The sequence below is a fragment of the Holophagales bacterium genome (genome assembly GCA_016719485.1).
In the GTDB taxonomy this organism is placed as follows: domain Bacteria; phylum Acidobacteriota; class Thermoanaerobaculia; order UBA5066; family UBA5066; genus UBA5066.
This window is the reverse complement of sequence record JADJZB010000031.1, coordinates 115,344-173,014: the sequence shown is the minus strand read 5'-3', so window position 1 is coordinate 173,014 and position 57,671 is coordinate 115,344. Positions and strand designations below refer to the sequence as shown.

32 protein-coding genes (2 of these 32 cut by a window edge) are annotated in these 57,671 nt (G+C 71.3%); 7 read left to right on the top strand and 25 right to left on the bottom strand.

Features of this window, described 5'->3' with window-relative positions:
- From IPN03_23735 to IPN03_23725, 3 genes are all read right to left on the bottom strand, one after another.
- Positions 1 to 131 carry the beginning of a hypothetical protein gene (locus IPN03_23735; GenBank protein MBK9376645.1) on the bottom strand. It extends 1,021 nt beyond the left edge of the window, so only the first 131 of its 1,152 coding nucleotides appear in the window; its start codon is at positions 129 to 131; its stop codon lies beyond the left edge, outside the window.
- A gap of 82 nt (positions 132 to 213) precedes the next feature.
- Positions 214 to 2,910: a serine/threonine-protein kinase gene (locus IPN03_23730; protein MBK9376644.1), complete on the bottom strand. Its 2,697-nt coding sequence runs from the start codon at positions 2,908 to 2,910 to the stop codon at positions 214 to 216.
- Positions 2,907 to 5,399, bottom strand: a complete 2,493-nt coding sequence (locus tag IPN03_23725; GenBank protein ID MBK9376643.1) for a serine/threonine protein kinase — start codon at positions 5,397 to 5,399, stop codon at positions 2,907 to 2,909. Before IPN03_23725 ends, IPN03_23730 begins: the two co-directional genes overlap by 4 nt.
- A gap of 93 nt (positions 5,400 to 5,492) precedes the next feature.
- Between IPN03_23725 and IPN03_23720 the strand changes: the two genes are divergently transcribed.
- Complete coding sequence (locus IPN03_23720) at positions 5,493 to 5,984, top strand: hypothetical protein (protein MBK9376642.1); 492 nt, start codon at positions 5,493 to 5,495, stop codon at positions 5,982 to 5,984.
- Between the two features lie 45 nt (positions 5,985 to 6,029).
- On the opposite strand, the gene IPN03_23715 is transcribed toward IPN03_23720, so the two are convergent.
- Entirely contained in the window at positions 6,030 to 6,503 is a 474-nt protein-coding gene (locus IPN03_23715; protein MBK9376641.1) for a serine/threonine protein kinase, read from the bottom strand.
- 248 nt (positions 6,504 to 6,751) lie between these two features.
- Here IPN03_23715 and IPN03_23710 point away from each other — a divergent pair, with 248 nt between their 5' ends.
- Positions 6,752 to 7,300, top strand: a complete 549-nt coding sequence (locus IPN03_23710; protein MBK9376640.1) for a hypothetical protein — start codon at positions 6,752 to 6,754, stop codon at positions 7,298 to 7,300.
- Positions 7,301 to 7,312: 12 nt separating this feature from the next.
- Here IPN03_23710 and IPN03_23705 read toward each other — a convergent pair whose 3' ends face one another.
- Both IPN03_23705 and IPN03_23700 read right to left on the bottom strand, forming a co-directional pair.
- Positions 7,313 to 10,015 (bottom strand): serine/threonine-protein kinase, encoded by a 2,703-nt coding sequence (locus tag IPN03_23705; protein ID MBK9376639.1) that lies wholly within the window; start codon positions 10,013 to 10,015, stop codon positions 7,313 to 7,315.
- The gene (locus IPN03_23700) at positions 10,012 to 11,628 is read right to left on the bottom strand and encodes a PD40 domain-containing protein (GenBank protein ID MBK9376638.1); all 1,617 of its coding nucleotides are present in this window, start codon (positions 11,626 to 11,628) and stop codon (positions 10,012 to 10,014) included. Before IPN03_23700 ends, IPN03_23705 begins: the two co-directional genes overlap by 4 nt.
- 179 nt (positions 11,629 to 11,807) lie before the next feature.
- Here IPN03_23700 and IPN03_23695 point away from each other — a divergent pair, with 179 nt between their 5' ends.
- Positions 11,808 to 12,782, top strand: a complete 975-nt coding sequence (locus IPN03_23695; GenBank protein MBK9376637.1) for a hypothetical protein — start codon at positions 11,808 to 11,810, stop codon at positions 12,780 to 12,782.
- 12 nt (positions 12,783 to 12,794) lie between these two features.
- Here the strand turns inward: IPN03_23695 and IPN03_23690 are convergent, their stop codons facing one another.
- The gene (locus IPN03_23690; GenBank protein MBK9376636.1) at positions 12,795 to 14,255 is read right to left on the bottom strand and encodes a hypothetical protein; all 1,461 of its coding nucleotides are present in this window, start codon (positions 14,253 to 14,255) and stop codon (positions 12,795 to 12,797) included.
- A gap of 149 nt (positions 14,256 to 14,404) precedes the next feature.
- Here IPN03_23690 and IPN03_23685 point away from each other — a divergent pair, with 149 nt between their 5' ends.
- Positions 14,405 to 15,451, top strand: a complete 1,047-nt coding sequence (locus tag IPN03_23685; GenBank protein MBK9376635.1) for a radical SAM protein — start codon at positions 14,405 to 14,407, stop codon at positions 15,449 to 15,451.
- A gap of 79 nt (positions 15,452 to 15,530) precedes the next feature.
- On the opposite strand, the gene IPN03_23680 is transcribed toward IPN03_23685, so the two are convergent.
- Both IPN03_23680 and IPN03_23675 read right to left on the bottom strand, forming a co-directional pair.
- Entirely contained in the window at positions 15,531 to 16,442 is a 912-nt protein-coding gene (locus IPN03_23680; protein ID MBK9376634.1) for a carbohydrate kinase family protein, read from the bottom strand.
- 23 nt (positions 16,443 to 16,465) lie between these two features.
- Entirely contained in the window at positions 16,466 to 16,996 is a 531-nt protein-coding gene (locus IPN03_23675; GenBank protein MBK9376633.1) for a lipocalin family protein, read from the bottom strand.
- Between the two features lie 70 nt (positions 16,997 to 17,066).
- Between IPN03_23675 and IPN03_23670 the strand changes: the two genes are divergently transcribed.
- Positions 17,067 to 17,819: an SDR family oxidoreductase gene (locus tag IPN03_23670; GenBank protein ID MBK9376632.1), complete on the top strand. Its 753-nt coding sequence runs from the start codon at positions 17,067 to 17,069 to the stop codon at positions 17,817 to 17,819.
- A 50-nt stretch (positions 17,820 to 17,869) separates the two neighbouring features.
- On the opposite strand, the gene IPN03_23665 is transcribed toward IPN03_23670, so the two are convergent.
- The 6 genes from IPN03_23665 to IPN03_23640 form a co-directional block, all read right to left on the bottom strand.
- Positions 17,870 to 20,440 (bottom strand): serine/threonine protein kinase, encoded by a 2,571-nt coding sequence (locus tag IPN03_23665; protein ID MBK9376631.1) that lies wholly within the window; start codon positions 20,438 to 20,440, stop codon positions 17,870 to 17,872.
- A gap of 231 nt (positions 20,441 to 20,671) precedes the next feature.
- Complete coding sequence (locus tag IPN03_23660; protein MBK9376630.1) at positions 20,672 to 21,691, bottom strand: AI-2E family transporter; 1,020 nt, start codon at positions 21,689 to 21,691, stop codon at positions 20,672 to 20,674.
- A 53-nt stretch (positions 21,692 to 21,744) separates the two neighbouring features.
- Positions 21,745 to 22,365, bottom strand: coding sequence for a DUF1003 domain-containing protein (locus tag IPN03_23655; protein ID MBK9376629.1), 621 nt, complete (start codon positions 22,363 to 22,365; stop codon positions 21,745 to 21,747).
- Positions 22,366 to 22,594: 229 nt separating this feature from the next.
- Positions 22,595 to 23,770, bottom strand: a complete 1,176-nt coding sequence (locus IPN03_23650; protein ID MBK9376628.1) for a PD40 domain-containing protein — start codon at positions 23,768 to 23,770, stop codon at positions 22,595 to 22,597.
- Between the two features lie 106 nt (positions 23,771 to 23,876).
- Positions 23,877 to 26,969, bottom strand: a complete 3,093-nt coding sequence (locus IPN03_23645; protein MBK9376627.1) for a protein kinase — start codon at positions 26,967 to 26,969, stop codon at positions 23,877 to 23,879.
- Between the two features lie 107 nt (positions 26,970 to 27,076).
- A complete protein-coding gene (locus IPN03_23640; GenBank protein ID MBK9376626.1) occupies positions 27,077 to 28,378 on the bottom strand; it encodes an amidohydrolase family protein in 1,302 nt (433 codons plus the stop codon).
- Between the two features lie 225 nt (positions 28,379 to 28,603).
- On the opposite strand from IPN03_23640, the gene IPN03_23635 reads away from it, so the two are divergent.
- Entirely contained in the window at positions 28,604 to 29,314 is a 711-nt protein-coding gene (locus tag IPN03_23635) for a hypothetical protein (protein MBK9376625.1), read from the top strand.
- Between the two features lie 40 nt (positions 29,315 to 29,354).
- On the opposite strand, the gene IPN03_23630 is transcribed toward IPN03_23635, so the two are convergent.
- From IPN03_23630 to IPN03_23585, 10 genes are read right to left on the bottom strand one after another with little or no spacing between them, the layout of a single operon-like run.
- A complete protein-coding gene (locus tag IPN03_23630; protein ID MBK9376624.1) occupies positions 29,355 to 32,006 on the bottom strand; it encodes a protein kinase in 2,652 nt (883 codons plus the stop codon).
- A gap of 1 nt (position 32,007) precedes the next feature.
- Positions 32,008 to 34,683 (bottom strand): protein kinase, encoded by a 2,676-nt coding sequence (locus IPN03_23625; GenBank protein MBK9376623.1) that lies wholly within the window; start codon positions 34,681 to 34,683, stop codon positions 32,008 to 32,010.
- Positions 34,680 to 37,385, bottom strand: a complete 2,706-nt coding sequence (locus tag IPN03_23620) for a protein kinase (protein MBK9376622.1) — start codon at positions 37,383 to 37,385, stop codon at positions 34,680 to 34,682. The genes IPN03_23625 and IPN03_23620 overlap by 4 nt, the downstream gene beginning before the upstream one ends.
- Positions 37,382 to 40,081, bottom strand: a complete 2,700-nt coding sequence (locus tag IPN03_23615) for a serine/threonine-protein kinase (GenBank protein MBK9376621.1) — start codon at positions 40,079 to 40,081, stop codon at positions 37,382 to 37,384. Before IPN03_23615 ends, IPN03_23620 begins: the two co-directional genes overlap by 4 nt.
- Positions 40,078 to 42,807 carry a protein kinase gene (locus tag IPN03_23610; GenBank protein MBK9376620.1) on the bottom strand — a complete coding sequence of 910 codons (2,730 nt, stop codon included), beginning with the start codon at positions 42,805 to 42,807 and terminating at the stop codon, positions 40,078 to 40,080. Before IPN03_23610 ends, IPN03_23615 begins: the two co-directional genes overlap by 4 nt.
- Positions 42,808 to 42,809: 2 nt before the next feature.
- Entirely contained in the window at positions 42,810 to 45,374 is a 2,565-nt protein-coding gene (locus IPN03_23605; protein MBK9376619.1) for a serine/threonine-protein kinase, read from the bottom strand.
- A complete protein-coding gene (locus IPN03_23600) occupies positions 45,371 to 48,097 on the bottom strand; it encodes a serine/threonine-protein kinase (protein MBK9376618.1) in 2,727 nt (908 codons plus the stop codon). Before IPN03_23600 ends, IPN03_23605 begins: the two co-directional genes overlap by 4 nt.
- Positions 48,094 to 50,814 carry a protein kinase gene (locus tag IPN03_23595; GenBank protein ID MBK9376617.1) on the bottom strand — a complete coding sequence of 907 codons (2,721 nt, stop codon included), beginning with the start codon at positions 50,812 to 50,814 and terminating at the stop codon, positions 48,094 to 48,096. The genes IPN03_23600 and IPN03_23595 overlap by 4 nt, the downstream gene beginning before the upstream one ends.
- Positions 50,811 to 53,525 (bottom strand): protein kinase, encoded by a 2,715-nt coding sequence (locus IPN03_23590; GenBank protein ID MBK9376616.1) that lies wholly within the window; start codon positions 53,523 to 53,525, stop codon positions 50,811 to 50,813. The genes IPN03_23595 and IPN03_23590 overlap by 4 nt, the downstream gene beginning before the upstream one ends.
- Positions 53,522 to 56,143, bottom strand: coding sequence for a protein kinase (locus IPN03_23585; protein MBK9376615.1), 2,622 nt, complete (start codon positions 56,141 to 56,143; stop codon positions 53,522 to 53,524). The genes IPN03_23590 and IPN03_23585 overlap by 4 nt, the downstream gene beginning before the upstream one ends.
- A gap of 257 nt (positions 56,144 to 56,400) precedes the next feature.
- On the opposite strand from IPN03_23585, the gene IPN03_23580 reads away from it, so the two are divergent.
- Positions 56,401 to 57,671: the 5' portion of a protein kinase gene (locus IPN03_23580; GenBank protein ID MBK9376614.1), read on the top strand. Its footprint extends 1,039 nt past the window's final position; 1,271 of the gene's 2,310 nt are visible here — the first part of the coding sequence; its start codon is at positions 56,401 to 56,403; the stop codon falls past the right edge of the window.

Sequence of the window (57,671 nt, the reverse complement as noted above, 5' to 3'; positions counted from 1 at the left end):
CACGCGGCGTCGTCCGGCACCTTCTCGTCCGGGAGGTCGACCATGATCCCGAGGAGCCGGTCCTCGGGGGTCGGCTGGAAAACGCGGGCAACGAGGGCGGAGAGCTCGGCGGCATTCAGGGTCTCTGGCATCACGGATCCCTCGCGCCGATGGTGCCCGAGGTCGGGGCGGGTGTCGATTCGAGCTGCCCTGTGGCGCAGCGGCCCCGACGAATCACTTTCGGGGAGCCGAGATCGAATCGAATCCCGTGATCCTCTGCGCGTCGCGCAGGCGCGGGCCACGTGCGGCGGCGAGGGTCGAGCCGTCGCGGGAGACGGCGAAGTCGAAGAGGAGCTGGTCGTCCCAGGCCGTCAGCTTCCGGGCGGGGCCGCCCCCGGTGGGCAGGAGCCAGACATTGGAACGATCGCCTGCCACGGTGTTGAGGTAGACGCCTTCGTCCCGCAGGACGAGGCGTGAGCTCGGGCTGGCCGGTTCGGTGGGGACGTCCAGGAGGAGCGGGCCTCCCTCGACGGGGCAGACGCCGAGACGGAGCTTCTCCGAGGAATCGGTGAAGTAGAAGGCGACCTGAGCACCGGAGGGATGAAGCGCGGGGCGGTACGCCGGCCCGTCGAAGACTGGCCTCGGGTTGCTCCCGTCGCTCGCGACCCGAACGACGCTGGGGACGCCCTTCACGAGCGCGCTGTAGACGAGGAAGCGGCCGTCGCGCGAGACCTCGAAAGGAACGAAAAGCGCGTCGCGGGCGACGACGCGGCTGGTCGATCCGCCCCGGTCCAGGGCGTGGATCTCGACGCCGGCCCGGCCCCGCACCGCGAAGAAGACCGTCCCGTCGTCTGCGACGGACGGGTAACCGGTCTGGCCTCCTCCCGGCAGCGCGAACAGCGGGCCGCGATCCGCACCTTCGAGGCCCGCCATCCAGAGGCCGGAGACCTCGCCGACGTCCGAGGTGTAAACGAGCTTTCCCTCGGGCGAGAAGGCGACGCCGCCGAGGCCGTCGGTCAGGGCCCGCGTCATCCGCCGCACTCGTCCGGAGCCGGCGACGGGCGCGGACCAGACCGTCGAGGAGACCGCGCCCGCCACGGAGACGAGGGTCCGGCCGTCGGCGGTCAGCGAGATGATCCGGCGGTCGTTCAGGTCGTTGGTCACCTTCCGGACCTCGCCCCCGGGGAAGGAGACGGACCAGACCTGTGTGTTCGGCTGGTCGCTTCCGCGGGCGATGACGAGGAGAGAGCGTCCGTCGGGGAGCCAGCCGCACTGCGCGGCGACTTCCCAGCCCGGGTCGGCGAGCGTCGTGACCTTCCCGTCCTCGACGGCGACGAGAGCGAGGCGCGAGCGGCTCTCCGCCCCGGCACCCCCCCGGACGCCGATCGCGGTGGCGATGAGGCGCCCGTCCGGCGACCACGAAGGGCCCCCGTAGAAGATCCCGGCGACGATCTCGGGAAAGCGGAAGGTCGCGAGCGCCTTCGTGTTCGACCCGTCGCCGTCGGCAACCACGAGCGATGTCTCTTCGGCGGTCGGGTGCCGCTGGCGTACGAAAGCGATCCGGCGACCATCGGGGGAAAAGGTCACCGCGGAATCGATGTCGCCCAGGAGGCGCCTCGGGGCCCCGCCGAGCGTCGAGATCGAGAAGAGGGCGCCGCGCGGCTCGGCGTCGCTGCGATGCGAGAAGTAGATGGCATTCCCGTCCGGCGTGAAGGCGTGCCCCCAGTACGCGACGGGCTGGTCGGCCACGAGGCGAAGCGTCTGGCCGCCGGCGACCTGCTGGAGCCAGAGGCTCTGGAGGCCCTGGTCGGACTCCACGTAGACGACGTACCGGCCGTCGGGGGAAACGGAAGCGCTGATGACGTTTCCGGAGTTCGTGACGGGCGTGATCCGGAGCGCGGTGTCCCGGGCGTGCTCCGCCGGGGAAGGGGCCGTCAGCCGGGCGAGGCCGAATCCCGCGGCGATTCCAGCGGCGGCCGCGAGGGGGAGAAGCCACCCTGCGCGGCTCCTCGGGGGCGCCTGCATGGCGATCGCGGGGACGGCCTCGCGAGCCGGGTTCTCGAGGGCGAAACGCGCCTCGCCGATATCTCGGAGGCGCCGCTTCGGGTCCCGCTCGAGGCACCGCTCGAGGAGCCGCCGGTCGGAAGCCGCAAGGCCTTTCGGCAGGAGGCTCCAGTCGACGTCCTGACGGAGCACCGCGGCGAGCGTGTCGCTGACCGTCTCGCCCGCGAAGAGCCGGCGCCCCGTGAGCATCTCGTAGAGAAGGACGCCGAATGCCCAGATGTCGGCGCGCCGGTCGACGGGCCTGCCCCTCGCCTGCTCGGGTGCCATGTAGCCCGCGGTGCCGAGGATGACGCCCATCTGCGTTCCGGGCGTCGCGGTGAGGGTGGGGGAGTCGAGCATGGTCGGCGAGCGGCCGTGGTCGGCCGCGGATGCGCCGGTGCCCACGGAGTCCATTGCCTTGGCGAGGCCGAAGTCGAGGACCTTCGCTCGGCCGTCGGCGGTGAGCTTCACGTTCTGGGGCTTCAGGTCGCGGTGGACGATTCCCTTCTCGTGGGCCTCTTCCAGCGCCTCGGCGACCTGGCGGGCGATCGTGCGGACCTCGTCGAGGGGCATCGGCCCCTCCTCGATCCGCTCCGCCAGCGTCGGCCCCTCGACGAGCTCGAGGACGAGGGCGCGCGTTTCGCCGCTCGTCTCGAGCCCGTAGACCTGGGCGACGTTCGGGTGGTTGAGCTGGGCGAGGAGCCGCGCCTCCCTCTCGAAGCGCGCGAGCCGGTCGCGGTCCTCGGTGAAGGTCGCGGGCAGGACCTTGAGCGCGACGTCGCGTCCGAGCGTCGTGTCCCTCGCGCGCCACACCTCGCCCATGCCGCCCTCGCCGAGCTTGCCGGTGATCTCGTACGGCCCGATGCGGGAGCCGGGTGCGAGCGTCACGGCGTCGCCCCTTCCTTCGCGAGCGATTTGCGCCAGGCCTCGGCCTTCGCCGGCCGGCCGGTCTTCCCGTAGAGCGCGGCGAGCGATTCGACGGGACGGAGCAGGGCCTCGGCACCTGGCCCGAAGGCCGCGAGGAGGATGGCGTGGGACTCGAGGAGCGCGGCTTCGGCCTCGGGGTAGCGCTCCAGGCCGGCGAGGGCGTCGCCGAGGGCCTGCAGCGTGAAGCCGGTGCCGAAGAAGCCCGGAGGCTGGACCTTCCTCGAGGTCGCCACCGCCCGGGAGAGCAGGACCTCTGCCTCCCGGTACTTGCCCTGCACGGTGTAGAGGCGGCCGAGGTTCGTCATCGTGACGAGGAGATCCGGGTGCTCGTCGCCGAGGAGACGCCGGGACGTCTCGTAGTCCTCGAGGTAGAGCCGTTCGGCCTCCTCGAGGCGCCCCATGCGCCGGTAGAGGACCGCGAGGTTGTTGATCGACTCCGTCGTTTCGGGGTGCTCGTTGCCGAGCCGCTTCCGGCGGCCGGCGAGCGCCCGCGTGGCGGCGGATTCGGCGAGGCCGTGCTTGCCGAGCCGGATGAGGGTCCAGGCGTAGTTGTGGAGGAGCGTCAGCGAGTAGGGGTCTTCTTCGCCGTGCCTCACGACCTGGGCCTTCACCGCCTCGGCGAAGAGCGCCTCCGATTCCTCGAGCCGCTCCGCGTCGCCGTAGAGCAGGGCGAGGTCGTTCATCGCCGAGAGGACCCGGTCGTCGTCGGGCGCCAGCGTCCGGCGCCGGCTCTCGAGGACGGCGGACAGGAGCGGCTCGGCCTCGGCGAGGCGGCCCTGGTGGAGGTAGAGGGTCCCGAGCTCCTGCACGACGTCGAGGGTCGTCGCGGCGTCCGGGCCGAGGAGCCTCTCGCAGGTCGTGCGGGCCGAAAGGAGCGGCTCCTCGGCGCGGTCGAAGAGGCCGAGCCGGTGGTAGGTGGCGCCGATGGAACGGAGGAGCTCGGCGGCCACGAGGGGCTGGCCGGCGAAGCGCGTCCGCGCGGCCTCGAGGGCGCGCGCGAGGACGCCTTCGTCGAGGAGGCCGAGCGCCGTGTCGGTCAGGTTGACTCCGGCGAGGGCCCCATCGAGGCCCCCCAGCGCCGCCGCGACTTCCGCGTCCGTCGCCCCTCGCCCGCGGCGGCTCTTCTCGAGGCGGGAACGCAGGTCGCGGCCGAGCGCGGACCCCATGCCGCGGGCGTCGACGCCGGCGAGCATCCCGCGCTGGAAGTCGGCCACTTCCTGGAGGTCGTGTCGCGCGGCCTCGGCGGCGCGCCTCTGGGCGGCTTCGCGGACGGCGAACGTGGTGGAGGCCGCGACGCCGACGACGAGGGCCAGGAACGTCGCGGCGATCCCTGCCACGAGGACGCGGTTGCGCCGCGCGAACTTGCGCAGCTGGTAGGCCGCGCTCGGCGCCCGGGCGAGGATGGGACGCGACTCGAGGTAGAGCTGGAGGTCCTCGGCGAGTGCGGCGGCGCTGGCGTACCGCCGGTCGGGCTCCTTCTCGAGCGCCTTGCCGACGATCGTCTGGAGGTCGGCGTCGGGTGCCCGGGGGCCCTTCCAGGCCCGGCGCAGGGGCGCCGGAGGCTGCTCGCAGACGATGCGGATCGCGTCGAGAAGCGACGAGCTCTCCGTGTCGTACGGCCTCACCCCCGTCAGGGCCTCGTAGAGGACGATCCCGAGGGCGTAGACGTCGGAGCGGACGTCCACGGCGCCCGGGTTGCCGCGCGTCTGCTCCGGGCTCATGTACGGGATCGTTCCCCGGAGCGTGCCGATCTCGGTGACCAGCGTCGGGGCCGCGACGTCGGAATCCGTAATGCGGGCCAGCCCGAAGTCGAGGACTTTCACGGCGGGCAGCTCGCCCGCCGTGCCGGAACCCTCGCGGTCCGGCACGACGATGTTCGACGGCTTCAGGTCGCGGTGGATCACGCCGCGCTGGTGGGCGTAGTGGACCGCGCGGCAGATCGAGACGATCAGCCGCAGGCGGAGGCGGATCTCCTGCGCGTCGACCGGACCGCGGCGCGCGCCGAGCCAGGCGTCGAGCGTCCGCCCCCGGACGAGCTCCATCGCGAAGAAGTGCTGGCCGTCCTCGGTTCTCCCCGCGTCGTAGATGGCGCCGATGTTCGGGTGGTCGAGCCTGGCGAGCGTCTCGATCTCCCGCCGGAACATCGTGACGCGCCGCTCGTCGACGTAGCTTCCGCCGCGGATGACCTTGAGTGCGACCCGTCGGCGAGGCTGCTGCTGCTCGGCTTCGTAGACGGTCCCCATCCCTCCCTCGCCGAGAACGCCGAGGATCCGGTACGGGCCGATCGCCTCGGGCGGAGCGACTCGCCCGGATGTGGCGGGGCTCGATCCCCCCGACCGCGGGACACCGTCGACCGTCGGCGCGTCGGCGAGCGGCAGCGCGTCGATCGTGTCGACGTCTTCCAGAAACCCGGCGCCCGCGCCGTCGTTCGTTGTCTTCTCGTCAGCCAAGCCGGGCGGATTCTACGGAGAGGGGCCCTGGGAATCACAATCCTGCCGTCGTCCGTGCCGCGAGGCCGTATCGTCAAGACTGAGGAGACCAGGATGCGCTATTCCCGCCGCCTCGCTCTCGCCCTCTCGATCGCCGCGCTCCCGGCCCTCGGGGCTTCGCCCGCAGCGTCGCCCGGGATCGCCGACCTCGCGTTCCTGGCGGGCTCCTGGGTCGTCGAGAGCGGCGCGGTGCGCGTCGAGGAGCAGTGGCTCTGTCCCGGCCCCGACGGCATGGTCGGGATGGGCCGGACGACGAACGTGGCGAAAGAGAAGACCGTCTTCTTCGAGTACCTGCGGATCGAGGCGCGCGCCGGCGGTCTCGTCTACGTGGCGCAGCCGAAGGGAGGGCCGGCCACGGAGTTCCCGCTCGTTCGGCTCGGGGCCGGGACCGTCGTCTTCGAGAACCTCGCGCACGACTTCCCGAAGAGGGTCGTCTACACGAAGCGCGCGGACGGGGGGCTCACGGCGCGCGTTGAAGGCGACGCATCGAGCCCGGAGAAAGCGGAGGAGTTCCCCTACCGGCCGGCCGGGGCCGGATGCCGGTAGATGGGCAGTCCCCTGTTCAACGAAAAACGGAACTGACCCCCAGGTTCAATTCGCGAGGCCGAAGTCGAGGACCTTGACCTTCCCGTCCACGGGGGCCTTGACGTTCTGGGGCTTGAGGTCGCGGTGGACGATTCCCTTGTCGTGCGCCTCCTCCAGCGCCTCCAGGATCTGCCGCGCGATCGTGAGGCTCTCCTCGAGGGAGAGCGGGCCGGCCTCGAGCCTCTCGGCGAGCGTCGGCCCCTCGACCAGCTCGAGGACGAGCGCGCGCGTGCCGCCCGACTCCTCGAGCCCGTAGATCGAGGCGATGCTCGGATGCTGGAGCTGGGCGAGGAGCTGGGCCTCGCGCTCGAATCGCGCGAGGCGTTCCGGGTCCTCGGTGAACTCCGCCGGAAGCACCTTGATCGCGACCTCGCGCTTCAGCTTCGTGTCGGTGGCGCGCCAGACCTCGCCCATCCCGCCTTCGCCGAGCTTGCCGGTGATCTCGTAAGGGCCTACGCGGGAACCGGGAGCGATCGTCATGGGAAGAACCTCGCGGGGGCCGGGAGCAACTCGTCGCGCTCGGAGCGGGTGTCCCGCGCCCGGCACCCCTCGCTCATCCCCTTCGCGCCGGGAGGGGCGACGAACGGGCACGGGCCGAACAGGCCTTTGGAATGGCTTTTCGACAAGCGGGGCGGATTCTACGGACGAATGCTCCCGAATCACGAAAGCCGGTGCAGGTGCGGTTCGAGGACCAGCCCGCTCGGGGAGTCCGGTGCGAGAATCGTTCCGTGAAGCCACTCTTGCCGCTCGTCGCCGCGTTGCTTCTCCTGTCGCCGCCGGCCGTGGCTCAGGACGATCAGGGCGCGCCTCAGCCCGCCATCCGGCCGCGCTCCGGGCGCTTCACCTACGGTGGCTCCGTCGGATTGGGAATCGGCAGCGCGTCGTGGGGCGTGTCGCTGCGGGGCGAGGTGGGATACCTCGCGACGGACCGGCTCTGGACCGGGGTCTCGGGGCGTTTCCAGTGGACGCACGACGACTATGGTCCGGAGACCTACGATTCCGTCGACTACGGCGTCGGGGCCTACGCCCGCTACTTCGTCGTCGACCGCCTCTTCGCCACGACCGAGTGGGACTGGACGAGCTACGAGGTCCGGTCGACGGGTCCCTCAGCGGGCCGGGAGAGCTTCTCGAGCTTTTTCGTCGGCGGGGGCTATGGGCAGCCGCTCGGTCCCCGGAGCCTCTTCCTCGTCGAAGTGCTGTACGACGTGACGGGAAACGCGCGAGGGCTCTACGACACCCCCTGGGTGACCCGCCTCAGCTTCGCGACGGGATTCTGATTCGAGCCGGAATTACCTCTGCGGCTCGAACTCGGCCAGCCAGATGTCGGATTCGTCGGTGCTCTCGTGCCAGGCCAGAAAGCGCCCGTCGCTCGAGAGGCATGCCGAGCCTATCTCTCCCCGTTCGGGGGCCGTGACGAGAGTCCGGACTCCGCCCCCCTCGAGGTCGAAGAGCCGGATCTCGCGTTTGCTCACGAGGAGGAGCCTGCGGCCGTCCGGGAGAAAGTGGAGAGCTCCGGCGTCGCCCGTCGGGACCCGCCGGTAGGAGCGTTCCTCGACGCTGTAGACGGCGCCGCCCACCGGGTTGGCGGCTGTCGAGTAGAGCGCGCCGGCGATCCGGCGGCCGTCGGGTGAGACCGAGGAGGGCCAGAAATCGAGGCCGGCCTCGTCGAGCGGCGCCAGGAACTGCGGATCCCCCACGGCCCTTCCGTTCGCGACTTCCAGCAGGAACGGCCCGTCCGCATCCGTGTTCCCCGCGGCGAGCCAGCGGCTGTCGGGGGACCAGGACGGCTGGAATACGCTCGTCGTCCGTCCGGGCAGGACCTCGGAGAGACCGCTGCCGTCCGGGCGGATGAGGGCCAGGCTTCCCGTGAAGCGGTCCGTCTGGAACGCGATCCAGGCTCCGTCGGGAGAGAACGCCCCCTGACGATCGCGGTGCGGGCCTTCGGTGAGCTGGCGCATCGTCCCGCCGGGCTCGACGAGGACGAGGCGCTGGGGGAAGCCGGAATCGTCGAAAAGCAGCGTGGCGCCGTCCGGGGAGAGGGAGACGGGGCCATTGGCCTCGACCGTCCCGAGCGGAGCCTCGCGGGGAGATCCGGCGAGCCTGCCGGCGGATGGATCGAAGGGCGCGATGCGGACCGTGGTGCGGACGTTGCGGTCGACGAACGCGATCCGGCGGCCGTTCGCCGACGCCGAGAGGTAGCCCACCCAGCTCGAGGGCGCCGTGACCGGTTCCGGCTCTCCGAGCGGCCGGCCGGTCGCCGGGTCGAGGGCGATGCGCCAGAGGTTCATCGTCCCGCCGCGGGAGCTGGCGAAGAGGAGGGCACGGCCGTCCCCCGACCAGTTCGGGCTCCAGTCGACGTGCGGGTCCGAGAGGAGCCGCACGGCGGCGGCCGGGCCGGACTGCGAGCCGTCGGCCGCCACGGTGAAGAGGTCCCGGACGGAGGTGTCGTCGACGAGACCCCAGAAGGCGACCCGACGCCCGTCCGGCGACCAGCTCGGCTCGACGGCGTCGTGAGACGACAGTAGCCGACGCTCGCCCGTCCCGATCCTCACCGCGAAGAGCGGGCTCTTCGTGATTCGGGAGGTCGGGCTCCGGAGCTTCTCGCTGGCGACCGCGACCTCCGTTCCGTCAGGGGACCAGGCCGGGGCGTAGCCCAGGTCGGTGACCTTCCGCGCCGACTCGCCCGTCGCACCCATAACGAAGATCCCTCCGCCGGCGCACTCCGAGCGGTAGGCGATGCGCCGGCCGTCGGGTGAGAAGGCGGGCTCGTCGTCGTCGTCCCTGCAACCCGCGGTCAGGTTCACGGGGTTCGTTCCTCCGACCCGTTGCAGGAAAACGTCCCGCTGGCCATCGACCTCCTTGACGTAGGCGAAGCTCTCTCCGTCGGGCGAGAGCGCGGGGGCCATCTCGCCCCCGGCGAGAAACGTCAGCTGGCGGAAGGAGGCGGGCTGTTTCGACGAGGGAGAGGTCCCGGGGCCGCGGCGTATCGACCAGAGGTACGGCACCGTGACGAGGAGGCCGAGGAGGAAGGCGGCGAGGGGGACGGCCGCACGCCGGGCGAACGAAGAGTGCGGCGTTGCGAGCGGCGCCGAGGACGACGTCGCCGCCGGCGGTTGCCACCGCCCCTCGAGGACGTCCTCGATCACGATCCGGGCGTCGGCCACGTCGTGGAGCCGCCGCCGCGGCTCGCGCTCCAGGCAGCGGCGGAGGAGGTCGCCGACGGGCGCCGGCAGGCCGCGCGGGAGAAGGGCCCAGTCGGGGTCAGCGCGCAGCACCGCGGCGAGCGTGTCGCTCACCGTCTCCCCGGCGAAGAGCCTCTTGCCCGTGAGCATCTCGAAGAGCACGACGCCGAAGGACCAGACGTCGGCCCGCTTGTCCACCGGTTTGCCGCGCGCCTGCTCGGGGCTCATGTACGCCGCGGTTCCGAGGATCATCCCGGCCTGGGTCCCCTGGCGCGTCATCGTCGGGGAGCGGGAGGAGTCGCTCGAGTCGAGGCCGCCGGTGGCGTCGCCCGAGAGGGCCTTGGCCAGGCCGAAGTCGAGGACCTTGACCTTTCCGTCCGGCGTGAGCTTGACGTTGGCGGGCTTGAGGTCGCGGTGGACGACCCCCTTGCCGTGGGCCTCCTCGAGCGCCTCCGCGATCTGCCGTGCGACGGAGAGCGCCTCGTCGACGGGGATGGGGCTGCGGGCGATGCGCTCCGAGAGGTCCTCCCCCGGAACCAGCTCCATCGCAAGCGCCACGAGCCCCTCGCTCTCCTCGAGGCCGTAGATCGCCGCGACGTTCGGGTGGCCGAGCGACGCGAGGATCTGCGCCTCGCGCCGGAAGCGCGCGAGGCGTTCGGCGTCCTCGGCGAAGGCCGTAGGCAGGACCTTGATCGCCGCCTCGCGCCCGAGCTTCGTGTCGCGGGCGCGCCAGACCTCTCCCATCCCTCCCGCGCCGAGCCTGGCGGTGATCTCGTAGGAGCCGAGGCGGTCGCCCGGGGTGATCGTCATCGAGTGCCCAGGATCGCGGTCCAGTCGGTCAGGAGGGTGATCGGGGAGGCATCGCCCTCGGCGAGCGGCTCGCGCACGAGAAAGCGCGTGCCGTCGGCCGTGACGTCGTAGGTCCAGCCGGTGAACTCGATGATCGGGAACAGGGGCGTCGGGGCGCCGACAGAGATCGTGCCCGAGCCGGTCTCGATGCGCACCGCGGTCAGGACGTTGTCGGGCGTCTTGAGGAGGATCTCGCTTCCCGCCGGGTTCCACCGGGGCTGGGTGCCGCCCTCGCGCGAGACCTGCACCCTCGATCCCCCGCCGGGGAACGGCGCCACGTAGACCTCGTACCGGCCCGAGTCGTCGGAGGCCCACAGGAGCCAGCGGCCGTCGGGCGAGATCTGGCCGTAGGCGTCGTCGCGGGGCGTGGCGACGAGGACCTTCGTCTCGCCTTTCCCGTCCGACGGCCGGAGCACGAGGTCGGCGGAGGCCAGGCGGCCGCGGTCCTCGCAGGTCATCGCGGTCCCGTCCGGAGAGAACGACATCGGACCCGCGCTGTAGACGCCCTTCAACGCGAAGAGCGTCGTCTCCGCGCCGCTCGCGAGGTCGCGACGAACGAGGGCGGCACCCTCGTCGCCCGCCGAGCCGAAATAGAGGGTGCCGCCATCGGGCGAGAAGAGCGGGTCGCTCTCGTCGGAACCCTGTCGGGCGAGGCGGGTCTCGGTCCCTCGGGCGACGTCGTAGAGCCAGATGTCGGCGTCGCCCTGCGCGTCGTCCACCCGCGAGACCGCCGCCCACCGACCGTCGCGCGACAGGGCGAGGCCGCCGAACCCGGAGAGGTTGCCCGGCGTTCCGAGCTCGCCGAGGCGGCGTCCGGAGCGGTCCCTCCAGACGAGCCGGCTCAGGTCCCGCTGTTTTCCGGTGAGGAAGGTGAGAACGCCGGCCTCGCTCGCCGAGAAGACTCCGTAGGTGAAGCGGCGATTGAAGAGGAGGTCCTCGACGAGCACCTTCGGCTCGCCCGTGAGCACGAACCCTTTCGGGTCGAGCCCCTGAGCGACCAGGGCGCCGTCGCGGACGTAGAGGAGACGGCCGACCGCGGGAATCGCGTTCGTCGCGACCCCGAGGAGCCGCCGGGCCGGCGCGGCCTCGCCGAGCCTGGCGATCATGACCGCGCCGGCTCCCGAGCCGATGCGCCCCGAGCGGTCGAGGTAGACGAAGTGCTCGCCGTCCGGCAGGAAGTGCGGGAACCGGTGGGTGCCGGTCCCTATCTCTTCCGCCGAGCCCGTCACGGCCCGTGCCACGCCCCCCCGATCGGACATCGCGAGGAGCGGGCCCGTGGCGAAGGGCGCGAACACGATCGTTCCGTTCGGGCTCCAGGTGCCGCCGCGCGCGTCGCGCGCCGGGGCGAGACGCGCGATGGCGCCTCCCTCCGACGAGATCGTCGCCAGGTCGCTCCAGGTGAAGAAGCCGATCCTCTGCCCGTCGGGAGACCAGAACGGCCGGTAGCCCTCCTCCGTGCCGGGGAGCGGACGCGCCGCCGCGGTCCCGAGGTCGTGGACCCAGATCCGCATCGGGCCGGACCCCTCGCGCGCGCCGAAGGCGACACGCCGCCCGTCGGGGGAGACGGCCGGCATCCCGGCGCGCTCGCCGTCCAGCTCGATCGAGACTCCGGCCGGGAGCGGCAGCGTGGCGCGGATGACGCGCGGGGCGGCGGGCTCGACCGCGCCCCGTCCGATGAAGAGGCCGGCCGCCGCGAGCGCCGCGACCGCGGCGAGGGCCCAGGCGACGACCTCGCGCTTCGGGCTGCGGGCGGGTGTCGGGGCGCATCAGCGCCTTCGTCCGCGACCCCCGCCTCGAGGTCGGCGAGGACGAGCCGCGCGTCCGCCGCGTCGTGCAGCCGGTTCTTCGGGTTGCGTTCGAGGCACCGGCGCAGGAGACGCCGGAGCGCCGGAGAGGACCCGGCCGGCAGCTTCGCGAGATCGATCTCTCCTCTGAGAACGCCGGCGAGCGTGTCGCTGACGGTGTCGGCGGCGAAGAGCGACCGGCCTGTCAGCATCTCGTGGAGAACGACCCCGAGCGCCCAGATGTCGGCCCGCTTGTCGACGGCACTTCCGCGCGCCTGCTCCGGCGCCATGTACGCCGCCGTCCCGAGGATGACGCCGAGCTGCGTGCCGTGGGCCGCCGTCATCGTCGGCGAGTTCATGAGCGTTGGCGAGCGCGCGAGGTCGGCGGCGGAAGCGCTCCCCGCGGGCGGGTCCATCGCCTTGGCGAGGCCGAAGTCGAGGACCTTGACCGTTCCCTCAGGTGTGAGCTTGACGTTGGCGGGCTTGAGGTCACGGTGGACGATCCCCTTGTCGTGGGCCGCTTCCAGCGCCTCGGCGATCTGCCGGGCGATGGATATGGCCTCTTCGAGGGCGACGGAACCGCGCTTCATCCGCTCGGCGAGGTCTTCGCCCTCGACGAGCTCCATGACGAGGGCGCGAACGCCGCTGGACTCCTCGAGGCCGTAGATCGAGGCGATGTTGGGGTGCTGGAGCTGGGCCAGGACCTGCGCCTCGCGTTCGAAGCGGGCGAGACGATCGGCGTCCCCGGCGAACGCCTCGGGGAGGACCTTGATCGCGACCTCGCGCCTCAGCTTCGGATCGGTCGCCCTGTAGACGACCCCCATCCCGCCCTCGCCGAGCGGGGCGGTGATCTCGTAGGGGCCGATGCGGGAGCCGGCGACGAGCGTCATCGAACGCGGCGGATTCTACGGAGTGTGGTTCCCGGAATCGCAATCCCCGTGTAATCGGAACGGAGCTCAGAGAGAGGGGCGGTTCGACGGCGATCCCGGCGGCGCCGTCCCTCGGGCTCGTCCGCGAAGGGCCGCGTCCGCGAGAACCGCGAGCGCCGCCGCCATCGGGAAGACCATCGGGTGGAGGAAGCGAAATGCCGAGGCGATCCCCAGCAGCACGGTCGTCGCGAGGAGCCCGGAGCTGACGAGAGCGAGGAAGAGGACCATAGGGCGGATCTCCCGGCGGCAGAACAGGGCCGCTGCGGCACAGACGAGCGGCGTGAGCGTGAGGAGGGGATACCCGTGGCGGCCCGCCGTGTGCCATCTCCTGGCGGGCGTCTCCCCGGGCGGAGCCGCCGAGGCGGCGCCAAAATGCTCTCGGACGAACGTCACCATCGGGCTGTCGGGCGGGTTGTACGCGCCCTGCTCGACGTGGGTGCGCACGATCCGGGCCGGGTCTCGCTCCCAGTAGGCGAGCGTGTTCCGCCACGCCACGCCCAGGACGCCGGCCGGGTAGCGCCGGAGGGCGCGCAGCGCGGTCTCTTTCGCGACCCCGTTCGCCCGGGCCGCGTCGCCGCCGAGCGCCTCCTCCAGCTGCGCGCAGAAACCCTTCGGCCTCCACCTGTGGAACTCGCGCTCGGGCATCGTGCCGAGCTCGGGCGGTGAGGCTGCGAGCCGCTCGAGGAGGGCTTTCGCCGCAGGGTCGCTCGCATCCTCCGGGACAAGGACCTGCCACCAGGCCGAGACGAGGAAGAGCCCATCGGCGTACTGGTAAGCGGGCGGGCGATTGAAGAGCCGGCCCATGAGGTGCTGGTAGGAGAGGTGGGCGAGGCCCGTCGCCAGGATCGCCACCGCCGCGTGGAGAGCCACCGCCCGGAGACGCCGCGGCCGGCTCTCACCGACGGCCTGGTTCCCGAGGGCGTAGAGGAGGGGAAGGGCGACCGTTCCGACGAGCGCAATCGGGGCGTAGACGGTGCGCAGGCTGACGAGCGCGATGCCGGTGAGGGCGTGCAGGGCGAGCGTCCCGGGGCGCGGGCGACGCAGGTAGAGAAACGCCAGCGCGACGTAGAGGGCGAGCCCCAGGCCCGCGAAGGACTCGGTCAGGACGAACCGCTCCTGCAGGACCTGGAGCGGCTCGAAGGCGAACCCGAGCACCGCAGCGGCCGCCACCGCCCCCCCGATCGCGAGGTCGACGACGAGGACGCGCATCAGCAGGCCGCAGGTCGCCGCGCCCGCGAGGGCCTGGACGGGCACGAGCCACGGGAGCGAGCCCGTCCACACCACGAACGGCCGGATCAGCAAGCCGTAGGTCCACGACCGCTCATCGGGGAGGTGCCCCTCGACGGCGGTCCTGAGGTGTGTCCACGAGTCGCCCCAGAAAAGGAGCGGCGTGGAATCGACGGCCACCTGCGCGAGCTTGATCGCGATGGCGACGAACGTCATCGCGATCACTGCGTGCCGGCGGGCGAGAGCAATCCCGGCGCGCATCGGAGCGAGTGCACGGTGGGACGGCGGCCTCGTCCTCGAGGCCCGCTCGCCCCTGGTCCCTGAAGCGCTCATGGAAGGGCGTGAGGTTAGCAGGGGTAGTGCGCACGATTGACGCCACCTGGGCTCGACAGGATGAGATAGTCCGTTCTGTGCACGCTGAACCGAGTTCGAGGCTGACGCTCCGTCACGATCCGCCGGCCCGCCGGCCGCGCGGGATCCTCCCGTACGACTTCGCCAAGGTCGGCTTCTTCCTCTTCGGCATCCCGCGGAACGGGTTCGGCTCGATCGATGTCTCCAAGGAGTGCAACCTCCGGTGCTCGCACTGCTACTTCTTCGAAGGGGGAGACGGGGCCGCGCCCGCCTACGGGAACAGGCCCGAGCTTTCCGTCGACGAGTGGATCGCGAAGCTCGAGCACCTGAAGAGGAGCTCGTCGCGCCTGACGTTCCCGTTCTTCCAGTGCACCTGGGTGGGCGGCGAGCCGCTCATCCGCAAGGAGCTGATCGAACGCGGCCGGAAGTACTTCAGGTTCAACACCGTCGTCACCAACGGCACGATCCCGCTCCCCGACTGGCCGGACGTGAGCTGGTGCATCTCCATCGACGGCGACGAGGAGACCCACGAGCGGATCCGGCGCAAGAAGGGCATTTACAGGCGGGCCATGCGGAACATCGCCGAGAGGCCCAACCTGAGCGTCACGATCGCCTACTGCATCACGCGGGCGAACGTCGAGTGCCTCGAGCAGGCGGTCATCGACTGGTCCCGCGCGGGTGCCAGGGACATGACGTTCGACTTCTACACGCCGATCGGCGACATGTGCGACGGGAACGACGAGCTCTTCCTGCCGCTCGCCGAGCGGGACGTCGTCCTCGACAAGCTCCTCGCGCTAAAGGCGATCTACGGAGACTTCTTCGTCCTGCCCGAGCGCGCCTTCCGGATGATGAAGTCGGACGTCTGCCGGCAGGTGACGGACAACTGCCTCTTCTCCAGGAAGGCCTTCGCCTTCGCCCCCGACGGCGTGCAGAAGGAGAAGTGCATGATGGGGCCGAAGGCGGACTGCGACCGGTGCGGCTGCGTCGTGCCGTTCTACCTGGCGTCGCTGACCGACCGGAGCCGCATCCTGGGGGACCTCAAGGACGAGCTGGCCCACGCCGCGCGGCGGGTCGCCAGGGGGCTGTTCACCGCGGTCCCGGGGTGAGGGTCCGTGAGCCAGCCGGGGGCAGAACGGTGAGGACCTCTCGCGTCAGACGCTGACCGGGCTGACGCCGTGGTAGAGGTCAGACCTTTCTCGAGGCGAGGTACCGCTCGTCGAGCTCCGCGGCGGTGATCAGCCCCTCGCTCGTGCCCCGAAGGGTGCACGTGTGGCGGGCCGCGAGCTGACCCCGCCAGACCGACTCCTCGAGCGGGCGGCCCTCCAGGACGTAGCTCGTCAGGAAGCCGACCGCGAGCCCGTCTCCGGCTCCGTTGGTGTCGAGAACGGGCCGGTCGTCGGGTACGGGCGGGAAGCGCCGGACCTGTCCCGCGACTCCCAGGGCACATCCTCGTGCACCCATTCCGATCACCACGATCAGGCCTGGCCGCCGCGTCCAGAGCTCACCGGCCAGCCGTTCCGGCTCGTGATTGGCCGCCGAGCAGAAGACGATGTCGGCGGCCTCCACGAAGTCACGCCGGTAGGGGTCCGCCGGGTCGACGACGTCCTGAAGGTCGCACGCCACCGTGAGGCCCAGCTCGCGGGCGATCGGCAACACGTGCCGCGCCCAGTTCGGGAGGTTGACGTGGGCCAGGCGCGCGCCACCCATCACGGACCGGCAGAGCGCCAGGTCGGTAGCGAGCCCCATGTGGCCCTTGCCGTCGTAGAAGTTCTTCCGGCGCCCGTCGCGATACATGAAGTTGACGCTGCGGGCGGTCCCCTGCGGGTCGATGAGGAGCGCGCGGGTGTCGATCCCGTCGCGGGCGAGCGTGGCGCGGACGAGGCCGCCGTCGTGGTCCGCGCCGACGTGCCCGATGAAGGCGACCCGCCGTCCGAGGCGGGCGTAGCCGCGGCTCGCGTAGCCACCGGCCTGTCCCACCGTGTCGAGGTTCTCGGTGAAGTTCGCCTCGACGCTCCAGTCGATCTCGTCGCCGTAGGGGTAGACGCACGTGTCGACGCCGACGTTACCGACGACGACGACCTCCGCAGGGGGCGGAATTCTGCTCACCCTCGCCTCTCAGCTCAGTGCAGCGTGCGCTTCAGGCGGGACGTGTCGTAGCCCTGTGTCTTCAGCCGCGCGAGGATGCCCTCGTACGTCGCTTCGGGCATCGTCGGGGTCCTGCTCAGGATCCACAGGTAGTCCCGGCCCGGGTGGCCGACGACGGCGTAGTCGTAGTCGGCGCCGAGGTCGACGATCCAGTAGTCGCCCCAGAACGGGCGGAAGAAGCTCACCTCGAGCTTCGCGTTCGTGGCACCGTCCACCACGCGGGCGCGACCGAGCGCCGACTTCTCCGGTCCGTCGAGCGCGTCCTTGCGGCAGCGGTTCAGGACGTCGATGTCGCCGTCGGCCCGGATCGTGTAGGTCGCCGTCGTGGCGACGCAGCCCTTCTGGAAGCTCTGCGGGAAGCTGGCGATCTCGTACCAGGTCCCGACGTATCGCGCGAGGTCGACGTGGACGACCGTCTCGAGGGGCGGCAACCGGAGGCGTTTCGTCGTGCTCGCCGAGCACCCGGCGAGAGCGGCCAGCGTCGCGAGGATCGCCAAGGGTTTCATCGTCATTTCCTCACACGCAAATATACGCGCCGGGCCTTGCGTGCCGGGGATGCGTGAAGGAGAGTGAGACATGCCCGAGCAGCAGACCATCCTTCTCGTCGGTGGCACCGGGCGCACGGGTCGGCGCGTGCTACAGCAGCTCCTCGGCCGCGGCATGCGCGTTCGCGCCGTCGTGAGATCGAGCAGCAGGCTCCCTCCCGACGTCGCGGGGCACCCTGGTCTGACGGTCATCGAGGCCAGCCTGCAGTCGCTCTCCGACGACGAGTTGCGCCGCCACCTCGTCGGCTGCGACGCGGTCGTCTCCTGTCTCGGTCACGTGCTCAGCCTCAGGGGCGTCTTCGGGCCGCCGCGCGATCTCGTGACGCGGGCGACGACGCACCTCTGCCGAGGGATCGAAGCGCTCGGACCCGCGGCGCCGGTGAAGCTCGTCCTCATGAGCAGCGTCTCCGTCCATCGCCCACGGGGCCTCGACACGCGCCGGGGCTCTTTCGAGAGGGCGTTTCTCCGGGGGCTCTGCGGCGTCCTTCCTCCGGCCCGCGACAACCAGCAGGCCGCAGACTTCCTGCTCGAGAAGATCGGGCCGGACAACGCGTTCGTTCAGTGGGCGGTGGTCCGGCCGGACGCGCTCCTCGATGGCGAGGTCTCGGAGTACGCGGTGCACGAGGGCCTCGTGAACAGCCTCTTCGCGCCGGGCAGCACGAGGATGGCCAACGTCGCGCACTTCATGTGCGAGCTGGTGACGAACCCGGAGACGTGGGCCGCCTGGAGGTCCAGGCTGCCCGTGATCGTCGACGCCGCCGCGCCGGGCGCTGCCACGCCCTGACCGGCCTGACGTTCAGAGCGTGCGCGCGCCGTGGAAGGGCTGGCGGCCCGTCAGCTGCGGGAGGGAACGCCCTTCTGGGCCTTCGCGGCCTCGAGGGCCTCGAGATTGGCCTTCCACTTCGCGGCCTGGGCGCCGTGGCCGCGGCCCGGCTCGGCCTTGTCCCACGATCCGTAGAAAGTGACGAGAGCCTCGACGCACTTCTCGTGCCGGGCGGCGACGCCGGGCGCGGCCGCGAACACGCGTTCCGCCTCGAGGAGCTCCGGCTCGGCCTGGCGGAAGCGCCCGAGGCGGGCAAGGCTGCTGCCCAGCCCCTGCCGGGCCTTGGCGGCCGGCCAGAAGTTCTTGCCTTTCGTCCGCTCGTACATCTCGGCGGCTTCGCGGAGGCACGGCTCGGCCTCGGCGGCGTCGCCGCGCTCGAGGAGCAGGCCGCCCAGGTTCAGGAGGTCGGTCGCGGTGCTCGTGTGGCCGCCGGGGTAGAGGCGCCTTCGCATCGCCAACGACTCGCGGAACAGCGGCTCGGGCGCCACCAGGTCGCCGCGCTCCTGGATGAGGAGCGCGAGGTTGTTGAGCCCGGTCGCCACGTACGGGTGGTCGCCCGGGAAGAGCCGCCGCCGCATCTCGAGCGTCTCGCGCGCCAGCGGCTCGGCTCCCGCGAGGTCGCCGCGGTTCTTGAGGATGACGGACAGGTTGTTGAGGGCGCCCGCCAGCCGCGGGTGGTCGCCCGGGTAGAGGCGCCGGCTCATCGCGAGCACCTCGCGGAAGAGCTTCTCGGCCCCTTCCAGGTCGCCGGTGCCCCTGTTGCCACCGATCATCAGATTCGCCAGGTTGTTGAGGCTCTCGGCGACGTCCTGGTGGTCGCCGGGGTAGATGCGCCTGCGCATCTCCAGGGCCTGGCGGGCGAGCGGCTCGGCCGCCGAGGCGTCGCCCTTGTCGTCGAGCAGCTGCGCCAGGTTGTTGAGGTCGGTCGCGACCCGCGGGTCGTCTCCCGGGAAGAGCCGCCGGTCCATCGCCAGCGCCTCGCGGTAGAGCGGCTCGGCTTTCTCCAGCTCGTCCTGGTCGTTGAGCAGCTGCCCCAGGTTGCCGAGCGCTTCGGCGGTCTCCTCGTGATCGCCGTCGTGCAGCGATCGCGCCAGCGGCACGGCCGGCGCGAGCATCTTCGACGCCTCGTCGTAGAGGGCCAGCTCGCGGAAGACGGTGCCGATCGTCGCCCTGAGGCGCAGCTCGGCCTCCGGGGATCGCGCGAGGTCTCCCTTCTCGATCCGGGCCGCAGCGGAGGACATCATCTCCTGGAGCATCGTCGTGTCGCGCCCCCTGGCGACTCCCGGCTCGACGCCCTCGAGCATGTCCGCCATGAACTCGGCGATCCGTTCGGCCTTTTCGAGCTGCGCCCGCGCCACCCTCGCCTGCCAGGAGATCCCTGCGACGGCCACGAGCAGCGCGGCGACCACGAGGCTGGCCGCCGCCACCGGGACGCGGTGGCGCACGACGAACTTCCGGAACCGGTACGACGCGCTCGGCGGCGCCGCGGTCACGGGCTCTCCGGCGAGGTAGCGACGGACGTCCATCGCGAGGCCGCTGGCCGTCTCGTAGCGCCGCTGCCGCTCCTTCTCGAGCGCCTTCATCACGATCCAGTCGAGCTCGCCGCGGAGCATCGAGCTCAGCTTCCGCGGTTCGGTGCGGCGCCGTGCGGCAACGGTGACGAGCGTCGCGGCGGACTGGCTCAGGCGGCTGCTGGGGCTCGGCGGGTCGTCCTCGCGGATGATGCGGGCGATCTCCGCGAACGCGGCGGATCGCAAGCGGCGGGAATCGAAAGGCGTGCTGCCGGTCAGGAGCTCGTAGAGCAGCACTCCCAGCGCGTACACGTCCGTCCGGGTGTCGATGTCCATCGACCCCTCGGCCTGCTCGGGGCTCATGTACTCCGGTGTCCCGATGAGCTGCCGGTGCCCGGTGAACAGCGTCCTCTCGGTCAGGTTGCCCTCGGTGGCCTTGGCGATCCCGAAGTCGATCACCTTGGCCCGGGCCTGGCCGTCGACGACGGAGACGAGGACGTTCGACGGCTTGAGGTCGCGGTGGATGATTCCCTTCGTGTGGGCGTGCTGCACGGCGGAGCAGATCTGCACGAAGAGCTCCAGGCGCGCGGGGATCGAGAGCTTGTGCCGGTCGCAGTGGTCGGTCACCGGCTCGCCGTCCACCAGCTCCATCACGAAGTACGGCTGACCGGTTTCCGTCTCGCCCGCGTCCAGCACCTTGGCGATGCCGGGGTGGTCCATCATCGCCAGGGCCTGCCGTTCCTGCTCGAAGCGGGCGATGACCTGGCGCGTGTCCATCCCCTTCTTGATGACCTTCACCGCCACCCGTCGCTTCACCGGCTCGGTCTGTTCCGCCATGAACACCGAGCCGAATCCGCCCTCCCCGATGAGCTGCAGCAGCTTGTAGGGCCCGATCTGACGGCCCGTTCCTTCGGGAAGCAGGGTGTCGATCGTGGCGGCGGCCGAGAGAGGGACCGCCGGGTCGCTGGTGGTCGTCGCGGCGCCTGCGTCGGTGCTGCCGTGCGCTCGAGGTGCTTCCTCTCCGGCGGGATCGACCGCGTGCGGCAGGTCTTCGTCCTTGCTCATCACCATTTGCTCCTGCGGGGGGTCCGTCGGGGTGTCACACGACCACGGTGATCGGGGGCCGGCCCGTGCTCTTGCTCGAGCAGTCGAGGAATCGCTGGCCGTCGTCGGCGAGGGAGTGCGCGGATTCTACGGATGGTCCTGCCCGGAATCACAATTCCCCTGCGCTCGTCAGAGGAGGGGGCGACGCCGCCGGAGCCTTCCAGCCGCTGGCGTTCGCGGAGGCAGACGACGAGGGCCTCAGCTGCCGAGTGCTGGAGCCTGGGGAGAGCTCCCGGCGAGTCTCGAGCGCAGGTAGACATCGAGAGCCCACAGGGCGCAGGCGGCCACGACGGGCCCGATGAACAGGCCGGCGAAGCCGAAGACCTCGAGCCCGCCAAAGACCGCGAGCAACGCGATCAGCGGGTGCATGTCGTCCTGCGAGCCCTGGACCCACGGCCGAACGATGTTGTCGGAGAGGCCGATGAGGACGCCGGCCGCGCCCATCACGATGCCGCTCACCGGGTGACCGGTGGCGAACAGGTAGATCGTGGCGCCTGCCGTCACCGGCGCGGTCCCGAACACCGGGATGAAGGAAAGCACGAAGGCGAACGTGCCCCAGACGAAGGGGCCGGGCACGCCGAGAATGAACAGCATCAGGATGCACAAGGCCGACTGGACGGCTCCCGTCGCGGCTGAGCCGAGGATGGCGCCCTTGACCGTGGCGTGCACCGACGAGAACAGAGCGTCGACGTCCGGGGCCGAAAACGGAAGCAGGGCCGCCAGGCGCCGGGCCACGGCCTCGCCGTCGCGCAACGAGAAGTAGAGACCGATCACGAAGAGAAACGAGGCCAGCACCAGCTGCGGCGTGCCGGAGGCAAGCCCGCCCAGGATCTCGGCCAGCCTCTTGCCTCCCTCCTGGGCGCTCGTGACGAGAGTCTCCTTGAGCTTTTCGGGCGAAGTCTCGAGGCCCACGGACTCGAGGAGTCCGCCCAGGCGCACGAGCTGCCGGACCACCCAGTCACTGATGTCCAGAATCTTCTGGTCGAAGTCAGTCGAGAAGAAGGTTCGCACGGAGCGAAGGGCCATGAACACGACGAAGGAGAGAGGAAGGAACACGACGAGGATGGAGCCCGCCGTCACGAGCCCCGGAGCGAGGGCTGCGCGCTTACCCAGCCGCTTCTGGACCCGAGTGAACAGTGGGTACAGCAGGATGGCAAACAAGGTCGAGACGAGCGCCGGCAGCGCCACGCCGCGGACCATCCAGAAGAAGAGGAGCAACGCGCTGGCGATGACGAGGCAGGCCAGGCGACGTATCGGAGGCGGAATGGGGCTCATGGCATGCCGCCGGAGGAATCGTTCTTGTCCTCTCCTCCGAGCTTTACTCGCTGGGCATGGGCAGGTCTTTCATCCAGAGCTGCGAGCACCTGATCCGAATTCATCGACTGCTGCAACACCGCTGCCTCGGGATCGTGCCGGTTGACGACGTTCGGCAGGTCGCGCCTCAGCTCTTCCATCAGGTCGATGAGCTTGGCGGTCTTCTGCTCGGTCATCAGTGTGACTTTCAGGTCCAGGTGAGCCCGCTGTTCGGCCAGCTTGGCGAGCCGGCTCTGCCTGGAGAGAACCACCATGGCGCTCATCAACGCGCCGAGCCCGATGATGCCCTGCAGCCAGAAGAAGGGCGGCGCGTCGAATGCGGCAATGCCGACCCCGCTGAAGGCGGAATTGGCGAGAATCCAGATCGCGACGAAAGCGAGAATGAAGCCGAGGAAGGCCGGCTGCCCGATGAGGAGACTGATCCGTTCGAGGAGCCGTTGAGACCTGGTGACCCGCTGCTCCTCACGCGCGTAGAAGTCCAGAACGGCCTCGACGTTCTGGCTGGTCTGGTGGTGTTCGGGCCGGGCGGGGGTGATCCCGGGATCTGGCGCCGGTGAAGAGGTTTCGCTGGCTTGCATCGGATGCTATCGACCCTTCGATCGCAACGACGTCTTGCGAGATGCGAGCCAGGCCCGAGATCGGCGCACCAGAGTCGGGCCGACGGAAGGCCGTGCGCCTGCGCGCTCGCGGGAGAGAACTGGAGCTCGGGAGAGCGTCTCGCCGTTCGGCGGCAGGGCGGTCGGGTCGGCCGATCTGAAAACTCTGCATCTGAGCCTGAAGAGTTTTCAACACGACCTTGTCTGCCGATCAGGGCTCCTGCTCCAGAAACCGTTCCCAGTTGAGGATCAGCGTGTAGGGCGTGGGTCGTGCGTTCGGCACCGGCAGCACGAAGAGAAGGCGCTCCCCGTCCGGCGTGACGTCGAAGGTGTTGCCGTTGATGCTCAGCGTGGGGACCGGGAAGAGCCGCTCGGGCACACCGAAGCGAGGTGCCCTTCCCGAGAGGTCCACGGGGAGAGCGGTCGCGTGGGCCGTGTCGAAGGCGAGGTAGACGATCTCTCGCCCTCTTCGTGTCCAGCGGCTGTAGACGGCTGAATCCTCGGCGAGCTGCCACCGGCCGCCGGTGTCCGGGAAGCGGGCCAGGGCGGAGCGCGAGCCTTTGCCCTCGTTGGCGTCGAAGACCACCCATTGGCCGTCCGGCGAGAACTGCCCGAGGTCGCCGTTGCCGCGCGAGTCTGTGAAGCGCTCGGGTGTGCCCTCGCCGGACGCCGGCAGGGTCCAGAGTCCCGTGGCCAGCGCTCCCCCCGGCAACGAGCTGAAGAGAACCCGGCTCCCGTCCGGAGACCAGTCCAGCGGAAAGAGGACCTCGCCGCGGGTCTCCGGGCGGAAGCGCCGCTCGGCCGTCGAGCCGTCGGCCGGCTTGACCCAGAGGCCGATCCCCTGGTCGCTGACGCGAGCGAAGAGCACCTGGGTGCCGTCGGCGGACCAGATCGCGCAGTAGTCGTCGGCCTCGCCGAAGGTCAGGCGGGTCGAGGTCCGGCGCGCCAGGTCGAAGACTTCGAGGTGGCAGCGCGAGGTCGCCGGGTCGAACATCGAGACCAGCACCTGGGTGGCGTCCGGAGAGAGCTCGACGCCGTCGTGGACCGCGGCGTTGCCGAGCCGCTCCCCACGGCGTCCGGCCCGGTCCAGCCAGACCAGCTCGTTGGCGTCCTGGCCGGCACCGTGCTGGAGGGCGAGGACCCCCGCGGTGGCCGAGAAGACGCCGAGGCTGTACCGGCGGTCGAAGCGCACGTCGCGCACGAGGATCGACACCGGACCCGAGAGCGCCCTCCGGTCGGGGTCGAAGCGCTGGGCGCAGAGGTCGCCATTGCGTACGAAGAGCAGACGGCCCGAGGCGTAGGTCGCATTCGTCGCCAGCGGGAGGAGCCGGACCCGCTTCCCGGGGTCGTCGAGCGAGCCGACGAAGACTCCGTCCGATGCGCGCATCCAGGCGGAATAGCCGCGGGCTTCGAAAAGGAAGTGCCGGCCGTCGGGCAGGAACGAAGGGAATCGGTGGGTCCCTTCGGATCGTTCGCCGTCGAGGACCGCACCTTCACGGGCCTGACTTCGTGATCATCACGTCCCCGGCTTCACGTCGCGTGACGACCCCGGCCCGTGGGCGTGGCGGTGAGGCCGCGGCGATCTCTCGAGGGCGAAGCGCAACGCCCCTGATCTCCAGCTTTGGCCCCGTCACTCCGTCGCGCGGCCCCCTCGACGAGCTCCATGGCGACCAGGGCTCAGCGCCGGGCCTCGCCGATGTCGCGGACCGTGACGATGTGGGGTTGTTCAGGCCGAGGCCGCCCGCCCCTGCAGGAGCGGTCGCGTGCGCTCGGCGTCCACGGCCCCGGCGCAGCAGCTGACGCCACCGCCGCCCGAGACGCGCGCGGGCGCTGTAGACGATTTCCATACCAGCCCCCGCCGTGCGGGCGGTGATCCGTGGGTCCGAGCGGGCCTGATCAGGGTCCTGCTCCAGAAACCGTTCCCAGTTGAGGATCAGCGTGTAGGGCGTGGGTCGTGCGTTCGGCACCGGCAGCACGAAGAGAAGGCGCTCCCCGTCCGGCGTGACGTCGAAGGTGTTGCCGTTGATGCTCAGCGTGGGGACCGGGAAGAGCCGCTCGGGCACACCGAAGCGAGGTGCCCTTCCCGAGAGGTCCACGGGAGAGCGGTCGCGCGGGCCGTGTCGAAGGGAGGTAGACGATCTCTCCCCTCTGTGTCCAGCGGCTGTAGACGGCTGAATCCTCGGCGAGCTGCCACCGGCCGCCGGTGTCCGGGAAGCGGGCCAGGGCGGAGCGCGAGCCTTTGCCCCGTTGGCGTCGAAGACCACCCATTGGCCGTCCGCGAGAACTGCCTGAGGTCGCCGTGCCGCGCGAGTCTGAGCGCCTGGGTGCCTCGCCGGACGCCGGCAGGGTCCAGAGTCCCGTGGCCAGCGCTCCCCGGCAACGAGCTGAAGAGAACCCGGCTCCCGTCCGGAGACCAGTCCAGCGGAAAGAGGACCTCGCCGCGGGTCTCCGGGCGGAAGCGCCGCTCGGCCGTCGAGCCGTCGGCCGGCTTGACCCAGAGGCCGATCCTGGCGCTGACGCGAGCGAAGAGCACCCGGGTGCCGTCGGCGGACCAGATCGCGCAGTAGTCGTCGGCCTCGCCGAAGGTCAGGCGGGTCGAGGTCCGGCGCGCCAGGTCGAAGACTTCGAGGTGGGCGCGCGAGGTCGCCGGGTCGAACATCGAGACCAGCACCTGGGTGGCGTCCGGAGAGAGCTCGACGCCGTCGTGGACCGCGGCGTTGCCGAGCCGCTCCCCACGGCGTCCGGCCCGGTCCAGCCAGACCAGCTCGTTGGCGTCCTGGCCGGCACCGTGCTGGAGGGCGAGACCCCCGCGGCTGAGAAGACGCCGAGGCTGTACTGGCGGTCGAAGCACGTCGCGACGAGGATCGACACCGACCGAGCGCCTCGGTCGGGGTCGAAGCGCTGGGCGCAGAGGTCGCCATTGCGCACGAAGAGCAGCCGGCCCTGGGTGCAGGTCGCATTGGTCGCCAGCGGGAGGAGCCGGACCCGCTTTCCGGGTCGTCGAGCGAGCCGACGAAGACTCCGTCCGATGCGCGCATCCAGGCGGAATAGCCGCGGGCTTCGAAAAGGAAGTGCCGGCCGTCGGGCAGGAACGAAGGGAATCGGTGGGTCCCTTCGGATCGTTCGCCGTCGAGGACCGAGGCGGGTGCCGAAGGGCCGCCCCGGGCGGAGACCTGCAGCAGCGGGGTGTCGTACGACGGCGCGTAGACGATGGTCCCGGTCGCGCCCCAGCTGCCGCCGCGCGCATCGTTCGCCGGCGCCAGTGCCAGCGGAGCTCCCTCCGCCGAGTCGACGCGCAGCAGCTGCTCGGTGTTGAAGAACGCGAGAGAGCGGCTGTCCGGCGACCAGAACGGATACCGTGCTCCCTCCGAAGACGGGATCTCGCGGGCCTTCCCCGCCGCCAGCGACTGGACGTAGAGCCGCGTCACGCCCGCGCCGTCGCGCGCCGTGAACGCCAGCTGCGTGCCGTCCGGAGAAACCGCGACGGGGCCTGCGGCGTCGCCCACCGGCACGAGCTCGGTCCCTTCGGGCGCGGGGATCGCGGCGCGGACGAGGGGGGCCGGCCTCGGCGCGGGACGAGCGAACCACCCGGCGGCCAGGCCCATCGCGAGGGCCACGGTCGCAACGAGGGGCAGACGCCACGATCCACGACGTGGGACGACCTGCGGGCTGGATTGTTCGAGGCCCGATTCGCCGACCCGGTTCGACGCCTCCAGGAGCTCGATCCGCGCATCCGCGATGTCGTGGAGGCGGTCCTTGGGGTTGCGTTCGAGGCAGCGGCGCAGGAGCCGGCGGACCGAGGCGGGGGTGCCGGCGGGCAGCTTCGCGAGGTCGATCTCGTTCTTGAGCACGCCCGCGAGCGTGTCGGTCACGGTGTCGGCGGCGAAGAGCCGCCTGCCGGAGAGCATTTCGTGGAACACGACGCCGAACGACCAGATGTCGGCCCGCTTGTCGACGGCCTGGCCCCTGGCCTGCTCGGGCGACATGTAGGCCGCGGTGCCGAGAATGACGCCGAGCTGTGTCCCCTGCGCGGCCGTCATCGTCGGAGAGTTCATGAGGGTGGGGGAGCGCGCGAGATCGGCCGCGGACGTGCTGCCCGCGGGCGGGTCCATCGCCTTCGCGAGGCCGAAGTCGAGGACCTTGACCCTTCCGTCCGGCGTGAGCTTGACGTTGGCGGGCTTGAGGTCGCGGTGGACGATTCCCTTCTCGTGCGCGGCTTCGAGGGCCTCGGCGATCTGGCGGGCGACGGCGAGGGCTTCCTCGAGAGGGAGGGGCCCCCGCTCGAGTCGCGCGGCGAGGTCCTCGCCCTCGACGAGCTCCATGACGAGGGCGCGGACGCCGCCCGACTCCTCGAGGCCGTAGATCGATGCGATGCTCGGGTGCTGGAGCTGGGCCAGGACCTGCGCCTCGCGCTCGAAGCGCGCGAGGCGGTCGGCGTCGGCGGCGAACGCTTCGGGCAGGACCTTGATCGCGACCTCGCGCTTCAGCTTCGAGTCCGTCGCCCGGTAGACGACTCCCATCCCGCCCTCGCCGAGCGGGGCGGTGATCTCGTAGGGTCCGAGCCGGGATCCGGGGAGGAGCGTCATCGATCGCGGCGGATTCTACGGACGGTCCTCCCCGGAATCACAATTGCCGTGCGATCGCTTCCGTTTCCCGGCCGCCGAGGTGCGGACGATGGGCGGGCGCGGATGGATCAGGGAAAGCCGTAGAGGCGCCGGGCGTTGCCCTGGAGGACGTTCCGTCCGACGTCGAGGGCGCGGCTCTCGTCCCAGACGCCGTCCTCCACGAGCCCCGCCAGCGCCTCTGCGAGGCATTCCCGCAGGTGCCGGCTGAGCGCGATATGCATGACCTCGGCCCCGGCGGGAACGAGGGGGCCCCCCGGAGAATCCGTGGAGAAGAGGGTCCTTTCGGGAGAGAAGAGCAGGTAGATCCGGAGGGCTCGAACCAGCTCGGTCCGGGCGTAGAGGAAGGGCATGGCGGACAGGTCGATCCAGACGTGACTCTTGTTCGAGGACAGGTAGGCGGCGGCCTCGTGCTGCGGAGCACCCCCGTGGATCAGGACGAAGTGCGTGCCGAAATAGCGCGGATCGCACAGCACGGATTCGAGGTTGCGCACATCCGCGTCCTGAAGGCGGAGGAAGGGGCCGCCGCCGTGGCTGGTGTGGATGTGGACCGGTAGTCCCTTCTTCCCGCAGGCCAGAAAGATGTGGCGGGCCAGGTGGTCCTGGAGGGCCAGGTAGTCCGACCGGCCGAGAGCCGTTTGCCGCCCCTTCGCGTAGAGGGCCGCGGCCCGGGCCCGCGGGACGTCAGCGAAGACCAGGGTCCGCTGGTAGGCGTCGTAGAGCTTCACCGCGACTGCGCCCTGGGTTTTCCAGCGGTCGAGCTGCGCGTCGACGAAGGCGAGGTAGGCGTCGAGCGTCGCGGGCTCCCGGGAAAGTCCGGCCTGCCGCAGGAGCTTCGTCAGCGCGTCCCGGGACCGGCCGAGGTCCGCACGCGTCATCGGGTCGCGGGAGGCCAGGGACTCGGCGGGAAGCGGCAGGAGAAGAGTGGTTGCGAAGGGGACCCAGCGCAGGGTCGTGCCGTTGGTTCCCTCGGGCCATTCCTGGTTCACCAGCGCCACGGCGGTGCGGGTGAGCGCGAGGTGGTCCTTCCAGTAGGCGGCCTCTCCACCCAGGCGCTCCATCAGGACCTTCCTGGCCGCCAGCGCTTCCGTGTCCATGTCCACCCCGCGGGAGGCGGCCCAGGTGACGCCGAAGCGCTCCTTCAGTACGGACACGAAGATCGGGTTCGAGCTTCGCAGCAAGACCGGAGCGGTGGCCTGGAGCTCGGGCCGGAAGGGAGAAGGCTCGAGGAGATGGGTGTGGTTGTCGATGGCCGGGACGGCGTCGAGCGCGGCCGCGATGCGCTGGACGAGAGGGCGGGGCGCGGGCGTCTGAGCGGCCAGCCCGAAGGTCGTCGCAACGAGAGCGAGCGGCAAGATGGACCGGACTCTCACGGTTCCTCCGATGTCGTCGATGACTGCTGCCAGCAGCGTTTCACGCCTCCGTAGGCCATGACAACGAGTTTGCGCTCCCGGGCACCTGCCGCGTTAACGCGAGGGGCCTCCCGCTGAATCGGGCACGGATCCCGGCCGCGCTGCAATCTGACATCTGGTCTCAGATCCGGCTATGCTCCTGTTGCGAGCCGTGCGCGACACGAGGCGACTCGCTGGGAGGACGTCATGGCGGGAACGGCGACGATTCAGGCGGCCCCGGGCGGAATGTCCGACATCGTCCGGCGCTCGGGCCTGTCGACCCTGGGCTCCGTCGGGGGACTGACGCAGATCAAGAGCGCCGCGGCGTTCGCCGCGCCGGCGTTCAAGACTCGAAATGTCGCTGAGCGGAAGGGACCGGTGGTGGAGCACTTCGCCGAGGTCGAGAGAACGGCCGCACGGGATGCCGCGCACGATTGCTTCTACCCCGGGGCCGGCGATCACCTCAGGCCCGGCATGACGCAGCAGATCGGTGGCCGGACCGTCACGCACTACTGGCGCGTCAGCCCGCAGATGTCCGCCCTCGTTCGCCAGGGCGAGGAGGAGCACCTCGCGGATGCGGCCCGCGCCTTCGCCCTCACCTACCAGCTCGTCGCGGACGCGATCAACGCTCTCGTGGGGCGGCGGTTCGGGCCGGCGAGCACGCCGGCCGCGGCTCAAGCCATCGCCGAAGCCGAGCTGGCCCGGCGGGTTCCTGCGGCTCTCGGCGTCGATCCGGCCCGCTGGGCGAGCGTGCTGGACCGGCTACTCCTCCAGACGAAGTCGCGTGACAAGCAGGGCTGGCACGGCGTGGCGACTGGCCCGGAGGTCACGGAGGGGACGAAGATCGTCCATCCGCTGATGACCCTCCCTGGAACCCGGATCGGGACGGTCCCGTCGAGCCAGGTCGTGAATTACTGAGTAACGGCGAGGCCGTCCATCGGTTCCGGGGCACGTCCGCTCATCGGCGATCCCTCCGCGCCGGCCAGTTCACAATCAGCCTCAGCTCGTTCTTCGCCCCGAGAACGCCGGACGGGACGACCGCAAAGAGCCGGCCGTCGGGCGACATGCCCCAGTCCCGGTAGTCGCGGGTCGGCGGCGTCGACCGGAAGAGCTCGGTCGCGGCGCCGGCACGAAAGGTATCGCCCTCCGGGTTGACCGCAGCGGCGAGGAACCGGCCGTCGAGCGCGGCATAGACGATCTCCCGCCCGTCCCCGCGCCATTCCGGGTAGCGTCCCCCGTCGGTCGAGACGGGCCAGGAGCGGCCCGGCCCGGGGAAGGGCGTGACGTAGACCTCCGGCCGGCCGGTCTCGTCGGAATCGAACGCGAGCCACCGGCCGTCCGGGGAGAGGACGCCGTGCGCGTCGTTGAACGCGCCCTCGCGGAGCAGCCTCACCTGCCGCGACTCGAGGTCGAGGGCGAGGATGGACGTCCGTTCGTCCACTTCGGAGTCGAAGATGAGGACCCTGCCGTCGCGCGAGATGCTCGTCGGTTTCTGAAGCCCGGGCATCGCGTGGACGAGCTCCGCCTTCCCGGCTCCGTCGACGGTCTTGCCGTAGATGTCGGGAGGACCGTTCGCGTTCGAGCCGTAGAAGAGCGTCTTCCCGTCGGGCGACCAGGTTCCCTCGACGTCCTCGGTCGGCTCCAGAGTGAACCGGAGCGCGGCGGCGCCCTTCGTGTCGAGGAGCCAGAGGTCGATGTTCCCAACGCCCGCGCCCGGCGTCCCCGAGGTCGCGATCCAGCGGCCGTCGGGGGAGAACGTCGGCGCGCGGTAGTTCCCCGGTTCGCCGAGGGAGCGCAGGGGCATGCCCTTGCGGTCGCGAATCTCGACCGGCACGGGCGACTGCGGCTCGCCCGAGTGGAAGACGAGGCGCCCCGTCGCCGAAGCGGAAAAGGCGGAGAAGGAGGCGCCCGCGAGCACGAGGACCTCGTCGGCGACGGGGCGCGCCAGACCGGTGAGCTCTCCCTTTCCGGGGTCGAAGGCCTGCGCCATGAGCACCGATTCGCGCGCGAAGAGAAGGTGACCGGACGCGTACTCGGCCTGGGTCTCCGACCTCATGACGAGCCGCGGCGGCGCGCCGTCGACCGATCCGAGGAGGACCTCGCTCTCACCGTTTCTTGGAGAACGCGCGAGGTAGAGAAAGTGGCGCCCGTCCGGCAGGAAGCGGGGATGCCGGTGGGAGTTGTGACGCTCTCCGAGGCGCGTGAGGGGCGCTGGCTCTCCCCCCGAAGCGGAGACGCTCCAGAGCGTCGAGCCCGAGGATGGAGCCAGGACGATGACGTCGTCGTTCCCCCAGCTCCCGCCCTTGCCGTTGAGGGCACGGCAGATCGTCAGCGCGGATCCTCCCTCGACCGGCACCTTCTTGAGCTTCCCGTCGACGCGCGAGAAGAAGGCGACCCAGCGCCCGTCCGGCGACCAGAACGGGAACTGCGCCCCTTCCGATCCGGAGAACTCGGTGACCCGGCCGTCCGCGATCGTCCGGACGTAGAGCAGCGTGGCCGCGTCGCGGGCCTGGGCGGCGAAAGCGATACGCGAGCCGTCAGGCGAAAGCGCGACGGGGCCGGGACCGCGGACCCTCAGGTCGAAGGCGGTGCCCGGCGGAGGAAGGAGCTCGGCGGCGACGACGTCCGCGGCGGGACGAGGGCGAACGGAGATCAGGAGCGCTGCCGCGAGGGCCGCGGCGACCGCCCAGGGAAGCGCCACCTGCAGGTGGCGGCGCGGACGAGGAGGCGTCGCGACGGCGAGCTCGTCGCGGAGCGGGGCTTCCCGAAGGAGGTGCCCAGCCTCGCCGATCCAGGAGAGGCGTTCCCGCGGGTCGCGCGTGAGGCAGCGGCGGAGGAGTTTCGCGACGGCAGGAGGCGTCGACGGCGGGAGGAGACCGAAGTCGACCTCGCGCGTCAGGACGGCCGCGAGGACGTCGCTGACCGTCTCGCCGTCGAAGAGACGCCTTCCGGTCAGCATCTCGAAGAGGACGACGCCGAAGGCCCAGATGTCCGCCCGGCGGTCGACCGGCCTGCCGCGCGCCTGCTCGGGCGCCATGTAGGCCGCCGTGCCGAGGAGGATTCCCGCCTGCGTCGCGTGGGCCGTGAGGGTGGGGGAGTTCTGGACCTGGGCGGCCGAGGCGCCGACCGTGTCCATCGCGCGGGCCAGGCCGAAGTCGAGGACCTTGACCTTGCCCTCGGGCGTGAGCTTGACGTTGGCGGGCTTGAGGTCGCGGTGGACGATTCCCTTCTCGTGGGCGGCTTCGAGAGCCTCGGCGATCTGCCGGGCGACGGCGAGGGTCTCGTCGAGGGGCAAGGACCCTCGCTCGAGCCGCTCGGCGAGGTCTTCGCCCGGGGCGAGCTCCATGACGAGGGCGCGGACGCCGCTCAACTCCTCGAGGCCGTAGATCGATGCGATGTTGGGGTGCTGGAGCTGGGCCAGGACCTGCGCCTCGCGCTCGAAGCGTGCGAGGCGGTCCGCGTCCGCGGCGAACGCTTCGGGGAGGACCTTGATGGCCACCTCGCGCTTCAGCCTCGGGTCGGTGGCGCGGTAGACCTCGCCCATGCCCCCTTCGCCGAGCTTGCCGGTGATTTCGTACGTCCCCAGCCTCGTTCCGAATCCGGTCGCCATCTCAGCGCCCGCCCGTCGCCGGTGCCTCGCCGCTCGCGCCCGCGACCGGAGACCAACCCGTCACGATTGAGAGCGGCGCCTCGAAGCCCGAGACCTCCGGCACGATCGCGAGAAACCGTTGCCCGTCGGCCGTGACGTCGAAGCCGGTCCACCGCCGGGGCCCCTGCACGTCGAACAGGGTCGTGGGCTCTCCGATCTGAAGCGACGGAGCGGTCTTCACGGGGACGGCGACCATCTTCCGGTCGGCCGAGACGTAGAGGATCTCGCCGCTCGCGCGGGACCAGCGCATGAGCGAGGCGCCGTCGGAACTGACCCGGACTTTCCGTCCCGAGGGCGGGAACGCCGTCACGTAGACCTCGGGGCGCCCGGTCTCGTCCGAGACGAGCGCCACGAACCTGCCGTCGGGAGAGAAGCGGATCTCGGATTGCCGGAAGGTGGACGGCAGGAGGGCGCTCCGCCGGCCCGTTCCGTCGAGCGCGACCGTCCAGGCCTCGAACCTTCCGGAACGGGTCGGGGAGCGCTCGAGGAACGCGAGCGTGCGGCCGTCGGGGGAGACGGCCTGAGCCTGCTGGAAGCCGGATTGCGGGGTCACATCCTCGTCGCGGCCGGTCTCGAGGTCCCGCCGGACGAGCTGCGGACTGCGGCCCCGGTTCGCGGAGTAAAAGATGCCCTGGCCGTCCGGCGTCCAGGCGCCGGCGATCTCGGTTTCCGGAGCCGAAGTCACCCGCTCCTCGCCTCCGCGCGCGAGGTCGAGGATCCAGACGTCCCAGGTCCCGACCCCCGGCCGGGTCCGGTCGAACAGGAGGCGTCCGCCGTCGGGCGAGAGGACCATCCTCATGTTCCGGCCCGGTGAGACGACGGACGAGCCAGGTCGGCCCTGGCGGTCGAGCCAGACGAAGCGGTCGCTGCTCTCGCCGAAGTGGGTGGCGATCGTGCCGTCGCGGGAGGCGGAGAATCCGGCGGACCCCGTGGAGAGGAAGTAGTCGACGTTCGGCGCGACCGGGACGGGCTCGCCGGTCAGGCGTGCGGTGTCCGGGTCGAATCGCTGGGCGAGGAGAGTCCCTTCCCGCACGAAGAGAAGGAAGCCCGACTCGAGGAGCTGGGCGTCGGAGGCGATGGGGCCGATCTCCCTTGGAGGCCGGCCCGGATCGAACAGCATCAGGACCTTGGAGCCGTCGGGCCGATGTACCAGATAGGTGAACCGGACCCCGTCGGCAAGGAAGGACGGCCAGGCGAAGCTCGCCTCCTTCTTCGCCGGATCGGCACGCAGGATGGGCCTGGCGGATCCCCCGCCGGTCGAGGCCGCGTAGATCGTGTCCCCCTGAAGCGCCGAGAAGACGATCTGTCCGCCGGCGCCCCACGACCCGGCGTGGGTGGCGTCGCGCACGTCGCAGACCGGTACCGCCGCCTCGCCGCTCGCCGGGTCGAGGCGTTTCAGCTTGCCGCCCACGAAGAAGCCGAGGGAACGGCTGTCGGGCGACCAGAAGATCGAGTTGACGCCCTCGGTTCCGGCCAGAGGGCGGGGCTCGAGGGCCGCGAGCGGCCGCAGGAAGACCCGGGGGGAGCCGTCGGCGCCCGCGGCGATGAACGCGAGCGCCCGGCCGTCGGGAGAGAGAGCGAACGCACGCCCTTCGAAGCTCCCGGGAAAGATCGTGCCCGCCGGTGGCGGCACCGAGAAGCGGACGACCGTGTTGCCGCGCGGGACCGAGCGGCCACGGAGCCCGTGGACGCCCAGTGCGGTCGCGGCGAGAACGGCGAGAGCAGCGACGGCCCAGGGAAGGAAGCGGACCCGTCCGGGAGCCACGGTCGGGGGCGCGACGGCCGGGCCTTCCTGAATCGCCCCGAGCTGAAGGCCGACGTCGTGGGCCGACTGCCACCGGGCTTCCGGTTCCCGGGCGAGGCAGACGCGCACCAGGCGGTCGAGCGCCATCGGGCATCCCGGCGACAGGGAAGAGACCGCAGGAGGGTCGGTCGAGAGGATCGCCGCGATCACGGTGGCCTTCGTCGTTCCCGGAAAGGCCCTTCGCCCCGTGGCCATCTCGTAGAGGACGCAGCCGAGCGCGAAAAGGTCGACCCGGGCGTCGACGGGGCGGCCCTCGAGCTGCTCGGGGGCCATGTAGCTGATCGTCCCGAGGATCGCACCGGCCTCGGTCAGGGGTTCTTCCGCCTGCCGCGTCTCGACCAGGGAGGAGGCCGGGGCCTCGAGCCTCTCCCTCAGCTTCGCGAGGCCGAAGTCGAGGAGCTTGGCGCCGGACTTCGTCAGCATGACGTTGGCCGGCTTCAGGTCGCGGTGGACCATTCCGGCCCCGTGCGCCGCGTCCAGCGCCACGCAGATCTCCTGCCCGACGCGGAGGACCTGGTCGAGAGGGAGCGGCCCACGGGAGAGCCTCTCGGCCAGGGACTCGCCGTCGAGGAGCTCCATCACGAGGTACTCGGTCCCCTCGTGCGAGCCGACGTCGTGGATGGCGCAGATCCTGGGGTGGGAAAGCGTGGCCGCAGCGCGCGCTTCGCGTTCGAAGCGCTGTCGCATCTCCGGGTCGCCCGCAAACCGCGCCGGGAGGACCTTGATGGCGACCTCGCGCTTGAGCCTCGTGTCCGTCGCGCGATACACCTCGCCCATCCCCCCTGCGCCGAGGAGGGAGACGATCTCGTACGGCCCGAGCCGGCTCCCGATCACCGGCGCTTCTCCCCGCCCAGCTCCGCCAGCCAGTCGGTCACGACGACGAGCGTCTGGCTTCCCTCGCTCTCGGGCACCAGGACGACGACGCGGCTGCCGTCGGCGGTCACGTCGAAGATCGCCTGGTCGGTTCCGGTTCCCCAGTTGGGCCGCGGCTGCGGGAAGAGAGTCACCGGGGAGCCGAACGAAATCGTCGATCCGGTCGTGACGGGGACGGCGGCGACGGAGTTGCTGGTCGTCAGGTAGAAGAGCTCCCGGCCTCCCCTGGTCCAGACGGGATGCCGCGCCCCCTCCGTCGTCACCTGGTACCGGGTCTTCCCGTCGGGGAGCGAGACGACGTAGATCTCCTGCCTTCCCGACTCGTTCGAAGCGAAGGCGAGCCAGCGGCCGTCCGGGGAGATCCTCGGGTCGGTCTCGCTCGCGGGCGAGCTGATCACGGGGAAAGGGGCCTCTTCGGGGACGCCGGGCCGGAGGATCCAGACGTCGAAGCCCGTCTCCTTCTCGACCGACTCGAACACGAGAAAGTCGCCGATCCAGCTGCGGGCGATCTTCCACGCGGTGGGCGAGGCGTGAAGGGCGCGTTCGGCGCCGCCCCCGGTCGACGGGCGTTCCCAGACGTCGTAGACGCCGGAGCGGTTCGTCTGGAAGGCGAGGCGGGAACCGTCGGGGGACCAGACGGGGAAGCGCTCGACCCCCGCGGCGAACGTGAGCCGGCTCGCCTGCTCGGTCGCGAGGTCGACGACCCAGAGGTCCGACTGCGAGTCCTTCGGGCCGTCCGAGTAGATCGCGAGGCGGCGGCCGTCGGGAGAGAGGGCGGGGGAGGCGAAGTTCTCCCGCGGGAGCGGGATCTCGCCGACGAGCCGTCCCCGGCGGTCGAGCCAGGCGACCTTTGTCCCCGCCATCCCGACGGTCGGCACGAGGAGCGCCCCCGAGTCGGAGACGGAGGCGACGCGGTCCTGCGTGTTGACGTAGGAGGGCGTGGCCTCCTCGAGCCGGATCGGCTCGCCGTGGAGCTCGCCCGTCTTCGGGTCGAACGCCTGGGCGACGAGGCGTTCGTCCGTCGCGTGGATCAGGTACCCGGGCGCGGCGTAGACCGGCGCGCGGCGCGTCCGGAGGAGGAGGCGCCTGTCGCCCCCATCGAGCGACGCGAGGTAGACGCGCCCCTGGTCACTGTCGGCGCCGGGATCGGCGATGTAGAGGAACTTCCTGCCGTCAGGGAGGAAGGAGGGGAAGCGGTGGGAGATTTCCTCCTCCGCGTTCTCGATCCGGGTCGCCGGCTTCGGCGAGCCTCCGCCTTCCGAAACCGCGGAGAGCCCGCCGGTGACGGCGGGCGCGAAGACGATGGTCCCGGCGCGTCCCCAGCTCCCGCCACGGCCCTCGAGGGCGTCGCAGATCACCTCGACCCGCCCGTCGCCGATCGAGACCTTGCGCAGCTTGCCCTTGGCGAAGAAGCCGATCCTCCGGCTGTCGGGCGCCCAGAAGGGGTACGTGGCGCCCTCGGTGCCGGCGAGGTAGCGCGCGCGGACCTGGTCGAGCTCCTGGAGCCAGAGGCCCTGCCCCCCCTCGCTGGCGCTGCCGACGAAGATGACCCGCCGTCCGTCGGGGGAGATCGCCGAGTTCCCCGCGCCGGCCACGATCGACGCGCCGGAGGCCGTCGAGATCGCGAACCGGAGGAGGGGCGGGCGAAGGACGGGCGCGAAGGCGCGGAACGCGAGCGCGGCGGCGGCGATGGCGAGAAGGGCGGCGATCGCCCAGCCGAGACGGGCCGCGCGCGAGGATCGCGCCGCGGCCGGCGGCGCGGCAGGGCCCGCTTCGACCTCGAGCGGCGCTTCGAGGACGACCCGGGCCTCGCCGATGTCGCGCAGCCGGCGGCGCGAGTCCCTCTCGAGGCAGCGGGCGAGAAGGCGCCGGATCGGCGGCGGCGTTTCGGCCGAAAGGCCGCGGTAGTCGATCTCGGTCTTGAGCACTCCGGCGAGCGTGTCGGTCACGGTGGCGGCCGCGAAGAGCGGACGGCCCGTGAGCATCTCGTGGAGGACGACGCCGAACGCCCAGACGTCGGCGCGCTTGTCGACCGCGCCGCCGCGCGCCTGCTCGGGCGACATGTAGGCCGCCGTGCCGAGGATCACGCCGAGCTGGGTCCCCTGCACGGCGGTCATCGTCGGCGAGTTCATGAGCGTCGGCGAGCGGGCGAGGTCGGCCGCGGAGGCGCTGCCCGCGGCCGGGTCCATCGCCTTGGCGAGGCCGAAGTCCAGGACCTTGACCTTCCCCTCGGGCGTGAGCTTTACGTTTGCGGGCTTGAGGTCGCGGTGGACGATGCCCTTCTCGTGCGCGGTTTCGAGAGCGTCGGCAATCTGGCGGGCGACGGCCAAGGCCTCGTCGAGAGGGAGCGGTCCGCGCTTCAGCCGCTCGGCGAGGTCTTCGCCTTCGACGAGCTCCATGACGAGGGCGCGGACGCCGCTCGACTCCTCGAGGCCGTAGATCGAGGCGATGTTGGGGTGCTGGAGCTGGGCCAGGACCTGCGCCTCGCGCTCGAAGCGGGCGAGGCGGTCCGCGTCCGCGGCGAACGCTTCGGGGAGGACCTTGATCGCGACCTGGCGCTTCAGCTTCGAATCGGTCGCCCGGTAGACGACGCCCATCCCACCCTCGCCGAGCGGGGCGTTGATCTCGTACGGTCCGAGATGGGAGCCGGGCGAGAGGCTCATCGCCCAAGCGCCTCCGTCCAGTTCTGGACGAGCGTCACGGGCGCCGCCTCCTGGACGATCGCGCGGTTCACGAGAACGAGCGAGCCGTCACCCGAGACGTCGTACTGGTAGCCCGCGTTCTGCCGGATCCCGAGGTCCAGGAAGGGTCGAGGGACCGACGCCGAGAACGTCGGCCCGAGCTCGACGTCGACGGCCAGGAGCTTGTTGTCGGGCGTCTGAAAGACGAGCTCCTTCTCACCGCGGCTCCAGCGGGCTCTCGTACCTCCGTCCGAGGAGATCTGCCACTTCCCGCCCTCGCCGTCGAGGCGCTGCACGTAGACCTCGAACTTCCCGGAGTCGTTCGCCTGGTACGCCATCCACTTCCCGTCGCGCGTCAGCAACGGGTTGCCCTCCGAGAACGGCGTCTGGAGGAGGAGGGTCGCCTTCTTGTCGGCGAGGTTCAGGAGCTGGATGTCCCAGACGGTCTTCGTCGAGACCGCGCGGGTCATCAGAGCAGCCCTCGTCCCGTCGCCGGTCAGGCTCCTCAGCAGGGTCATCTCCGCATCGGCGAAAACGAGCTCGTCGGCTCCGATACCGGAGCTCAGCTTCCGGAAGACGTCGCCCCCTCCCTGCCGCCGAGAGAAGAAGTAGACGTAACGATCGTCCGGGGACCACACGGGGGAGTTGTCCTCCTCGGGGTCGAACGTCAGGCGCGTCGAGGTGCCCCGCTCCCGGTCGAGGAGCCAGATGTCGGACTTCTGGGTCGTCGCGTCGGGCACCGCCACGGCAACCCGTCGGCCGTCGTGAGACAGCGCGAGGTCCCGGTAGTCGGCCGGCTTCCCGACCTTGCCGAGCTCGCGGCCGTCGCGACCGAGGAGGACCAGGTGGGAGACGTCCCCGCCGGACCGCGACTGGAAGGCGAGGAGGCCGGTGTCGGAGAGGCTGAACATCGTCTCCCAGCGAATCGTGCGCGCGAGTCCCTCCGCGACGGGGACCGCCTCGCCCTCGATCTTCATCGAGGTCGCGTCGAACACCTGAGCGACGAGCGTCCGGTCCCGGAGGAAGAGGAGGTGCCCGGTCTTCGAGTAGCGGGCGGACGAGTTGGTCGCAAGCAGGCGCGTCCGCTCCTTCGACGCCAGCGACCCGGCCCAGAGGGCGAAGCCTGAGGCCGGGTCGTCTGGCTTCTCGACCGCTTCGACCAGGAAGAGGAAGCGGTCTCCGTCGGGCAGGATCTCCGGGAACCGGTGGGACGTCTCGCCGCCCGTCGTGTCGAGCGTCGTGACCGCTGCGGCGGTCCCGCCCGCCGCCGGCACGCGGAAGATCGGATCGGTCGCGGTGGGGGTGAAGAGGATCGTCCCGTCGCGGGTCCACGCGCCTCCGCGGCCGGATGCCGCCGGGCAGAGCACCTGGGACGGGCCGCCGTTCGCGTCGATCTTCCGGAGCTTCCCGACGGAGAAGAAGCCGAGGAAACGGCTGTCCGGCGACCAGAAGGGAAACGTCGCGTTCTCGGTCCCCGCGAGCGGCTGGGCCGAGAGGGCGTCGAGCGACCGGACCCAGAGCATTCTCTTCCCGTCGTCCGTCCGGGCGACGAACGCGATCCGGCGTCCGTCGGGCGAGAGGGCCATCGCGCCCGACTCGTGGTCGAAGCTCGCCTTCTCCGGCGGGAGGAGCGACGAGCGGACGACGCGCGGGGATTCCTCCGTGGCCCTCGCGAAACCGAGCGTCGCGACGAGAGCGACGAGGGCGGCTGCCAGAAGGCCCCAGGCGACGACCTCGCGCCGTCTCCCTCGTGCCGGAATCGCCGGGGCGACGCGCGCCTCCCCGGCGTCGCCGGCTTCGATCGTGGCAAGCGCGAGCCGCGCCTCGCCGACGTCGCGAAGGCGGCTCTTCGGATTGCGCTCGAGGCAGCGGCGGAGAAGGAGCTGAAGCGCCGGAGGTGTCGCGGGCGGCAGCTTCGCGAGGTCGATCTCGCTCTTGAGAACGCCGGCGAGCGTGTCGCTGACCGTGTCGGCCGCGAAGAGCTGACGGCCGGTCAGCATCTCGTGGAGGACGACGCCGAACGCCCAGATGTCGGCGCGCTTGTCGACCGTGCCGCCCCGCGCCTGCTCGGGGCTCATGTAGGCCGCGGTGCCGAGGATGACGCCGAGCTGCGTTCCGTGGGCGGCCGTCATCGTCGGCGAGTTCATGAGCGTGGGCGAGCGGGCGAGGTCGACCGCGGAGGCGGACCCCGGCGGCGCGTCCATCGCCTTGGCGAGGCCGAAGTCGAGGACCTTGACCTTGCCGTCCGGCGTGAGCTTGACGTTGCCGGGCTTCAGGTCGCGGTGGACGATCCCCTTCTCGTGCGCCTCCTCGAGCGCCTCGGCGATCTGCCGGGCGATGGCGAGAGCCTCTTCGAGAGGGAGGGCCCCGCGCTTCAGCCGCTCGGAAAGGTCTTCGCCCTCGACGAGCTCCAGGACGAGGGCGCGGACGCCGCCGGACTCCTCGAGGCCGTAGATCGAGGCGATGTTGGGGTGCTGGAGCTGGGCGAGGAGCTGCGCTTCGCGCTCGAAGCGCGCGAGGCGTTCGGCGTCGGCGGCGAACGCCTCGGGCAGGACCTTGATCGCGACCTCGCGCTTCAGCTTGCTGTCGGTCGCCCGGTAGACGACGCCCATCCCGCCCTCGCCGAGCGGGCCGGTGATCTCGTAGCTTCCGAGCCGGGTTCCAGGCGAAAGGCTCATCGGGTGCTCCCCCTGCTTTTCAGCCCCGAGAACCAGTCGAGCACCAGCTCGATGCGCCGGATGGCCGGTTCCGGGTTGACCGGCTGGATGCGCAGGAAGCGGGCGCCGTCCCTCGTGATGCTGAAGCTCGTGTTCCCGTTGATCGTCCGGAAGAACCGGCCCTCGTGGACGACCCGCGGGAGGCTCGCGGAGAACGTCGCTCCGGGCGTCACGGTGACGCCCATCAGCCGGGTGCCGCTCTGGAAGAAGAGCTCGCGGCCGTCCCGCGACCAGAGAGGCTCCGTGCCGCCCTCGGTCGAGACGAGGCGTCGCTCGCCGGCTCCCGAGAGGGGTGCGACGAAGACCTCCTGGCGCGACGAGACGATCGCCTCGTAGGCGACCCACCGGCCGTCGGGCGAGATCTGGGCGTCTCGGCCCGTGGCCGGCAGGGGGAAGAGGCGGCGCGGCGTGCGGTCGCCCTCGAGCGGCAGCACCCAGGCCCCGACGCCTCCCGCCTCCGCCGGTCCGTTCTGGTCGAACAGGAGGACGCGGCCGTCCGACGAGATCGACGAGGGCGTCTGGATCACGCCGGCCTTCGAGGTGAGGCGTTCCTCGTCGCCCGAGCCGTCGACCGGGATCCGGTAGAGGTTGCGCGTTCCCTGGCGCGTCCCCCGGTAGATCACGTGCGTGCCGTCGGGCGTCCAGAGCGGCGCCTGGCTGCTCGCGGTGGCCGGGCCGAGCGGCGTCAGCGTGCCGCGGGCGAAGTCGTAGATCCAGAGCCGGGTGGTGCCCTCCCGGATCTGCACCACGGCCCGGCCCCCGTCGGGCGAGATCGCCACGTTCTCGTAGGCGCGCTCGGGAAGGGGCAGGGGAGCGAGCGCGTTCGCCCGATCGACCCAGACCAGGCGCATGGCGGAGATCCGCCCGCCACCGAGGTACGCGAGCGTTCCGTCGTCGGAGACGGCGTAGTTCCCGCAGCCCTCGTTCCCGATGCCGTCGTTGGGCTGCTCGGCGGCCGCCACCGGCACTGCACCGCCGAGGTCCTGCTGCGACGGCCGCCACGGCACCGTGAACAGCTGGCCGCGATGCGTGTAGAGGAGCAGCCCGGGACCCGCGGCGTACCGCGGGGCGTCGCCGCCCTTGACGAGCAGGTGGTGCTCCTTCTTCCCCAGCGTCTGCACCGCCACGTGGTGCTCGTCGTCGCCGGGTCCGGTCCACACCGAGTAGAGGAGAGTGTCGGTCCCCGCGACGCGGTGCGGCCAGCGATGGCTGATCTCGCCGGCAGCCGCGTTCACGTGCGTGACCTCGGTGGCGGTGCCGCCTCCCTCGGGCACGCGCCAGATGCCGCTGATGTTGGCCGGCGCGAAGTAGAGGTACCCGTCGCCCCCCCAGTCGCCGCCCCGGTGGCTCGGCGCCTCGGCGAGCTCCTGAAGCGCCGCACCGCCCACCGCGATCTTGCGGAGCTTCGATCCCGCGAAGAAGCCGATCCACCGCCCGTCGGGGGAGAAGAACGGCCCGTCGCCGCCCTCGGTGCCCTCGAGCGCCGTCGCCTCGAGCGCGTCCAGCGCGCGGACGAAGATCCGGTTCCTGCCGTCCCTGAGGCCGACGTAGGCGACGCGAGCCCCGTCGCGGGAGATCGCGATCGGGTTGAGCTGGCTCGAGCCCAGCTCGTGCCCCTCGGGAAGCGCGATGCTGACGCGAGCGCTCCGTGCAGCCGTCGCGGCACCGGGAGACACGAGTCCGCGCGTCAGGCCGAACGTGACGATCGCGGCGGCGGCCGCGGCGGCGAGGACGACCGGCCACCGGCCACGCGCCACCGGAGGGTCCGCGGCGCGCACCGGCGGCGGGGCGTCCGCACTCGGCGCGCTCGCCTGGACGAGGGCGATCCGCGCCTCGCCGACGTCGCGCATGCGGTTCTTCGGATCGCGCTCGAGGCAGCGGCGCAAGAGGGCGCGGACGCTCGCGGGCGTTTCGGGCGGCAGCGCGTCCCAGGCGATCGGCTCCCGGACGACGGAAGCGAGGACGTCGGTGACCGTCTCGCCCCGGAAGAGGCCCTTCCCGGTGAGCATCTCCGAGAGCACGACCCCGAAAGACCAGATGTCGGCCCGCTTGTCGACGGTCTGCCCCCGGGCCTGCTCGGGCGCCATGTAGGCCGCGGTGCCGAGAATGACGCCGAGCTGCGTGCCGCGGGCGGCGGTCATCGTCGGGGAGTTCATCATCGTGGGGGAGCGCCCGAGGTCGGCGGCGGACGCGCTTCCCGCGGCGGGGTCCATCGCCTTGGCGAGGCCGAAGTCGAGGACCTTGACCTTGCCCTCCGGCGTGAGCTTGACGTTGGCGGGCTTGAGGTCGCGGTGGACGATCCCCTTCTCGTGCGCCTCCTCGAGGGCCTCGGCGATCTGGCGCGCGACGGCGAGGGCCTCGTCGAGAGGGAGCGGCCCGCGCTTCAGCCGCTCGGAGAGGTCCTCACCGGGCACGAGCTCCATGACGAGGGCGCGCACGCCGTTCGACTCCTCGAGGCCGTAGATCGAGGCGATGTTGGGGTGCTGCAGCTGGGCGAGGACCTGCGCCTCGCGCTCGAAACGCGCGAGGCGGTCCGCGTCCGCCGCGAGCGCCTCCGGGAGGACCTTGATCGCGACCTCGCGCTTCAGCTTCGAGTCGGTCGCCCGGTAGACGACTCCCATGCCGCCCTCGCCGAGGGGGGCGGTGATTTCGTACGAGCCGAGGCGAGAACCAGGAGAAAGTCCCATGGTCAACGCAGTCCCTTCACGACGTACAGCTGGTCGAGCTTGCGGCGGTAGGAGTAGACGTACGACCGGCCGTCCGCGCTCAGGTGGATGGGGCCGATTCCCTGGACGCCGGCGGGGTCGGGGGGGACGAGCTCGAGCCACGGCTGGCGTTCGCCGGTCGTCACGTCGACCCGTTCGACTTTCGCGGGGACGCCCGATTCGCTCCGGACGAAGATCGCCTTCCCGTCTTCCGTCCAGCGGATCGGGACGTCGTCAGAGGACGTTCCCGGAACGACGAGAGGCTCGCCCTCGCCGACGGGGTAGAGCGTCAGCTTCCCCGCGGGGCTCGACGCGAACGCGAAGCGTCCGTCCGGCGACGCGATCGCGCAGAAGTAGGCGGTGATCCCCTCGGGGCTGATCGGGGCGAGCTTCGCGGTCGCCAGGTCGAAGGTGTAGAGCCTCGCGCCTCCACTCTCGACGCTGCCGGAGAGAACCAGGCGCTCGCCCCCCGGGAGGAACGAGGCCGCGGAGGCGACGATCGCGGGGCGGCCCAGGCGGCGCGTTTCGCCAGCCCCCGTCGGGAGGAGGAGGAGCTCGCGCTCGCCGTCGGCGGTCCGGGTCGTCAGGACCCACCTGCCGTCGGGCGACAACGCGAGGGCACGCCCGTCCCCGAGGCGAACGGGCGCGCCGCCGTCGGTCCGCCTCAGGAAGAGCCCGTACTCCGCCCCCAGGTTCTGCTCCTCGAAGAGGACGAGCCGGCCGTCGTCCGAGAGAGCGGTGGGGAAGGACCAGTCGAGCCACGAGAGGTTGCGATCGCGGGTCTCGCCGGGCGGTCGCCCCACGATCTCGCGCTGCTGCGTCGTGCGGGTCACGAGGACGAGGCCGGCCGCCGAGACGTCCTTGAGGTGCGTTCCCCCGAGCGAGCGGAAGAGGACGCGGGACCGGCCGGACAGGCTCGCGGCCCGGAGGCCGTTTCCGCCCGGGAAGAACAGCTCCTCACCGGAAGCGGACCAGGAGAGGCCGTTGGCCGCCGAGGCGGAGACGATCCGGACCACACCGTCCGGTCCGACGACCTTCACCGAGGCGGTGTTGTCGCCGCGGGCGCGGTGGTCGAGGAACGCGACGCTCTTCCCGTCGCGCCCGACGCGCGCGCTGGAGATCCAGCCCCCCGTCTCGTGGAGGGTCTTCCCGATCGGGTACTCGAGGCGCCGGAGAGGCCCGACCTCGCGCACGACGGCCAGGCTCTGTCCATCCGGAGACCAGTCGGCGTCCTGGACTCGCTCGAGGACCTCGCGCGGGGCCCCGCCGCCAAGCGGCATGCGGGCGAGCGTCGACGTGCTCTCCCACCCGATCGTGAAACGGTTCCCGAGCGCGAGGGCGAGCTCGCCCGCCGAGGAAACGGCCAGGACGTCGGCGCCGGGCACGTCCATCGACCGGGACTCGCGGGTGTCGAGCCGCACGCTGTAGACGCCCACCGGCTCCCCGTCCCAGGCCGCGCCGTAGACGACGGTCTGCCCGTCGGGAGCGAAGCGGGCACGGAGGACCGTGCCGCGACGGTAGGTCAGCGGCGACATGCGCAGGTCTTCGTTCGCGGCGGCGGGGCTTCGTCGGCCCGCGAGGACGCCGCCGACGGTGCCGGCGCCGACGAGAACCGCGGCCAGCGCCGCGACCGCCCATCGCGGCCACGGACGGCGCGTCGTGCGCGGCTCCGGCTCGACGGAGCCGGGATTCTCGAGGAGGACGCGCGCCTCGCCGATGTCCCGAAGGCGGCGTATCGGGTCACGGTCGAGGCAGCGCCGCACGAGCTGGCGGACGGCGGGCGGGGTCGACGCCGGCAGCGCGCCGAGGTTCGGCTCGCGGGTGAGGACGGCGGCGAGCACGTCGCTCACCGTCTCGCCGTCGAAGAGCCGCCGGCCTGCGAGCATCTCCCAGAGGACGACGCCGAAGGCCCAGATGTCGGCGCGCCTGTCGACGGCCTTGCCACGCGCCTGCTCGGGCGACATGTACGACGCGGTGCCGAGGATGACGCCGACCCGGCTCCCGGCGGCCGTCATCGTGGGCGAGTTCATCATCGTGGGCGAGTGCTCGAGGTCGACGGACGACGAGGTGCCCGGCGCGTCCATCGCCTTGGCGAGGCCGAAGTCGAGGACCTTGACCTTGCCGTCCGGCGTGAGCTTGACGTTGGCGGGCTTGAGGTCGCGGTGGACGATCCCCTTCTCGTGCGCGGCCTCGAGGGCCTCGGCGATCTGGCGGGCGACGGCGAGGGCCTCGTCGAGAGGGAGCGGTCCGCGCTTCAGCCGCTCGGCGAGGTCTTCGCCCTCGACGAGCTCCATCACGAGAGCGCGCACGCCGCCGGATTCCTCGAGGCCGTAGATCGAGGCGATGTTGGGGTGCTGGAGCTGGGCGAGGAGCTGCGCCTCGCGCTCGAAGCGCGCGAGGCGCTCGGCGTCGGCGGCGAACGCCTCGGGCAGGACCTTGATCGCGACCTCGCGCTTCAGCTTCGAATCGGTTGCGCGGTAGACGACTCCCATCCCGCCCTCGCCGAGCGGGGCAGTGATCTCGTACACGCCGAGCCGTGCGCCGATCAACGGGCCACCCCGCGGAGCCCGTCGACGAGCAGGAGATCCGACCGGCTCTGGTCGACTGAAACCAGGAGTCGCGTCCGGTCGGGCGAGATGCCGAACGACTCGAGGACCGAGTCGGGTGAGCCCACGAGGAGCGTTCGCCGTGTGGCGTTCGTGTCGCGGCCGGGCACGATCTCCTGGGAGACGAGGCGCGTCGCCCCGGACTCGGAATCGTAATCGACCCAGACGAGGGTCGAGGATCCCGGGATCCAGCGGCTGCGCCCGAGCGTCAGGAGACCGAGCGGGACCGGCGGCAGCCCGATCGTGGCGACGTCGGAGCCGTCCGAGAGCGCCACGACACGGAGGAGGTTGTTCCCGGTGTCGATGTAGGAAAACCAGAGACCGTCCGGGGAGAGCTCGGGCACGGCCAGGGTCCCGGCCACGACGAGCTGCGCTTCGGTACCGTCGGGCCGGATCTTCCAGATTCCGCTCTTCGCGGGGTTCGCCGATACGTAGACGATCCAGGCCCCGTCGAGCGTCGCGGTGGGATTCTCCGCGTCGACCCCGTCGTCGGTGACGCGGCGTGCACGGCCGCCGTCGTTCTCGGCGATCCAGACCTCGAAACTGCCGCTGCGATTGGAGCTCCACAGGACGTGCTGGCCGTCGCGGGTGTAGGCGGGATCCCAGTCGTCGCCGGCAGCGACCGTCAGGCGGCGCACGGCGCCGGTCGAAAGCTCGAGCTCCCAGATGTCGAGGTTGCCGCCCCGATCGGAGTTGAACGCCAGCCGCGTGCCGTCCGGTGAGAAGACCGGCTGCCGGTCGACGCTGGCACCCCTCGTCCACCAGCGCGGGGGCGTGCCGCTCGCGCCCGTCGCCCCATTCGGGTCGAGAGGCCATTCCGCGAAGTTCTGGATCGGGGAGCGCTGTTCGATGACGACGCGGCCAGGTCCGGCGACGTCGAGCCGGCCCGGCGGCTTCTGGAGCGACAGCAGCGTCTCGGGCGGCGCGCCGTTTCGCGGCACGAGCCGCAGCCGGCTGCCGCCGCGCCCGGACTGCGTCGTGGCCTCGGAGACGACGAGGTCGCCCGCGCCGGTCCACGCCCAGCCGCCGAAGAGGGTGCCCGGGGCGGGCTGGTAGAGCAGCTGGCGTTTCCCGCTCGCGGCGTCGAACGCGACGATCGACTGCTGGGCCGCGAAGTTCGTGCGCAGGTTCGTCAAGGCGCCGATCGAAAGGCCGTCGGGAGACCACCGCACGTCGAGGAGAACGGCGTCGGTCAGCAGGGTCACCTTCCGCTCGTCGTCGCCGTCGGCCGACACGGTGAGGAGAGTGTCGGGAACGCCGGACGGGACTGAGGCCCGGGTGATTGCGATGCGACGGCCGTCGGGAGCCCAGGACGGCTCGCTCGCGAGGCCGTCGGCGATCCGGCGTGGCTCACCGCCGACCGTCGGGACGCGAAAGAGCCCGTACGGTGCCGCCGACCCGCGCAAGAAGATCAGCGTGCTCCCGTCGGGCGAGAACCGGGGCGTCGAATCGGACGGGCCCGCCGTGAGCGCCACCTCTTCGCCGGTAGCGAGCTGCTTCAGCCAGATGCGCGAGCGGCCGTCGCGCGACGACGTGAAGGCGATCGTCTTGCCGTCGGGGGACGCAGAAGGGCCGGTGTCCTTTCCGCTGTAGGTGAGGGAGACCAGCGTCGGCGGTTCGACCGGTGCTGGCGCGAAAACGGTATGCCCGAGGAGCGTGGCCCCGAGAACGCCGAGAACGAAGCCCGCGCCGAGCACCGCCCACGGGGACGGCCAGCTCCTGCTTCGCTGGGCGGCCGCGTCTGCCTTCCCGGCCGGCTCCTCTCCAGGTTCCACCCGGCCCGCCAGGAGGTCGTCGAGGACGATCCTCGCGTCGGCCACATCGTGCAGGCGGTTTCTCAGGCTGCGCTCGAGGCAGCGGCGGAGGAGATGGCGGAGCGCGGCGGGGATGCCGGCGGGGAGGGCCGCAAAGTCGATCTCGTTCTTGAGGACTCCGGCCAGCGTGTCGCTGACCGTGTCGGCCGCGAAGAGCGACCGGCCCGTGAGCATCTCGTGAAGGACGACGCCGAGGGCCCAGATGTCGGCGCGCTTGTCGACCGCACCGCCTCGTGCCTGCTCGGGCGACATGTAGGCCGCGGTGCCGAGGATGACGCCGACCTGCGTGCCGCGCACTGCAGTCATCGTCGGCGAGTTCATGAGCGTGGGCGACCGGGCGAGGTCGGCCGCGGAGGCGGACCCCGGCGGCGGATCCATCGCCTTTGCGAGGCCGAAGTCGAGGACCTTGACCTTGCCGTCCGGCGTGACCTTGACGTTGGCGGGCTTGAGGTCGCGGTGAACGATTCCCCTCTCGTGCGCGGCCTCGAGGGCCTCGGCGATCTGCCGGGCGACGGACAGGGCCTCGTCGAGGGGGAGCGGCCCGCGCTTCAGCCGCTCGGCGAGGTCTTCGCCCTCGACGAGCTCCATGACGAGGGCGCGGACGCCGTTCGACTCCTCGAGGCCGTAGATCGAGGCGATGTTGGGGTGCTGGAGCTGGGCGAGGAGCTGCGCCTCGCGCTCGAAGCGGGCGAGGCGCTCGGCGTCGGCGGCGAACGCCTCGGGGAGGACCTTGATCGCGACCTCGCGCTTCAGCTTCGAGTCGGTCGCCCGGTAGACGACCCCCATGCCGCCCTCGCCGAGGGGGGCGGTGATCTCGTAAGGGCCGAGGCGGGAACCGAGGCCGAGCGTCACGGCCGGGCTCCTTTCGGCGCGAGCCGCTCGAGCTCGGTGAACCAGTTGGAGACGACGCGCAGCGAACGGGTCGAGGGTGTCGCCTGGCCGCGGCGCACGAAGACGAAGCCGCTGCCGTCGGACAGGACGTCGTAGTTGCGCACCCGCTCCCAGACGAAGTCGGCGTTCTCGAACAGCAGCCGTGGAACGCTCGCGGCGAAGCGGGGCGAACGTTCCACGGCGACGCTCATCAGCTTGCTCCCCTCGGCGTAGAACAGCTCGCGCCCGTCGCGTGACCAGACCGGGCCGGTCCCGCCGCTGTTGGAGACCGCGTACTTCGCCCCCGGCGCGCCGAAAGGACGGACGTAGACCTCCCGGCGTCCGGAGTCGTTGGCCGCGTAGGCGATGAGCGTCCCGTCCGGCGAGATGGCCGGATGGTCTTCGTCGAACCCGGTGTCGAGGAAGGGCTTCGTCTCGCCGCTCTGGCGGTCGTGAACGAAGATGTCGTTGCGCTCGCGCCGGCCGTCGCGGGTCAGGGCGACGAAGCGCCCGTCGGGCGAAACGGCTTCGGCGTTCGCCGCGAAGCCGGTCTTCTGCAGAGGGGTCGGCGAGCCGGCGCCGTCCACGCGCATCTCGACGACCTGCCGGCTTCCCACGCCCATGGCGGCCGTCAGGCTGACGAGGATCCGCTCCCCGTCAGGCATCCAGAGCGGGTTGTGGGCATCTCCCTCGACACCGAGCCGGGAGAGGGACCCGCGCTCGAGGTCGAGACGCCACAGGGTGCAGTCGGGTTGCGCCGAGCGCCTGATGAGCAGGGTCTTTCCGTCCGGGGAGACCCGTGGCTGGGCCCAGGAGGCCCGTTCCGCGAGCAGCGGCGTCCCCCTCCCGTTGCGATCCGTCCGCTCGACCGTGAAGTCGTCCCCGAACTGGCCGGTGCGCGAATAGACGAGGGTGCCCTCTTCGGAGACGTCGTACGACACGATGGCGTCCCCGGTGGTGGCGAGGTCGAGTCCCAGTTCGGCAGGACGCCCGGAGGCGGCGAGACGATCGAGGTCGAAGGGGACCGCGCTCAGGCGGCCCCGCGACTCGTCCCAGTAGACGAGGTGTCCCGAGGGGACGTAGCGGGCGCGGGTCGCGCTGGAGAGGAGGGGGCGCGACGCGCCGCCCGCGAGCGGCACGAGAGCGACGGAGCTCTGGACCTCGCCGACGATGCTGTAGAGGACGTTCCTCCCGTCCGGAAGGACCTGCGGGTAGACGTGCTGGCGTTCCCCCTGCGCCGCGTCGACGGTGGTCAAGCGGACGGGCTCGCCTCCCGCGCTGGGAACCCGCCAGAGGCCGGCGGCCGCTCCGCCGGCCGGCGGCTGGCTCGAGAAGACGATCGACCCGTCGCGTCCCCAGCTGCCGGCGGCGAACCCCCCGGCCTCGGCAAGGGACCGGCGGGCCGAACCGTCGAGGCGGACGACGCAGAGATTCTGGTCGCCAAAGAAGCCGATCGACTGACCGTCGGGCGAGAAGAACGGGTTGTAGCCGGACTCGGTTCCCGGAATCGGCCGAATGTCGAAGCTGTCGAGCGAGCGCCGGAGCAGGCGGGACTGGGACGGCGTGACGTCGTAGCCGACGACCTCGGAACCGTCGGGGGAGATGGCGACGCTCGAGAAGTCGACGACGGAGAGGCCGACGATCTCGGTTCGGCGGGACTCCCGGCCGGCCCCGGCACCCGGGGCGTGGCTCTCGGCTCGGAACCGGCCGGCCAGGGCGAACGCTCCGATCGCGAGCGACGCGCCGATCGCGGCCCCGAGCGCGTATCTCGCGTAGACCGCGCCGCGAGGCGCGGCCGGACCGGCGACGGCCTCGCGTCTCGGTCCGGCTGCGAGCTCCTCGAGCGCGATGCGCGCGTCGCCGATCGCCTGAAGGCGGTGGCGCGGGTCGCGCACGAGGCAGCGGCCGAGGAGCTCTCGCACCGCGGCGGGAGTCTCGCGCGGAAGGAGTGCGGCGTCCGGCTCGCGCGTCATGACGTTTCCGATGGTCTCGGCGACGGAGTCGGCCGCGAAGAGGGCCTTTCCGGAGAGGCACTCCCAGAGGACGACGCCGAAGGCCCAGATGTCGGCGCGGCGGTCCACGGCCTGTCCCTTTGCCTGCTCGGGGGCCATGTAAGCGGCCGTGCCGAGAATGACGCCCAGCGCGGTCCCGGCCGCGGTCAGCGTGGGGGAGTTCATGAGCGTCGGCGACTGCCGGGGACTTCCGGAGGCCGGGGCCGGGTCGAGCGCCTTGGCAAGGCCGAAGTCGAGGACCTTGACCTTGCAATCGGGCGTGAGCTTCACGTTCGCGGGCTTGAGGTCGCGGTGGACGATCCCCTTTTCGTGTGCGGCCTCCAGCGCCTCGGCGATCTGCCGGGCGACGGCGAGGCCCTCGTCGAGGGGGAGCGGCCCGCGCTTCAGCCGCTCGGCAAGGTCTTCGCCTTCCACGAGCTCCATCACGAGGGCGCGGACGCCGTTCGACTCCTCGAGACCGTAGATCGACGCGATGCTCGGGTGCTGGAGCTGGGCGAGGAGCTGCGCCTCGCGCTCGAAGCGCGCGAGGCGCTCGGCGTCGGCGGCGAACGCATGGGGCAGGACCTTGATGGCGACCTCGCGCTTCAGCTTCGAGTCCGTCGCCCGGTAGACGACTCCCATGCCCCCCTCGCCGAGGGGGCCGGTGATCTCGTACGCGCCGAGTCGGGAACCGGGAGCGAGCGTCATTGGCCGCCTCCCGGGGCGAGGCGTTCGAGCTCGCGCGTCCAGTCGGTGACGACCTCCAGCTGCCGGGGCCGGTTCGCGTCCGGGATCGTCACCGACAGGATGCGGGAGCCGTCGCGGGTGACGTCGAACGTCTGCGAGTCGTGGATCGAGCCGGGGAGAACGGGGAAGGAGAAGAGAGAGCGCGCCGCGTCGAACTCGACCTGGCCCGTCCGGCGGACGGAGACGACCCGCATCTGGTCGTCGTGCAGGTAGAAGATCTCGCCGTTCCTCGCCCAGAGCGGGTCCGTGCCGCCGTCGGACGAGACCTGGACCCGGTCCCCGGGATCCGGATACGGCTGGGCGTAGATCTCGGGCCGCCCGGTCTCGTTCGACTGGTAGACGACCCATCGACCGTCGGGCGAGAACGAGACGTTCGCCTCGTTGTTGCGGGTGACCCGGATCGGGCGCGCCGGCGCCGAGCCGTCGATCGGGCGCGAGTAGAGGTTGCGGCCCGCCTGCTCTTCGGCGAGCTCGAACGCGAGCGTGAGGCCGTCGGGGGAGACCGAGATCCCGGTCGTGTCGACCTTCGAGCGCTCGTCCCAGATCGGCCTGCCGGTGTCGGGTGCGCCGACCGCGATCCTGTGGAGCTCGAACGGCGGCCGGTCGACGACGTAGAAGAGCTCGCGGCCATCGCGGGACCAGAGGGGGTCGAACTCCGTCCCCTCTCCGCTCGTGAGGCGCGAGAGGGTGCCCCTCTCGAACGAATAGGTCCATAGGTCGCGGCTCTCGCCCTGGATCGTGAGCGCGGCCTGCCGGTCGTCGGGCGAGAGGCTGACCGAGAGGTAGCGGCGGCGCTCCCCTGCGGCCGGCGTCGCCCGGCCCGTCCGGTCGAGCCAGACGAGCTCCCGGAGCGGGTTTCCGAGGGACTCCGTGACGTAGGCGAGCATCCCGCGGCTGGAGACGGCGAACATGCCGTACCCGCTCGTCTGGGACACGAGGAGGTCGTCGAGCACGGCCACCGCGGCGCCCTTCGCGGTCGCGCTCTTCGCGTCGAACGGGAGCGCGTAGAGCCTCTGTCCGCGGGCGTAGAGGAGATGACCTGTCGACACGTAACGGCCGAAGAACCCGCCCTCGACGACCCAGGTCACCTTCCCCGTCTCGAGGTCGAGGATGCCGATCCTCGACTTGTCCACCGGGGTGCGGAAAGCGGTGAAGACGACCTGGCGTCCTCCGGGAAGGGGGTCGGGCCACCAGTGCCCGAGCTCTCCCCCCGCGCTGTCGGGCGTCGTCAGGCGCTTCGGGGTTCCGCCCTCGGCCGAGATGCGGAAGAGCCCGTCGGAGTAGCTCGGGGCGTAGACGATCGTGCCGTCGCGGAGCCAGGTGCAGCCGCCGGCACCCTGCTGCTCGGCGAGACGGAACGGCCGCCCTCCCTCGGCGGCGACCTTCATCAGCTCGCTCCCCGCGACGTAGCCGATCCAGCGCCCATCGGGGGAGAAGAAGGCGGAGTCGGCGCCGTCGGTGCCGGGAATCGGCACCGATTCGCGGCCATCGAGAGCGCGACGGAAGAGGCTCTGCCGGCCGTTCGCCCGGCCGGAGAAGACGAGGCTTCGCCCGTCGGGCGAGAAGGCCAGGAGCGCGTTCGCCCCGATCAGGAGCTCCTGGCTCGGCGGGAGCGCGACCGAGAGCCGCAGTTGCTCGGCCGGCGGCGAGCCGCTGCGGCCCGCCAGCCCCCCCGCGAGCGCAGCCGCTCCACCGACGACGACGAGGGCGGTGACCCAGGCCGCGGTCGACCTCATGGAGCCTCGCGCCGTCGCGGGAGCAGACGGATGCGTGTCGTCGCCGGGTCGACCCGCGATCAACTCGTCGATCAGGATCCGCGCGTCGGCGATGTCGTGGAGGCGGTTCTTCGGGCTGCGCTCGAGACAGCGGCGGAGGAGCTGCCTGAGGCCCCCGGGAGTCGCTGAGGGGAGGGCGTTGAAGTCGACCTCGGTCTTCAGGACACCGGCGAGCGTGTCGCTGACGGTCTCCGCGGCGAAGAGCGAGCGGCCGGAGAGCATCTCGAAGAGGACGACGCCGAAGGCCCAGATGTCGGCGCGCTTGTCGACGGCGCCGCCGCGGGCCTGCTCGGGCGACATGTAGGCCGCGGTGCCGAGGATGACCCCGAGCTGGGTACCCGCCGCCGTCATCGTCGGCGAGTTCATGAGCGTCGGCGAGCGGCCCAGGTCGGCAGCAGACGAGGAGCCCGGCGGGTCCATCGCCTTGGCCAGGCCGAAGTCGAGGACCTTGACCTTGCCTTCTACGGGAGCCTTGACGTTCTGGGGTTTGAGGTCGCGGTGGACGATTCCCTTCTCGTGGGCCTCCTCGAGCGCCTCGGCGATCTGCCGGGCGATGGAGAGGCTCTCCTCGAGCAGCAGGTGGCCCGTCTTCATCCGCTCGGCCAGGGTGGGCCCTTCGACGAGCTCCATGACGAGGGCGCGGATTCCGTCCGACTCCTCGAGGCCGAAGATCGAGGCGATGTTGGGGTGGTGGAGCTGGGCGAGAAGCTGGGCCTCGCGCTCGAAACGGGCGAGGCGTTCCCGGTCGTCGGTGAACTCGGCCGGCAGGACCTTGATGGCGACGTCGCGCTTCAGCTTCGAGTCGGTCGCGCGCCAGACCTCGCCCATGCCGCCCTCGCCGAGCTTGCCGGTGATCTCGTAGGAGCCGAGGCGGGAGCCGGAGGTGACGGTCGTCATCTGAGGCCTTTCACGAGGTAGAGGCTGGAGCGGAACTGCGGGTAGGAATAGGCCCAGGCCGAGCCGTCGGGCGTGGCGAGGGCCATTCCGATGCCCGAGACCCCCACCCGGTCGACGGGCTGGATCTCCCGCCAGACGTCGCGCCGGCCGGTCGCGACGTCGACCTTGACGATCTTCCCGGGCAGCGCGCCCAGTTCGAGGAGGTAGAGCTGGCGCCCGTCCGGCGTCCACTGGATCGGCAGGTCGTTGACGCCGGTGCCCGGCACGGGACGGACCGAGCCGTCCTCGAGCGCCAGGACCTCGACCCGGCCACGGGCCACGGCCGCCGCGACGAAGCGTCCGTCCGCGGAGACCGGCGAGAGCGAGCGGTTCCGTTGACTCCCCTCGCGCAGCTCGAAGTCCTCAGACACGGTCCGCGGTGGGTTCCCGTCGAAAGCCATCACGCTCGCGAGGCTCTTGCCGTCCTTCACCCGCGCCACGACGAGGACGCGGACCCCGTCCGGCATCCACCGTGCGGCGGAGAGCGTGGAAAACGCGGTTGCGAGGACCTTCTCCTCGCCGGCCGCGGTGGGAATGGCGACGACCGTTCCACCCCGGACCGCGAGGGCCCACTTCCCGTCCCGCGAGAGCTCCTGCGGGTGACCGCTGCCGAGGCGCACCGCGGCCGATCCGTCCGTCGACCTCAGAAACGCGGCCGGGCCGCCCGACTCGAGCTCCGAATCGACCGCGAGCAGGACCTGCCGGCCGTCGGCCGAGAGGGCCGTCGCGGACGAGGACTCCAGCCAGGAGAGGTCCCGGTCGACGGTCTCGCCCCTGCCCCTGCCGAAGACGAAGGCGCGGGAGTCGACCTGGGCCACCAGGACCCGGCGGTCGGGCGCCACGTCGTGCACCTCGAGCGTGCCCGGGGCGGTGAGGAGGACGCGCAGCTTTCCCTCGCGGTCGACGGCGTAGAGGCTGGCGGCCGACCCGGCTCGCGCCCCGCCGAACCAGACTTCGCGTCCGTCGGGCGAGAAGGCGAGGTTCCACCAGTCGCCCCAGCCGTCCGAGAGGACGCGACGCGCGCCGGAACGGTCGACGAGGACGACGGAGATCGGCCCCGAGGCTTCGCTTTCGAAGAAGGCCACGGCGTCGCCCGTCGGCGAGACCCGGGGTCCGTAGATGCGTCCCGGACCCGAGTAGAAGATGGTCCCGAGCGGGAACTCGAGGCGTTCGCGCCCGTCGACGAACCGCTGCACGGCGAGGCTCTTCCCGTCGGGAGCCCAGTCCGCCGCCACGACGTTCTCGGCGAGCTCCCGGGGCGTCCCGCCGCTCGCGGAGACGACGGCGAGCGTGCCGACCCGCACGTAGCGGTTTCCCGACTCGATGCGCGGCAGGAGGAGCGCGAGCTCTCCCGAGCGGGACACGGAGAGGATCTCGGTCCCGCCGAGTCCGATCGGCAGCTCGCCCCCGCCGGGACGCACCTGGATGATCTCCTGGGGCTTCCCTTCCCAGGCGGCGGCCAGGAAGGCCGTCTGACCGTCCGGGGCAAAGCGCGCGTTGACGAAGTGGCCCCGGCGGTAGGTGAGGCGCTCGAAGCTGATCGGGCTCTCGCCGGCCCCGGAGCCGCTCGACGCCGGCAGGAGCCGCCCGAGCACGAGGCCGGCCAGGAGCGCGGCGAGGGACCAGAGCGCGACGGCCTTCCATCGGCGGACGGGCACGCCCGGAGCCGCGGCGGCCCCGGCGTCGTCCCTCCGCCCGGCGAGGAGGTCGTCGAGGACGAGCCGCGCGTCGGCGATGTCGTGGAGGCGGTTCTTCGGGCTGCGCTCGAGGCAGCGGCGGAGGAGCTGGCGGAGCGCCGGGGGCGTGGCCGCGGGGAGGGCGCCGAAGTCGACCTCGGTCTTCAGGACGCCGGCGAGCGTGTCGCTCACCGTGTCCGCCGCGAAGAGCGAGCGGCCGGAGAGCATCTCGAAGAGGACGACGCCGAAGGCCCAGATGTCGGCGCGCTTGTCGACGGCGCCGCCGCGGGCCTGCTCGGGCGACATGTACGCGGCCGTGCCGAGGATGACGCCGAGCTGCGTGCCGTGCGCGGCCGTCATCGTGGGCGAGTTCATGATGGTGGGGGAGCGCGCGAGGTCGGCGGCGGACGAGGCGCCCGGCGGGTCCATCGCCTTGGCGAGGCCGAAGTCGAGGACCTTGACCTTGCCGTCCACGGGGGCCTTGACGTTCTGGGGCTTGAGGTCGCGGTGGACGATCCCCTTCGAGTGGGCCTCTTCGAGCGCCTCGGCGATCTGCCGGGCAATGGAGAGACACTCCTCGAGCGCCAGGGGTCCCGCCGTGAGCCTCTCGGCCAGCGTCGGTCCCTCGACGAGCTCCATGACCAGGGCGCGGACGCCGTCCGACTCCTCGAGGCCGAAGATGGAGGCGATGTTCGGGTGGTGGAGCTGGGCGAGGAGCTGCGCCTCGCGCTCGAAGCGCGCGAGGCGGTCCTTGTCCTCCGTGAACGCCTCCGGCAGGACCTTGATCGCAACCTCGCGCCTCAGCTTCGAGTCGGTGGCGCGAAAGACCTCGCCCATGCCGCCCTCGCCGAGCTTGCCGGTGATCTCGTAAGGTCCGAGGCGGGAGCCGGGAGCGATCGTCATCGTGCGCACCGGCAGGGGGCTTGCCTTCGGCGCACATCCAACCGGCTCGCCGCCAGCCGAGAGGTTGTCTCATCCGCGAAAAGCGGTAGACGATGAGCGGTGGGGCCAGATCCTGGCCCGGTGTTGAGGTGCATCGGCACAATTCCTGGCGCGCCTGAATTATAGGGGGGGGGAGGACGCCCGGCGCAGCGGCTGGGCAAACTTTCACATCTATCAGGGTACCATCCCACCCGTTTGGTGCGCGCGAGGAGGCTCCCATGAAGCTGGCCGCCGGCCGGCGACTCGGCCCGTACGAGATCCTCGGCCCCATCGGGGCCGGAGGGATGGGGGAGGTCTACCGGGCGCGGGACGCGCGGCTGGACCGGACCATCGCGGTCAAGGTGCTCCCCGCGGAGCTGGCCGTTGACGAGGTCTACCGCCAGCGGTTCGAGCGCGAGGCCCGTGCCGCGTCGGCCCTCAACCACCCGCACATCGCGCACGTCTACGACGTCGGCGTCGACGAGGGGACGCACTTCATCGCCATGGAGTACGTCGAGGGCCAGAACCTGAGGGAGCTCCTCTCGCGAGGTCCGCTCGACGTGGATCGGATCGTCGACCTCGGGCAAGATGGCCTCGGCGCTGGAGGAGGCCCCCGGGGTGGCCTCGCGCGCAAGACCCTGGAGAGCGCGGCCGCACTCGACAGCCGGGTAGAGACCGAGGCGCGCACCCAGGCCGGACTCGTGGTCGGTACGGTTCCCTACATGAGCCCGGAGCAGGCGCTCGGCAAGGAGGTGGACCACCGGACCGACCTCTTCAGCCTCGGCGTCGTCCTCTACGAGCTGGCCGTCGGCCGCCTCCCTTTCGTCGGGGACACGGCGACGCAGACGATCGACCAGATCTGCCACGCCTCTCCTGAGCCCCTCTCGAGGTCGCGCAGCGACGTGCCTGCCGAGCTCGAGCGCATCGTCCGGAAGTGCCTCGAGAAGGAGCGCGACAGCCGTTACGCCACCGCCCGCGACCTCCTCGTCGACCTGCGCAACCTGCAGCGGGACAGGGCGTCGGGAGCGGGGGTGCGGACGGCTCCGGTGCAACAGAAGGGCAGACGCCTTCTCCTGGTCGGGGCGGCCGTCCTCGTCGCGGCCGTCGCCGTCGTGGCGGGTGCCCTGTACGGGAAGGCCCGCCAGGGCGCTTCGATCGGGTCGGTGGCCGTTCTCCCCTTCGAGAACGCGACCGGCGACCCCGCGAACGACTACCTGAGCGACGGGATCTCCGAGAACCTGATCAACAAGCTCTCGAGCCTTCCGGGGCTGCGGGTCATCTCGAGGCGGTCCGCCTTCGCCTTCAAGGGACAGAAGCTGAGTCCGGCGGAGATCGGCGCAAAGCTCGGAGTCGACGCCCTCCTCCTCGGCAGCCTCGCGCAGCGGGGCGCCAGCCTCGCCATCACCGCGGAGCTCGTACGCGTCCGCGACGAAACGCAGCTGTGGGGCGAGAAGTACGCGCGGAGCGCGGACGACGTCCTCGAGGTCGAGGGCGAAATCGCGACCACGAT

Bases quoted from the DNA above. Each gene is read 5' to 3' on its own strand.
- IPN03_23720 (MBK9376642.1), top strand. From the start codon at position 5,493: ATGCGCTATTCCCGCCGCCTCGCTCTCGCCCTCTCGATCGCCGCGCTC.
- IPN03_23715 (MBK9376641.1), bottom strand. From the start codon at position 6,503: ATGACGATCGCTCCCGGTTCCCGCGTAGGCCCTTACGAGATCACCGGC.
- IPN03_23705 (MBK9376639.1), bottom strand. From the start codon at position 10,015: ATGACGATCACCCCGGGCGACCGCCTCGGCTCCTACGAGATCACCGCC.
- IPN03_23700 (MBK9376638.1), bottom strand. From the start codon at position 11,628: ATGCCGGCCGTCTCCCCCGACGGGCGGCGTGTCGCCTTCGGCGCGCGC.
- IPN03_23690 (MBK9376636.1), bottom strand. From the start codon at position 14,255: ATGCGCGCCGGGATTGCTCTCGCCCGCCGGCACGCAGTGATCGCGATG.
- IPN03_23675 (MBK9376633.1), bottom strand. From the start codon at position 16,996: ATGAAACCCTTGGCGATCCTCGCGACGCTGGCCGCTCTCGCCGGGTGC.
- IPN03_23670 (MBK9376632.1), top strand. From the start codon at position 17,067: ATGCCCGAGCAGCAGACCATCCTTCTCGTCGGTGGCACCGGGCGCACG.
- IPN03_23665 (MBK9376631.1), bottom strand. From the start codon at position 20,440: ATGGTGATGAGCAAGGACGAAGACCTGCCGCACGCGGTCGATCCCGCC.
- IPN03_23655 (MBK9376629.1), bottom strand. From the start codon at position 22,365: ATGCAAGCCAGCGAAACCTCTTCACCGGCGCCAGATCCCGGGATCACC.
- IPN03_23650 (MBK9376628.1), bottom strand. From the start codon at position 23,770: ATGCGCGCATCGGACGGAGTCTTCGTCGGCTCGCTCGACGACCCCGGG.
- IPN03_23645 (MBK9376627.1), bottom strand. From the start codon at position 26,969: ATGACGCTCCTCCCCGGATCCCGGCTCGGACCCTACGAGATCACCGCC.
- IPN03_23635 (MBK9376625.1), top strand. From the start codon at position 28,604: ATGGCGGGAACGGCGACGATTCAGGCGGCCCCGGGCGGAATGTCCGAC.
- IPN03_23630 (MBK9376624.1), bottom strand. From the start codon at position 32,006: ATGGCGACCGGATTCGGAACGAGGCTGGGGACGTACGAAATCACCGGC.
- IPN03_23620 (MBK9376622.1), bottom strand. From the start codon at position 37,385: ATGAGCCTCTCGCCCGGCTCCCATCTCGGACCGTACGAGATCAACGCC.
- IPN03_23615 (MBK9376621.1), bottom strand. From the start codon at position 40,081: ATGAGCCTTTCGCCTGGAACCCGGCTCGGAAGCTACGAGATCACCGGC.
- IPN03_23610 (MBK9376620.1), bottom strand. From the start codon at position 42,807: ATGGGACTTTCTCCTGGTTCTCGCCTCGGCTCGTACGAAATCACCGCC.
- IPN03_23595 (MBK9376617.1), bottom strand. From the start codon at position 50,814: ATGACGCTCGCTCCCGGTTCCCGACTCGGCGCGTACGAGATCACCGGC.
- IPN03_23590 (MBK9376616.1), bottom strand. From the start codon at position 53,525: ATGACGACCGTCACCTCCGGCTCCCGCCTCGGCTCCTACGAGATCACC.
- IPN03_23585 (MBK9376615.1), bottom strand. From the start codon at position 56,143: ATGACGATCGCTCCCGGCTCCCGCCTCGGACCTTACGAGATCACCGGC.